This is a genomic window from Methylosinus sp. PW1 (assembly GCF_000745215.1).
In the GTDB taxonomy this organism is placed as follows: domain Bacteria; phylum Pseudomonadota; class Alphaproteobacteria; order Rhizobiales; family Beijerinckiaceae; genus Methylosinus.
This window is the reverse complement of the sequence record NZ_JQNK01000009.1, coordinates 1-54,854: the sequence shown is the minus strand read 5'-3', so window position 1 is coordinate 54,854 and position 54,854 is coordinate 1. Positions and strand designations below refer to the sequence as shown.

51 protein-coding genes, 1 tRNA gene and 6 pseudogenes (1 of these 58 running past the window's edge) are annotated in these 54,854 nt (G+C 65.4%); 31 read left to right on the top strand and 27 right to left on the bottom strand.

Annotation, left to right across the window (positions count from 1 at the left end):
• Both lpxA and lpxB read left to right on the top strand, forming a co-directional pair.
• Positions 1-529, top strand: partial view of an acyl-ACP--UDP-N-acetylglucosamine O-acyltransferase gene (gene lpxA, locus K369_RS09600; protein ID WP_036290635.1) — the 3' portion only. The gene continues 287 nt to the left of window position 1, outside the view; the window shows 529 of its 816 coding nt (coding positions 288-816); its start codon lies off the left edge, out of view; its stop codon occupies positions 527-529.
• Between the two features lie 4 nt (positions 530-533).
• On the top strand, positions 534-1,694 hold the full coding sequence (lpxB, locus tag K369_RS09595) for a lipid-A-disaccharide synthase (RefSeq protein ID WP_036290632.1): 1,161 nt from the start codon (positions 534-536) through the stop codon (positions 1,692-1,694).
• Positions 1,695-1,904: 210 nt separating this feature from the next.
• Here the strand turns inward: lpxB and K369_RS09590 are convergent, their stop codons facing one another.
• The 4 genes from K369_RS09590 to gltX form a co-directional block, all read right to left on the bottom strand.
• On the bottom strand, positions 1,905-3,329 hold the full coding sequence (locus K369_RS09590) for a PAN domain-containing protein (RefSeq protein WP_084570620.1): 1,425 nt from the start codon (positions 3,327-3,329) through the stop codon (positions 1,905-1,907).
• Positions 3,330-3,739: 410 nt separating this feature from the next.
• On the bottom strand, positions 3,740-4,387 hold the full coding sequence (locus K369_RS09585) for a hypothetical protein (protein WP_036290628.1): 648 nt from the start codon (positions 4,385-4,387) through the stop codon (positions 3,740-3,742).
• A gap of 119 nt (positions 4,388-4,506) precedes the next feature.
• Positions 4,507-5,793 carry a citrate synthase gene (locus K369_RS09580; RefSeq protein ID WP_018265095.1) on the bottom strand — a complete coding sequence of 429 codons (1,287 nt, stop codon included), beginning with the start codon at positions 5,791-5,793 and terminating at the stop codon, positions 4,507-4,509.
• 332 nt (positions 5,794-6,125) lie between these two features.
• Positions 6,126-7,553, bottom strand: coding sequence for a glutamate--tRNA ligase (gene gltX, locus K369_RS09575; protein ID WP_036290625.1), 1,428 nt, complete (start codon positions 7,551-7,553; stop codon positions 6,126-6,128).
• 234 nt (positions 7,554-7,787) lie between these two features.
• Between gltX and K369_RS09570 the strand changes: the two genes are divergently transcribed.
• From K369_RS09570 to K369_RS09555, 4 genes and pseudogenes are all read left to right on the top strand, one after another.
• Positions 7,788-8,171, top strand: a complete 384-nt coding sequence (locus K369_RS09570) for a thioredoxin family protein (protein ID WP_036290623.1) — start codon at positions 7,788-7,790, stop codon at positions 8,169-8,171.
• Positions 8,171-9,001, top strand: a complete 831-nt coding sequence (locus K369_RS09565; RefSeq protein ID WP_245278160.1) for a cytochrome c biogenesis CcdA family protein — start codon at positions 8,171-8,173, stop codon at positions 8,999-9,001. The genes K369_RS09570 and K369_RS09565 overlap by 1 nt, the downstream gene beginning before the upstream one ends.
• Positions 8,917-9,519 (top strand): annotated as a pseudogene (locus tag K369_RS09560) (cytochrome c biogenesis CcdA family protein); the annotation flags it as partial. The gene K369_RS09565 and the pseudogene K369_RS09560, both read left to right, overlap by 85 nt.
• An 80-nt stretch (positions 9,520-9,599) precedes the next feature.
• The gene (locus tag K369_RS09555; protein ID WP_371033313.1) at positions 9,600-11,852 is read left to right on the top strand and encodes a ComEC/Rec2 family competence protein; all 2,253 of its coding nucleotides are present in this window, start codon (positions 9,600-9,602) and stop codon (positions 11,850-11,852) included.
• A gap of 1 nt (position 11,853) precedes the next feature.
• Here K369_RS09555 and K369_RS09550 read toward each other — a convergent pair whose 3' ends face one another.
• Together K369_RS09550 and K369_RS09545 are read right to left on the bottom strand one after the other, a co-directional pair.
• The gene (locus K369_RS09550) at positions 11,854-12,732 is read right to left on the bottom strand and encodes a WcbI family polysaccharide biosynthesis putative acetyltransferase (protein WP_156967833.1); all 879 of its coding nucleotides are present in this window, start codon (positions 12,730-12,732) and stop codon (positions 11,854-11,856) included.
• A 1-nt stretch (position 12,733) separates the two neighbouring features.
• Positions 12,734-13,780, bottom strand: a complete 1,047-nt coding sequence (locus K369_RS09545) for a GSCFA domain-containing protein (RefSeq protein WP_036290615.1) — start codon at positions 13,778-13,780, stop codon at positions 12,734-12,736.
• A gap of 174 nt (positions 13,781-13,954) precedes the next feature.
• Between K369_RS09545 and K369_RS09540 the strand changes: the two genes are divergently transcribed.
• The 3 genes from K369_RS09540 (at position 13,955) to K369_RS09530 (ending at position 17,307) form a co-directional block, all read left to right on the top strand.
• Entirely contained in the window at positions 13,955-15,157 is a 1,203-nt protein-coding gene (locus K369_RS09540) for an IS256 family transposase (protein WP_036286195.1), read from the top strand.
• Between the two features lie 331 nt (positions 15,158-15,488).
• Positions 15,489-16,451, top strand: a complete 963-nt coding sequence (locus tag K369_RS09535) for an IS5 family transposase (RefSeq protein ID WP_051948759.1) — start codon at positions 15,489-15,491, stop codon at positions 16,449-16,451.
• 184 nt (positions 16,452-16,635) lie between these two features.
• On the top strand, positions 16,636-17,307 hold the full coding sequence (locus K369_RS09530; RefSeq protein WP_036290613.1) for a class I SAM-dependent methyltransferase: 672 nt from the start codon (positions 16,636-16,638) through the stop codon (positions 17,305-17,307).
• A 96-nt stretch (positions 17,308-17,403) separates the two neighbouring features.
• Here K369_RS09530 and K369_RS09525 read toward each other — a convergent pair whose 3' ends face one another.
• The 6 genes from K369_RS09525 to K369_RS09500 form a co-directional block, all read right to left on the bottom strand.
• The gene (locus K369_RS09525; protein ID WP_036290612.1) at positions 17,404-18,309 is read right to left on the bottom strand and encodes a DUF2865 domain-containing protein; all 906 of its coding nucleotides are present in this window, start codon (positions 18,307-18,309) and stop codon (positions 17,404-17,406) included.
• A gap of 88 nt (positions 18,310-18,397) precedes the next feature.
• Positions 18,398-18,790, bottom strand: a complete 393-nt coding sequence (locus K369_RS09520) for a response regulator (RefSeq protein WP_245278159.1) — start codon at positions 18,788-18,790, stop codon at positions 18,398-18,400.
• Positions 18,791-18,866: 76 nt separating this feature from the next.
• On the bottom strand, positions 18,867-19,241 hold the full coding sequence (locus tag K369_RS09515; protein ID WP_036290608.1) for a DUF423 domain-containing protein: 375 nt from the start codon (positions 19,239-19,241) through the stop codon (positions 18,867-18,869).
• 195 nt (positions 19,242-19,436) lie between these two features.
• Complete coding sequence (locus K369_RS09510; protein WP_036290605.1) at positions 19,437-20,954, bottom strand: undecaprenyl-phosphate glucose phosphotransferase; 1,518 nt, start codon at positions 20,952-20,954, stop codon at positions 19,437-19,439.
• Between the two features lie 16 nt (positions 20,955-20,970).
• Positions 20,971-22,200 (bottom strand): glycosyltransferase family 4 protein, encoded by a 1,230-nt coding sequence (locus K369_RS09505; protein ID WP_036290603.1) that lies wholly within the window; start codon positions 22,198-22,200, stop codon positions 20,971-20,973.
• Positions 22,201-22,208: 8 nt separating this feature from the next.
• Positions 22,209-22,775: a polysaccharide biosynthesis/export family protein gene (locus tag K369_RS09500; RefSeq protein WP_036290600.1), complete on the bottom strand. Its 567-nt coding sequence runs from the start codon at positions 22,773-22,775 to the stop codon at positions 22,209-22,211.
• Positions 22,776-22,964: 189 nt separating this feature from the next.
• Between K369_RS09500 and K369_RS09495 the strand changes: the two genes are divergently transcribed.
• Positions 22,965-25,226, top strand: a complete 2,262-nt coding sequence (locus K369_RS09495; protein ID WP_036290597.1) for an exopolysaccharide transport family protein — start codon at positions 22,965-22,967, stop codon at positions 25,224-25,226.
• 2 nt (positions 25,227-25,228) lie between these two features.
• On the opposite strand, the gene K369_RS09490 is transcribed toward K369_RS09495, so the two are convergent.
• Entirely contained in the window at positions 25,229-26,353 is a 1,125-nt protein-coding gene (locus tag K369_RS09490) for a GNAT family N-acetyltransferase (RefSeq protein ID WP_036290594.1), read from the bottom strand.
• 172 nt (positions 26,354-26,525) lie between these two features.
• On the opposite strand from K369_RS09490, the gene K369_RS09485 reads away from it, so the two are divergent.
• Positions 26,526-27,563, top strand: coding sequence for a polysaccharide deacetylase family protein (locus K369_RS09485; protein ID WP_036290591.1), 1,038 nt, complete (start codon positions 26,526-26,528; stop codon positions 27,561-27,563).
• Positions 27,564-27,595: 32 nt separating this feature from the next.
• Here K369_RS09485 and K369_RS09480 read toward each other — a convergent pair whose 3' ends face one another.
• The gene (locus K369_RS09480) at positions 27,596-28,042 is read right to left on the bottom strand and encodes a hypothetical protein (protein WP_245278158.1); all 447 of its coding nucleotides are present in this window, start codon (positions 28,040-28,042) and stop codon (positions 27,596-27,598) included.
• Positions 28,043-28,259: 217 nt separating this feature from the next.
• On the opposite strand from K369_RS09480, the gene K369_RS09470 reads away from it, so the two are divergent.
• Entirely contained in the window at positions 28,260-28,958 is a 699-nt protein-coding gene (locus K369_RS09470) for a hypothetical protein (protein ID WP_036290584.1), read from the top strand.
• Between the two features lie 75 nt (positions 28,959-29,033).
• Here K369_RS09470 and K369_RS09465 read toward each other — a convergent pair whose 3' ends face one another.
• Positions 29,034-29,510, bottom strand: coding sequence for a MarR family winged helix-turn-helix transcriptional regulator (locus K369_RS09465; protein ID WP_036290580.1), 477 nt, complete (start codon positions 29,508-29,510; stop codon positions 29,034-29,036).
• A gap of 245 nt (positions 29,511-29,755) precedes the next feature.
• Between K369_RS09465 and K369_RS09460 the strand changes: the two genes are divergently transcribed.
• From K369_RS09460 to K369_RS09450, 3 genes are all read left to right on the top strand, one after another.
• Positions 29,756-30,319, top strand: a complete 564-nt coding sequence (locus tag K369_RS09460; RefSeq protein ID WP_036290577.1) for a hypothetical protein — start codon at positions 29,756-29,758, stop codon at positions 30,317-30,319.
• Between the two features lie 68 nt (positions 30,320-30,387).
• Positions 30,388-30,999, top strand: a complete 612-nt coding sequence (locus K369_RS09455; RefSeq protein ID WP_036294708.1) for a copper chaperone PCu(A)C — start codon at positions 30,388-30,390, stop codon at positions 30,997-30,999.
• Positions 31,000-31,300: 301 nt separating this feature from the next.
• The gene (locus K369_RS09450) at positions 31,301-32,797 is read left to right on the top strand and encodes a glycosyltransferase family 1 protein (protein ID WP_245278157.1); all 1,497 of its coding nucleotides are present in this window, start codon (positions 31,301-31,303) and stop codon (positions 32,795-32,797) included.
• Positions 32,798-32,803: 6 nt separating this feature from the next.
• Here the strand turns inward: K369_RS09450 and K369_RS09445 are convergent, their stop codons facing one another.
• Complete coding sequence (locus tag K369_RS09445) at positions 32,804-34,384, bottom strand: glucan biosynthesis protein (protein ID WP_036290572.1); 1,581 nt, start codon at positions 34,382-34,384, stop codon at positions 32,804-32,806.
• 54 nt (positions 34,385-34,438) lie between these two features.
• The gene (locus tag K369_RS09440; protein WP_018265121.1) at positions 34,439-34,669 is read right to left on the bottom strand and encodes a hypothetical protein; all 231 of its coding nucleotides are present in this window, start codon (positions 34,667-34,669) and stop codon (positions 34,439-34,441) included.
• Between the two features lie 203 nt (positions 34,670-34,872).
• On the opposite strand from K369_RS09440, the gene K369_RS09435 reads away from it, so the two are divergent.
• From K369_RS09435 to K369_RS09425, 3 genes are read left to right on the top strand one after another with little or no spacing between them, the layout of a single operon-like run.
• Entirely contained in the window at positions 34,873-36,681 is a 1,809-nt protein-coding gene (locus K369_RS09435; protein WP_036290569.1) for a trypsin-like peptidase domain-containing protein, read from the top strand.
• Positions 36,682-36,696: 15 nt separating this feature from the next.
• Positions 36,697-37,566 (top strand): protein phosphatase 2C domain-containing protein, encoded by an 870-nt coding sequence (locus tag K369_RS09430; protein ID WP_036290567.1) that lies wholly within the window; start codon positions 36,697-36,699, stop codon positions 37,564-37,566.
• 12 nt (positions 37,567-37,578) lie between these two features.
• Entirely contained in the window at positions 37,579-39,390 is a 1,812-nt protein-coding gene (locus tag K369_RS09425; protein WP_036290564.1) for a serine/threonine-protein kinase, read from the top strand.
• Positions 39,391-39,406: 16 nt separating this feature from the next.
• Here K369_RS09425 and K369_RS09420 read toward each other — a convergent pair whose 3' ends face one another.
• Positions 39,407-39,796, bottom strand: a complete 390-nt coding sequence (locus K369_RS09420) for a hypothetical protein (protein ID WP_036290562.1) — start codon at positions 39,794-39,796, stop codon at positions 39,407-39,409.
• Between the two features lie 117 nt (positions 39,797-39,913).
• Complete coding sequence (locus K369_RS09415; RefSeq protein WP_084570618.1) at positions 39,914-40,279, bottom strand: hypothetical protein; 366 nt, start codon at positions 40,277-40,279, stop codon at positions 39,914-39,916.
• Positions 40,280-40,555: 276 nt separating this feature from the next.
• On the opposite strand from K369_RS09415, the gene K369_RS27130 reads away from it, so the two are divergent.
• Positions 40,556-40,699, top strand: a complete 144-nt coding sequence (locus tag K369_RS27130; protein ID WP_018265126.1) for a hypothetical protein — start codon at positions 40,556-40,558, stop codon at positions 40,697-40,699.
• 60 nt (positions 40,700-40,759) lie between these two features.
• On the opposite strand, the gene K369_RS09410 is transcribed toward K369_RS27130, so the two are convergent.
• Complete coding sequence (locus tag K369_RS09410; protein WP_245278156.1) at positions 40,760-41,443, bottom strand: outer membrane protein; 684 nt, start codon at positions 41,441-41,443, stop codon at positions 40,760-40,762.
• A gap of 390 nt (positions 41,444-41,833) precedes the next feature.
• Between K369_RS09410 and K369_RS09405 the strand changes: the two genes are divergently transcribed.
• From K369_RS09405 to K369_RS27950, 3 genes and pseudogenes are all read left to right on the top strand, one after another.
• Positions 41,834-42,607: an SDR family oxidoreductase gene (locus K369_RS09405; RefSeq protein WP_036290557.1), complete on the top strand. Its 774-nt coding sequence runs from the start codon at positions 41,834-41,836 to the stop codon at positions 42,605-42,607.
• A 48-nt stretch (positions 42,608-42,655) separates the two neighbouring features.
• A pseudogene (gene recG / locus K369_RS09400) lies at positions 42,656-44,757 on the top strand (ATP-dependent DNA helicase RecG).
• 110 nt (positions 44,758-44,867) lie between these two features.
• Complete coding sequence (locus K369_RS27950; RefSeq protein WP_256377840.1) at positions 44,868-45,002, top strand: hypothetical protein; 135 nt, start codon at positions 44,868-44,870, stop codon at positions 45,000-45,002.
• 6 nt (positions 45,003-45,008) lie between these two features.
• Here the strand turns inward: K369_RS27950 and K369_RS09395 are convergent, their stop codons facing one another.
• Positions 45,009-45,716 carry a glutathione binding-like protein gene (locus K369_RS09395; RefSeq protein WP_036290554.1) on the bottom strand — a complete coding sequence of 236 codons (708 nt, stop codon included), beginning with the start codon at positions 45,714-45,716 and terminating at the stop codon, positions 45,009-45,011.
• A gap of 29 nt (positions 45,717-45,745) precedes the next feature.
• Positions 45,746-46,861: a PAS domain S-box protein gene (locus tag K369_RS09390; protein ID WP_036290552.1), complete on the bottom strand. Its 1,116-nt coding sequence runs from the start codon at positions 46,859-46,861 to the stop codon at positions 45,746-45,748.
• A gap of 121 nt (positions 46,862-46,982) precedes the next feature.
• Between K369_RS09390 and K369_RS09385 the strand changes: the two genes are divergently transcribed.
• From K369_RS09385 to K369_RS09370, 3 genes and pseudogenes are all read left to right on the top strand, one after another.
• Positions 46,983-47,231, top strand: coding sequence for a hypothetical protein (locus K369_RS09385; RefSeq protein ID WP_245278155.1), 249 nt, complete (start codon positions 46,983-46,985; stop codon positions 47,229-47,231).
• 35 nt (positions 47,232-47,266) lie between these two features.
• Positions 47,267-48,384, top strand: a pseudogene (locus K369_RS28240) (ISAs1 family transposase).
• Positions 48,385-48,387: 3 nt separating this feature from the next.
• Positions 48,388-48,687, top strand: coding sequence for a response regulator (locus K369_RS09370; protein ID WP_371033322.1), 300 nt, complete (start codon positions 48,388-48,390; stop codon positions 48,685-48,687).
• Here K369_RS09370 and K369_RS09365 read toward each other — a convergent pair.
• Positions 48,681-49,046, bottom strand: coding sequence for a hypothetical protein (locus K369_RS09365; RefSeq protein ID WP_036290550.1), 366 nt, complete (start codon positions 49,044-49,046; stop codon positions 48,681-48,683). The two genes, K369_RS09370 and K369_RS09365, sit on opposite strands and share 7 nt — an antisense overlap.
• A 214-nt stretch (positions 49,047-49,260) precedes the next feature.
• Between K369_RS09365 and K369_RS09360 the strand changes: the two genes are divergently transcribed.
• Positions 49,261-49,560 carry a DUF1153 domain-containing protein gene (locus tag K369_RS09360; RefSeq protein WP_036294700.1) on the top strand — a complete coding sequence of 100 codons (300 nt, stop codon included), beginning with the start codon at positions 49,261-49,263 and terminating at the stop codon, positions 49,558-49,560.
• 4 nt (positions 49,561-49,564) lie between these two features.
• Here the strand turns inward: K369_RS09360 and K369_RS09355 are convergent, their stop codons facing one another.
• Positions 49,565-49,891, bottom strand: a complete 327-nt coding sequence (locus tag K369_RS09355) for a polyhydroxyalkanoic acid system family protein (protein WP_018265136.1) — start codon at positions 49,889-49,891, stop codon at positions 49,565-49,567.
• Between the two features lie 205 nt (positions 49,892-50,096).
• Between K369_RS09355 and K369_RS27660 the strand changes: the two genes are divergently transcribed.
• The 3 genes from K369_RS27660 (at position 50,097) to K369_RS09345 (ending at position 51,561) form a co-directional block, all read left to right on the top strand.
• Positions 50,097-50,498, top strand: coding sequence for a transposase (locus tag K369_RS27660; protein ID WP_051949184.1), 402 nt, complete (start codon positions 50,097-50,099; stop codon positions 50,496-50,498).
• Complete coding sequence (locus tag K369_RS24615; protein ID WP_245278278.1) at positions 50,405-51,058, top strand: IS5 family transposase; 654 nt, start codon at positions 50,405-50,407, stop codon at positions 51,056-51,058. Before K369_RS27660 ends, K369_RS24615 begins: the two co-directional genes overlap by 94 nt.
• A gap of 293 nt (positions 51,059-51,351) precedes the next feature.
• Complete coding sequence (locus tag K369_RS09345; RefSeq protein WP_036297023.1) at positions 51,352-51,561, top strand: hypothetical protein; 210 nt, start codon at positions 51,352-51,354, stop codon at positions 51,559-51,561.
• Between the two features lie 122 nt (positions 51,562-51,683).
• Here K369_RS09345 and K369_RS09340 read toward each other — a convergent pair.
• The 3 genes and pseudogenes from K369_RS09340 to erpA all read right to left on the bottom strand — a co-directional run bounded on the left by K369_RS09340 (position 51,684) and on the right by erpA (position 53,127).
• Positions 51,684-51,759 (bottom strand) — tRNA-Asn (locus K369_RS09340).
• Positions 51,760-51,849: 90 nt separating this feature from the next.
• Positions 51,850-52,745 (bottom strand): annotated as a pseudogene (locus K369_RS09335) (PfkB family carbohydrate kinase).
• Between the two features lie 39 nt (positions 52,746-52,784).
• A pseudogene (erpA, locus tag K369_RS09330) lies at positions 52,785-53,127 on the bottom strand (iron-sulfur cluster insertion protein ErpA).
• 134 nt (positions 53,128-53,261) lie between these two features.
• Here erpA and K369_RS09325 point away from each other — a divergent pair.
• A pseudogene (locus K369_RS09325) lies at positions 53,262-54,442 on the top strand (deoxyguanosinetriphosphate triphosphohydrolase).
• Between the two features lie 72 nt (positions 54,443-54,514).
• Positions 54,515-54,736 (top strand): hypothetical protein, encoded by a 222-nt coding sequence (locus tag K369_RS09320; RefSeq protein WP_018265144.1) that lies wholly within the window; start codon positions 54,515-54,517, stop codon positions 54,734-54,736.
• Positions 54,737-54,854: the final 118 nt, after the last annotated feature.

Here is a 54,854-nt window from a genome sequence, read left to right as displayed (position 1 = left end):
CATCAACGTCGGAACGCCGGCGGGCGGCGGCGAGACGCGCATCGGCGACGATTGCGCCTTTCTCGCCTATTCCCATGTCGGCCATGACTGTGTGATCGGCGATGGCGTGGTGCTCTCCAATAATGTGCTGCTCGGCGGCCATGTCCGCATCGGCGATCATGCGGCGATAGGCGGCGCGACGGTCGTGCATCAGCGCGTGCGCATCGGCGCGCATAGCTTCGTCGCCGGCCTCTCGGGCCTCGAGGGCGATCTCATTCCCTTCGGCCTCGCGGGCGGCAATCGCGCGCATTTGTTCGGCCTCAATCTCGTCGGCCTGCGCCGGCGCGGCTTTTCCGACGCGCGCCTCGCTGTTTTGCGCGACGCGTTTCGTTGCTTGTTCCCGCAGGAGACGGGCGTGGAGGTGCTAGCCGAGCGAGTCGAAACCGTCGCTCGGGATTTTGCCGGCGCCGAGGACGTGGAGGCGTTGATCGCCTTTCTGCGCGCCGAGCGGGAGCGGCCGCTCTGCGCGCCGCGCCCGGCGCGGGGCTAGGGCGGTGGCGAGGCCCAGCCATGTGTTTCTCATCGCGGGGGAGGCCTCCGGCGATCTCCTCGGCGCGCTGCTGATGCGCGCGCTGCGCGTCGAGCGGCCGGATATTCGCTTTTCCGGCGTCGGCGGCGAGGCGATGGCGCGCGAAGGGCTCGCGAGCCTGTTTCCCCTTGGCGATATCGCCGTGATGGGCCTCGTTCCCGTGCTGCGCCTCCTGCCGCGGCTGCTGGAGCGCATAGACCGAACGGCGCGGGCGATCGTGGAGACGCAGCCCGATTGCCTCGTGCTCATTGATGCGCCGGACTTCACGCATCGCGTCGCGCGGCGGGTGCGGCGCGCGCGGCCGGAACTGCCGATCCTCGATTATGTGAGCCCGACCGTCTGGGCCTGGCGGCCGGGACGGGCGCGGGCGATGCGCGCCTATATCGACGAGGTGCTGGCCGTGCTGCCCTTCGAGCCCGCGGCGCATCTACGGCTCGGCGGCCCGGCCTGCGTCCATGTCGGCCATCCGCTGCTCGATTGCCTCGACGCGCTGACGCCATCCGCCGCCGAGCTGGCGGCGCGCGAGGAGGGGACGCCGCTGCTGCTCGTCCTCCCGGGCTCGCGCCGCGCCGAGGTGGCGCGGCTCATGCCGGCTTTCGGAGAGACATTGGCGACGCTCGCCGCGCGATGCGGGCCGTTGGATGTGGCCCTCCCTGTCGTGCCCCATGTCGCCGAAGACATTGAAGCGCGCCTCGCCGGCTGGCCGCTGCGGCCGCGGCTTCTCTCGCAAGAGGAGAAGCCGGCGGCTTTCCGCCGGGCGCGTGCGGCGCTGGTCGCCTCGGGCGCGGCGACCTTGGAGCTGGCGCTCGCCGGAGTTCCCATGGTCGTCGCCTATAAGGTCGCGCCGATCGAATGGCCGCTGCGCGCGCTCATCAGCGTCGACAGCATCGTGCTGCCCAATCTGGTGCTCGGCGAGCGGCTCATTCCCGAATTTCTGCAGCAACGCGCGGAGCCCATGGCGCTCGCGGCGGCGCTGGAGCCGCTCCTGCGCGGCGGCGGCGAGCGCGCGGTGCAATCGAGCGGCCTCGCGCGTGTGCGCGATCGCATGCTGGCGGATGGACGCAGCCCGAGCGCGCGCGCCGCCGAGCGCGTGCTGGCATGGATGGATGGACGGGCGCACGCCTGATGCGCAAATAAATAGGGGAGGCCGCGCTTCCGGACGCGTGACCTCCCCGCAATATGTAAAACGTATCGACCAGCAACAACGCTCGAGCATTAGCTCCGCTCCGCCGCCGCTGCATCCCCCATTTGGGATAGATCGCGCAAAGTTTGCGAGCAGAGCCTCGTCGCAACCGTCTCGTCCTGCTCTTTCGGGAGCGAATAACGCGGTCTCGCTCTATTCTTGACGCTTTCCGCCGCTGTCGGCCAGCTCATTGGAAAAATATTCTCCGGTCGACTTGAACAAATGACAGGCGCTCTCGTCGAGACGGAAGGTGAAAGCGACGCAGGCGTCTTCTTCGCGACAGGCGGCCTCGCAGGCCTCGGGACCTTCGACGGAGGCCGTCTTATAGCCGGCGCCGGGGAAGGCCTTCGACGGGTAGCGCTCCATGGCGAGCGCGCCGGAGGGCGCGCGCGGAATGCGAATATCCTCGCGCAGGCCGCTGGTCATGCGCGGATTGAGCGCGAAAGCGACGGCCGCGGATTTGAGGCGGCAGGTGCGATTCCAGCGATCGAAGGCATAGGCCCGGCAATCGTCGCGGCCGCGGCAGGCGGCGACGCAGGCGGGCTGATCGAGCTTGCGCAGAGTGGCGAGCGTCGGCCCCGCGAGGTCGCGATTGTCGAAGCCGCGAAAGGCCGTCGGCTTTTGCTGGCCGATGACGGCGGGCGGAAGCCGCTCCGGCTCCTCCTCCGGCGCGAGCGCTGTCGTCGCCTCCGGCGCTGGCGTCTCGGCTCGCGGCGCGATCTGAGTCGCAGCGGCGATTGCCTCTTTCGCCGGCGGCTCGGACGGCGCTCCGGCGACAGGCGCCGGGCTGCTCGGCGTGAAGGGGGATATCTTGGCGCGCGCGAGTTCAGGATCGGCGGCGATCGCGCGCGCGATCACATAGGCCTTGTCTTCACGAAGCAGCGCCGCGAGCGCCTCCTCGCGCGCTCGGCTCGCCGCGAGATCGCCGAGCGTCGCGCGGGCGCGCGTCTCCAGCTCGCGCGCGGAAGCGTCGAGATGCGCGAGCGCCGCGCGCAGCTCGGGCGGCGCCGCCTCCGAACGCCGCGCCCATTGCCCGCCGCCGAGGAGGGCGGCGAAAAGGACGAGCGCTGTGACGATGAGGGCGCGTCCGCGGCGGCGCGGCGGCGGCGGCGCGGCTGCGATGGCGGCGGCCGTTTCCGCCGCTCGCTGCGCCGCGCGCCTCTGCGCCTCGGCGAGGCGCTCCTCCAACTGCTGAATATGTCGGGCGCCTTCGTCGAGACGCTGCTCCAGCTCCTGTGATCGCGTATCGGCTTCAGAGCTTTCGCTCGGCGGGCTCGGCGGCTCCAGCCGCCGAGCGCCCCGTTCCAGCCAGATCTCGAACAGTGTGGAGAGGTTCGGCTTGGGCGTGGAGATTCCGCGCCGCTCGCGATCGAGCCAGGCGTCGAAATCGCGGGCGAAAGCGGCGAGCACATTCTCGACCGTCGTCTGCTCGCGCGCGGCGCGCTGCTCGTAATGACGGCGCGCGTCGCGCAGCATCGTCGCGCATTCCTCGCGATATTGCGCCTCGACCTCGTCCCATGAACGTCGCGCGTCGGGAGCGCTCGCCTCGCGCCGCGCCACATCGTTCACAGCACCCATCGTCGTCTCCCGCTTCGTGCTCTCGGCCGCTGCGCGGTCGTTCGATCACGTTCGGTTTCTAATACGGATTTGCTGCGCTCGTCCAAATCATGCGCCGTCGTCGCGGCGGCGACGACGGAGTTCACGGGCGGTCCCTTGGGACACGGGGGATTTTGCCGCGCGCGGGGCGGGGGCGTTTCGCTCATGACGAATGATCCGATCGTGGCGAATCGCACGGGACGCGATTCGGCGATTCGCCGGGGCTGAAATCGATGATTGAAACGCAGCGACGAAAAGCACGCGCAGGGCGAAAAATGCTCGCGTGAATCGAGAGGCGAACGTCGCCATTGGCGGCGACGAACATGTCGATTTCGAGTCGCGCGCCCGCTCCCGTGCAACTTACGGAAAAGCCGGCGCCGGCGGCTCGAAGATCACGCGCGCAGGACGGCGCGGCCGGAGCGAATGGCGGAGACGATGCGAACGACGATCTCCGAGCCCGTGCGGCGGCTGCGCGCGTCGAATTCTGTCGCCGCCTCGGGCGTCAATATGTCGAGATAGGACTCGGCGACGCGCAGCTTCTCGCTCATCGTCGGATCGACATAGCCGAGCGCGAAAGAGCGCGCGGGCGTGCGCCCGGCGACGACGGTCGCATGATCGTCGGTGACGAGATGGCTCGCAGAGAGCGAGCCGCCGATCTCGCAGCGGCCGGCGCTCGAGCTGTTGAAGACCGCGCCTTCCGCGCGCAGATCGCCGCGCACGACCACCTCGGCGCCGCCGAGCGTGACCGTGCGCGCTCTGAGATTGCCGCGCGCCAGCACGAAGGCCGCCGAGCCGTCGAAGGAATTATCCATGAGATCGCCGTCGATCGTCATATCGCCATCGACGACGAGCCCTGCGATCTTGTCGCACCACATCCATTGATAGAGCTCTATGTCGCCGACATAGGCGAAATCGCCCGGGCAATAAGCGATGCGGAAAGTGGAGAGATCGAAGAGGCCGAGGCTGATCTCGCGATCGAAGCGCAGCTTCTGGCGCGCCTCCTCGAAAGAGAGCAATTCATAGGACCCCGTCTCGATCATTTCCGCCTCCCCGTTTGGTGAGGAGACAATGGCGAGAGCGGAGCCGGAAAGCTGTGCGTGAGCGCACAAGACGTTTCGGCCTTCGCATCCAGGACGCGAAGGCCGCAGAGTAGATGATATCAGCGCTTGGACATGGGCAGATAGTCGCGCTGCTTCTCGCCCGTGTAGAGCTGGCGCGGACGGCCGATCTTGGAGCCCGGATCCTCGATCATCTCCTTCCATTGTGCGATCCAGCCGACCGTGCGCGCCACAGCGAAGAGCACGGTGAACATGGTGGTCGGCAGGCCCATCGCCTTCAGCGTGATGCCGGAATAGAAGTCGATGTTCGGATAGAGCTTCTTCTCGATGAAATATTCGTCGTGCAGAGCGATGCGCTCCAGCTCGATCGCCACATCGAGGAGATCGTCCTTCACGCCGAGCTCGGCCAGCACCTCGCGCGTCGTGCGCTGCATGATCTTCGCGCGCGGGTCGTAGTTCTTGTAGACGCGATGGCCGAAGCCCATCAGGCGGAACGGGTCGTTCTTGTCCTTGGCCTTGGCGATATAGATCGGAATGCGGTCCGGCGTGCCGATCTCGGCGAGCATCTTCAGCACCGCCTCATTGGCGCCGCCATGCGCCGGTCCCCACAGCGAGGCGATGCCCGCCGCGACGCATGCGAAAGGATTGGCGCCGGACGATCCGGCGAGACGCACGGTGGAGGTGGAGGCGTTCTGCTCGTGATCGGCATGCAGCATGAAGAAGCGGTCGAGCGCCCGCGACATCACCGGATTGACCTTATATTCCTCGCAAGGAACGGCGAAGCACATGCGCAGGAAGTTCGACGTATAGTCGAGGTCGTTCTTCGGATAGACGAAGGGCTGGCCGATCGAATATTTATAGGCCATCGCCGCCAGCGTCGGCAGCTTGGCGATCATGCGCGTCGAGGCGACCATGCGCTCGACCGGATCGGCGATATTGGTCGAGTCGTGATAGAAGGCCGAGAGCGCGCCCACCGACGCCACCATAACCGCCATCGGATGCGCGTCGCGGCGGAAGCCCTGGAAGAAGCGCGCCATCTGCTCATGCACCATCGTATGGCGCGTGATGCGATAGTCGAAATCGGCCTTTTGCGTCGCTGTCGGCAATTCGCCATAGAGCAGCAGATAGCAGGTCTCGAGAAAGTCGCCGTGCTCGGCGAGCTGGTCGATCGGATAGCCGCGATAGAGGAGAATGCCCTCATCGCCGTCGATATAAGTGATTTTCGACTCGCAGCTCGCCGTGGAGGTGAAGCCCGGGTCGTAGGTGAACATGCCCGTATCGCCGTAGAGCTTGCGGATGTCGGCGACGCTGGGGCCGATCGTTCCCTCCATGATCGGCAGGCTCACGGTTTTCTCGCCGGTGTGAAAGGACGCTTCTTTTTTCGTCATGGCCCCACCTTCTCGCGTTATCCGTGCAGTTTCGCGGTGCTTCGGCGAAACGCCGCAGCATATTTTACGCCACGCCCGAGCCGCGCTTTCCCCGCGGCTCGATCTCGCCAGCTAAAATCGTTCGAGCGCAGGCGCTTTCGCGCCATGGGCCGCCGCGCCCGCTCGATCGAACGTAAATCGCTTTAAATTCAAACCCTCCTGCGAATGGCCGGCGGAATTGCGTCGGTCGCCGCGCCGTTGCGGCGCATGCGCAGCGGGCAGGGGGAGGCAATGCGGCGCAGCAGAGGACCTCTTTGTGCGTTGCACAAACTATAGCATCCCGCGCCCGCGGTTCAAGCGAGTTGCGCCGCCTGGTCGCGCAGGCGGGCGAGGCTCTCTTCCTTGCCGAGGATGGCCAGCACGTCGAAAATGCCGGGCGAGGTGGTGCGCCCCGTGAGCGCGGCGCGCAATGGCTGCGCCAGATCGCCGAGCTTCACGCCCTGCGCCGCCGCCGTCTCGCGCACGATATTCTCGGTCGCGGCGGCGCTCCACTCCTCGAGCGCGGCCAGCTTTTCCGTCAGCGCGGCGAGATGCGCCTTCGCCGCCGGCGACAGCAGCGCCGCGGCCTTGGCGTCCAGCGTCAGCGGCCGCTCGGCGAAGAGGAAGCCCGAGCCGTCGACCAGCTCATTGAGCGTCTTGGCGCGCGCCTTTAGGCCGGGCATGGCCGCGGCGAGCTGCGCCTTGCGCTTGTCGTCGAGCTTGGCGGCGAGCGCCGCGCCGCCCTCGAGATAGGGCAGAGTGGCGATCAGCGCCTCGAGCAGCTCGGAATCCTCGCTGCTGCGCAGATAATGTCCGTTCATATTCTCGAGCTTCACGAAATCGAAGCGCGCCGGCGAGCGATGAATGCTCTCGAGATCGAAAGCCTCGATCATCTCCGCGGTCGAGAAAAACTCGCGGTCGCCCTGGCTCCAGCCGAGGCGCAGGAGATAGTTCCGCAGCGCCGCCGGCAGATAGCCCATGCCGCGATAGGCGTCCACGCCGAGCGCGCCATGGCGCTTCGACAGCTTGGCGCCGTCCGGCCCGTGAATGAGCGGAATATGGGCGAGCTTGGGCGCCTCCCATCCCAGCGCGTCATAGATGTGCTTTTGCCGCGCGGCGTTGGTGAGGTGATCGTCGCCGCGGATGATCTGCGTGACGCCCATATCGTGATCGTCGACGACGACGGCGAGCATATAGGTCGGCGCGCCATCCGAGCGCAGCAGCACGAAATCGTCGATATCCTTGTTCGGAAACACGACGCGGCCCTGCACGGCGTCCTCTATGACCGTCTCGCCGTCCTGCGGCGTCTTCAGCCGAATGACCGGCGCGACGCCGGCCGGCGCCTCGGACGGATCACGATCGCGCCAGCGTCCGTCATAGCGCGGCGGACGGCCTTCGGCGCGCGCCCTCTCGCGCATCTCCTCCAGCTCCTGCGCGCTGGCGTAGCAGCGATAGGCCTTGCCTTTGGCGAGCAACTCCTCGGCGATCTCGCGATGACGCGGCGCGCGCGCGAATTGAAACACGGCGTCGCCGTCCCAATCGAGCCCGAGCCAGCGCATTCCATCGAAAATGGCGTCGACGGCCGCCTGGGTGGAGCGCTCGCGATCCGTGTCTTCTATGCGCAGCAGAAAGCGCCCGCCATGACGCTTGGCGTAGAGCCAGCTGAACAGCGCCGTGCGCGCGCTGCCGATATGGAGGAAGCCGGTGGGCGAGGGGGCGAAGCGCGTGACGACCTGAGACATGAGCGCGGCTGACGATTCCTGAGAATTTAGAGCGGAGGCCCGTCTAGCACGCTGTGGGCCAGGGGGGAACTGCGGGAGGCGGGCCGGAGCGCGGGCTTTCGATCAGCGTGAAGCGACGGCGCGTAACATCCTTCGGTCCGATCGCGTATAGGCTGGCGAGCCGGGCGGGCGGCCTGCGCAGAGACCCATTTCGCCCGCGCCCCAGCGGACAGAATAACAAGGAGGATTTTACCCATGACGCTTCGCTTCGCTTCCGCGCTTTTCTCCGCAGCGCTTTTCGCCACGCCGCTTTTCGCCGCCGAGAAGCACGCCTTCACGCCGCAAGGCTTCGAGGCGGCGCAGGCGGCCGGCAAGCCGATCCTCGTCGAGGTTCATGCGCCCTGGTGTCCCACCTGCAAGGCGCAGCAGCCGATCCTCGAGAAGCTCGAGAAGGATGCGAAATTCGACAGTCTGCAAGTGTTCCATGTCGATTTCGACAGCCAGAAGGACGCGCTGCGCAGCTTCCGCGCGACGACGCAGAGCACGCTCATCGTCTTCAAGGGCAAGAGCGAGACCGGCCGCTCGGTCGGCGACACCAGCGCCTCTTCGATTGGAGCGCTGCTCGACAAGGCGCTGTGATGACGGTCGATCTCGCCGGAGCTGGCCTCGCCTTGCTGGCGGGGCTGTTCTCCACGCTGTCGCCTTGCGTGCTGCCGCTGCTGCCGATCATTCTCGGCGCAGCGGGCTCTGAGCACAGGCTCGGACCGGCGGCTCTGGCGCTCGGCGTCGCCAGCTCCTTCGTCGCCATCGGCCTGTTTCTGGCGCTCATCGGCTTCGGGGCCGGCATAGACGGCGATAGTCTGCGCTTCGGCGCGGCGCTGCTGATGGTGGCGCTGGGCGTGCTGCTGGCGGCGCCGGCGCTGCAAGTGAGGATCGCCGCGGCCGGCGGTCCGCTCGCCGATTGGATCGAGCGCCGCTTCTCCGGCTTCTCGACCCATGGGCTGCGCGGCCAATTGGCGCTCGGCCTGCTGCTCGGCGCGGTGTGGAGCCCCTGCGCCGGGCCGACTCTGGGCGCGGCCTCGCTGCTCGCGGCTCAGGGCCAGAATCTCGGCCAGGTCGGGCTGGTGATGGCGTTCTTCGGCCTCGGGGCGGGCCTGCCCCTGGTCGCGCTCGGCGCCGTCTCGCGGAGCGTTTCGATGCGGCTGCGGAATTCGCTGCTCGTCGGCGGCAAATGGGGCAAGGGCGCGCTCGGCGCGGCGCTCGCCTCCATCGGCCTCTTGATCGCCACCGGGCTGGACAAGCGGCTGGAGGCGGCGCTGGTCTCTGCGTGCTGCCGCTGCTGCCGATCATTCTCGGCGCAGCGGGCTCTGAGCACAGGCTCGGACCGGCGGCTCTGGCGCTCGGCGTCGCCAGCTCCTTCGTCGCCATCGGCCTGTTTCTGGCGCTCATCGGCTTCGGGGCCGGCATAGACGGCGATAGTCTGCGCTTCGGCGCGGCGCTGCTGATGGTGGCGCTGGGCGTGCTGCTGGCGGCGCCGGCGCTGCAAGTGAGGATCGCCGCGGCCGGCGGTCCGCTCGCCGATTGGATCGAGCGCCGCTTCTCCGGCTTCTCGACCCATGGGCTGCGCGGCCAATTGGCGCTCGGCCTGCTGCTCGGCGCGGTGTGGAGCCCCTGCGCCGGGCCGACTCTGGGCGCGGCCTCGCTGCTCGCGGCTCAGGGCCAGAATCTCGGCCAGGTCGGGCTGGTGATGGCGTTCTTCGGCCTCGGGGCGGGCCTGCCCCTGGTCGCGCTCGGCGCCGTCTCGCGGAGCGTTTCGATGCGGCTGCGGAATTCGCTGCTCGTCGGCGGCAAATGGGGCAAGGGCGCGCTCGGCGCGGCGCTCGCCTCCATCGGCCTCTTGATCGCCACCGGGCTGGACAAGCGGCTGGAGGCGGCGCTGGTCTCCGCCTCGCCGGAATGGCTGACCGGCCTGACGACGCGTTTTTGATCGTCGCGGCGCTCGCGCGCTCGGCGGTTTCGGATATAGCATGAGCGAGACCTTGCTCGCTGCGATATTCGAGGCCTTTGGTGAGTTGGAGCGCGAAAGCCGTCGCCGGCGCGGCCGATCGGGCGCGGGGCGTCATCCGCCCCGCCTCGTCGGCCGCTTTCGCGTCGCTCGCCGACGCCGCCCGCGCCGCGCTGGAAGAAGAGATCGCGCTGCGGCGGCCGTTTCTGTGGCTTCCCGTCGCGTCCGGCGCCGGCGTTCTTCTCTATTTCGTGGCCGATCGCGAGCCCTCGCTCGCCGCCTCGACGGCGGGCGTCGTCATTCTGGCGGCGCTCGCCGTCCTTCTGCGCGCGCATAGGGCGGGCGCTCTGCTTCTCCTGCTCGCCTGCCTCTCGGGGGGCTTCTTCGCCGCCGTCTGGCGCGCCGCGCGCGTCGATGCGCCAATCGTCTCACGCGCCGGCGTCGGCTTTCTCACCGGCTTCGTCGAGGAGCTGGACCCGCGCCCCAATGGCGCGCGCTTCATTCTGCGGCTCGCCAGCGCGGAAGGACTGCCCAATGACGTCGCGCCTTTTCGCGTGCGGCTGACGACGCGGGGCGAGGCGAAATTTTCGGCCGGCGATTTCATCGCGCTGAAGGCGCGCGTGCTGCCGCCGGCCCATGCCGCTCTGCCGGGCGGCTATGATTTCTCGCGCGACGCATATTTCGCCGGCCTCGGCGGCGTCGGCAATGCGCTCGGCCGCATCGACATCATGCCGCCGCCCGATCCTGCGCCAATGTCGCTGCGCTTCTTCGCCGCCGTCGATCGGCTGCGCAATGTGCTGGCGGCGCGGGTCTATCGCGCGCTCGGCGGCGACACCGGCGCCATCGCCGCCGCAATGGTGACGGGCAAGCGCGACTTTTTGAGCGAGGAGGCTAAAGAGCTGATCCGCCGCGCCGGCATTTTCCATATCATCACAATATCCGGCGTGCAGATGACGCTCGTCGCCGGCATTTTCTTCGTCGGGCTGCGTCGGCTGCTGGCGCTCTCGCGCACGCTGGCGCTGAATTATCCGATCAAGAAATGGGCGGCCGGCGTCGCCATCATCGGCGCTGTTCTCTACGACATCGGCACCGGCTCGCGCGTCGGCACGGAGCGCGCGCTCATCATGACGACGATCATGCTGATCGCCGTTCTCTTCGATCGCCCGTCGCTGTCGATGCGCAATCTGGCGCTGGCGGTTTTCTTCATCGTCGCCTTCCAGCCGGAGGCGCTGCTCGGGGCGAGCTTTCAGCTCTCCTTCGCCGCAGTGGCGGCGCTGGTCGCCGTCTATGAGGCGCGCGGCGCGCTCATCGAGCGTCGGCGCGAGCCGCCCGCCTTCGGCCGAACGCCTTCCCGTTTTGCGCGCTGGCGCGAGAATATGGGCGAATTATTGCTGCGCGGGCCGGCGGCGCCGATCTTCGCGACGCTCTGCGCCACATCGGCGACAGCCTCCTTCATGGCCGGTGATTTTCACGAATTGAGCCCCTATGTGCTGATCGGCAATCCGCTGACCCTCGCCATCATCGAATTCTTCGCCGTGCCGGGGGCGCTGCTCGGCGCCTTTCTCTATCCTTTCGGCCTCGACGGCCCGGTCTGGCGCTATGTCGGCTTCGGCATCGATCTCGTCACCGCCATTGCGCGGCTCATCGGCGCCGCGCCGGGCGCCAGCCTGCCGGTGAAGAGCTTCGCGCCTTTCGCGATTATTTTCCTGTCGCTCGCGGTTCTCTCGCTCGTGCTGTGGCGGACATGGCTATTCCGGGCGACGGCCATTCCCTTCGCCATGCTCGGCCTGTTCGGCGCCGCCAGCGGAGAGGGCTTCGATCTCGCAGTCGCGCCCGGCGGCGACGCCGCGGCGCTGCGTCTGCCTTCCGGCGAGCTGGCGCTGCTCGGCCGTGGAAAGCTCTCCTTCGTCGGCGAGCAATGGCTGCGCGCGGACGCCGACACAAGAGCGCCGGCCGACGCCCGCGGCGGCGTCTCCTGCGACGATCTCGGCTGCGTGGCCAAGGCGATCGATGGTCGCGCCGTCGCGCTGGTGACGGATCGCAAGGCGCTGATCGAGGATTGCGCCCGCGCGGCGATCGTCATCGCGCCCTTCTACGCGCCCGAGGGCTGCGGCGCGCCCATATTGCTCGACCGCCGCAAGCTGGCCGAGACGGGCGCGGCGACGCTGCGCTTCGTCGGCGAGCGGGTGGAATGGCGAACCGCCCGCTCCCCGGGCGAGGACCGGCCTTGGTCGCGCGCGCCGAAGCAGAGGGCGGCGAGCGCATCGCCTCCCGGCGCCGAGCCGCTCCTCGAGGAGGAGGAGCGGCTGAACTGAGTTAGACTCTCTCTAGCGTCTTGGCGCATTCGGCGATGAAGGGCACGGACTTCCAAGCGTCGTCCATTCTGCCGAGGGATTCGAAGATGATGTCGATTACACGGGACAGAGACATTTCGCGAGGCGTGTATTGGGGCTGCTTGAGCCAAGTGAAGCCGCCCTCGAATCCGAAGCGACGCGCGATTTCTGGATAGACGGGCCATACTTCCGAAATGGCGAGCCGATCGGGTTGCGTGCTGCGCAGCGACTCTGAGCGGGCGAATGCTTCTTCGTCGAGAAAGCGCCCCTTGAGAGCGTTCCGAGTGACGTCGACGAGAACGAAGCTGCGGGGGTGGTGGCAGATATAGAAGAAGTCGCGCTGCGTTTCCCAAAAGTCGAACGCATCTTCGAGCTGAATGCCATATTTGCCGAATTCTGCGACGACGCGGCTCCTCTCGGACTTGTACAGGTCGAAATAGCCCAGTCTCTCATAGACGTCCTCGCGGAAGAGCGCCTGCGTCTCCTCCGCCGACTTGCCGATCGCCTTTGCGCCGAGCGCGATCAGAGAGGTCTGCGTGTGCGGCGCGCCTTCGCTGAAAGGACCCCATAAACCGTCCAGCAGGGCGATATCCGGATGCAGGCCGCGGAAATAGAGTTCCGGGATGATCACGCGCTCGGCGCTGGGGTTGAGCACACTCGCCATGCGGAGTCCGTCGAGCGGCCAGCCGATATAGAGGTCGCACTCTTTGAGATAAGTCTCGAACTCGGGCTTCTCGCCGGTCTCGAGCCATCGTTCCGCCTCGATGAATCCAGCGGCTTTGATCGTCCAATCGGGGAACAGCGTCAGAACCACTTCGTAATAGGAGGATGTCGCGCAGTTCGAAACAACGATGACCTTCATCTCAGAACCCTATGTTCGTGCCGTATTTCTCTTCGTCGCAGATGATGCGTCCCGCATAGGACTGGTCCAGCACGCTGCTTTCTGTGGCCGGCTTCGGGGGCGGGGCGACAGGCTCCGACGTCTGGCCGAAATAGGCGGCCCTGAAGACGCGCATGACGTGGGAGACGCCGATTTCGGGCACGGTGCGCTTATTGCTGTCGTAATATTTTCCATCGTTGAAATGGCTGGAAATAATCTCGTATGACGGGAAATAATAGGCGTTCTCGACAGAACTCTCGACGCTGCCGCAGACGGCGCGCAGCACCGACTTGCTGTAGACGGTCGCCGACAGCACATGCTCGTCGGTGTAGGTCGCCGTGAGCGGCACGGGCGAGACGGTCAGAATGACGCGCGCGCCCGGATTGATCTTGCGCAGCCCGGCCAGGAACTCTTCGAGATCGGCCTTCACCTCCTCATAGGAATAGCGATGGAAGAGGGCGGCGGCGGCCTGCGGATCATCCGTCGTGACGCCGGGGTGGATGGGCAGAACGAACTGGCCGTCCGGCGTCGTCCAGCCCTCGATGAGCCCCAGCGTGAAGACGAACACGGTGCAATCGGTGAACACTCGGCGCACAGCCTCGAGATGCGCGCGCCGGGCGGCGGCGACATCCTCGAGGCTCGCAAAGCCTTCCGTATAGGTCGTCGGACGAAAAGCGTCGACCAAGCGGCCGTCGGGACGCGGCAGGACGAGCGGCGGCAGGCTCAGCTGGCCGGTTGCCTCGAGCAGCAGCTGGCGAAGCTGGGCGACAGTGTAGATATTGCCGTAGCGCGCCGAGAATACCGGCTGATCGGCGGGGCTCGCCTCGGTCTGCAGGAAGCGGACGCCCGGCATCGCCTCAATGTAGCGGGACACATGCTGCGCGAAGCAGCTGCCCGCAGTCGCGATGCGGTCCTCCTCGCCGATTTGGAATTTCTTGTGCGGGATCGGGCTGACATCCTCGGGAGCGAGGTCGGCGACAGCCGTGCGCCAGAATTGGGAAGGCCCCTTCGTCGCATATGGATTGCCCATCGGATCACCTCATTCGAACCTTGGCGACCGGTTGGCTTTCTCGGCGCCGCAGCGGCCGATGTTCGAATGCGATCGAGGCAGGGGCCGCCGTTGCTCGTCGTTTTGACGCACGTAGCTTCGGGACTGTCAGGAATCTTGTGTGCGGGGCCATAGTAGAACCGCAGGAGGCGGGCTATGGCGATCAAGAAGGACACACTGGACCAATTGCTGTCGGGACGCGATCCGAAGGAGGTTTTTTCCAAGGACGGCCTGTTCGACGAGCTGAAGAAGGCGCTGGCGGAACGGGTTCTGAACGCCGAAATGGACGACCATCTCGAGAGCGAAGCGGCGGCGGGTAAGGCGAACCATCGCAACGGCTATTCGAAGAAGACCGTGCTGACCGAGACGTCGAAGATCGACATCAGAGTTCCGCGGGACCGGGAGGGGAGCTTCGATCCCAAGCTGATCGCGCGCTATCAGCGCCGCTTTCCCGGCTTCGACGAGAAAATCGTGTCGATGTATGCGCGCGGCATGACGGTGCGCGAGATCCAGGGCCATTTGCTCGAGCTCTACGGCCTGGAGGTCTCGCCCGATCTGATCTCGACGGTCACCGACGCCGTGCTGGAGACCGTCGCCGAATGGCAGAACCGGCCGCTCGAGGCGATGTATCCCTTGGTTTTCTTCGACGCCCTGCGCGTAAAAATCCGCGATGAGGGCCTGGTTCGCAACAAGGCCGTCTATGTCGCGCTCGGCGTCACGCCGGACGGAACCAAGGATATTCTGGGCCTTTGGATCGAGACCTCGGAGGGCGCCAAATTCTGGCTTCGGGTGATGAACGAGCTGAAGAACCGCGGCGTCGGCGACATACTGATCGCCGTTGTCGACGGCCTGAAGGGCTTTCCGGAGGCGATCAATGCGGTGTTTCCGCAGACGACCGTGCAGACCTGCATCGTGCATCTCATTCGAAACTCGATGGAATTCGCTTCATACAAGGACCGCAAGGCGATCGCCGGCGCGCTGAAGACGATCTATCGCGCCCCGACCGCCGAGGCGGCTCGCGAAGCTCTGGAGGCCTTCGACGGCGGCCATTGGGGCAAGAAATATCCGTCGATCGCGCAGGGCTGGCGGCGCAATTGGGAGCAGGTCATCCCGTTTTTCGCCTTTCCGATCGCGGTGCGACGGATCATATACACGACGAACGCCATAGAATCCTTGAACGCGAAGCTGCGGCGCGCCGTGCGAACGAGAGGGCATTTTCCGACCGATGACGCGGCGATGAAGCTCCTCTATCTCGTCTTGCGCCAAGTCGCGGGAGAGTGGAAAATGGCGCCTCGCGAATGGTGCGAGGCGAAAAATCAATTCGCCATCATGTTCGATGATCGCTTCGTCGCGGCGTGATGGGAACCCGGCCCCGCACACAAGATTCCTGACAGTCCCCGTAGCTTCCGGCATATCGAGACAGATGGGCGAAGGCAAGCCCCATCACCTATCAGCTCATAGCTTCCGAAAAACGATCGATAGCGCCGTTCGCGGCCCTCGACTGACTGCTACGCCGCGGAACGGCCGCGCGGCGTTCGACAAAATCACTGCGCGCTTGGCAGGCCGCCTTGCGCCGTGCTTAAACGGACTTACGGCTTGCATAGCGCTCAGCCGCGCGTTCAACATTGAGCGCTTTGCAAAACCGGCGAACCCGTGATTCTCTGGGGCGTCCGAGGGATGTGAGTCACCGATGTCACGCCGCAACTTCAGCCAACCTTCGCTCGCCGACGCATTCGTGAAAGCCTATTCTCGTCCTGGTGGGTTTCTGGAAGATATCGCCAAGACGTTCGAGTGGAGCGCGTTCGACGTTATTTTGCGTCCGCTGCATTCTTCGAGCGACGGCGCGCCGGCCTATCCGCCACTGACCATGTTCAAGATCGTGCTGTTGCAGCAGTGGTATGGGCTGTCCGACCCCGCCGCCGAGGAGGCTGTGCGCGATCGCCTGTCGTTTCGGCGCTTTTGCGGGGTTCCGCTGGACGAGGAGACGCCGGACCATTCATCGATCTGGCGGTTTCGTCAGCGGCTCGCCAAGCTCGGCCTCGACGAGAAACTACTTGCCGAGGTCAATCGACAACTCGACGCGCGCGGGCTGATCGTGAAGCGCGGCACGCTGGTCGACGCCACTATCATCGCGGCCGCCGTGAAGCCGCCGCCCCACGACGAGGGGCAGGTCAATCCGCGCGACCCGGACGCGAGCTTCACCAAGAAGAACGGCGAGACCTACTTCGGCTACAAGGCGCATCTGGCGGTCGACGAAGAAAGCGGCATCGTGCGCCAAGCGGAGATGACGAGCGCCGATCTGCACGACAGCCAGCGCGGCGAGGCGATGATCCAGGGCGATGAAGAGGCCTATTACGGCGACAAGGCATATGATAGCGCAGCGCTACGCAAGGCGTTGAACGACAAGAAGATCGACGACAAGATCGCCTATAAGGCGAAGCGCGGAGCGCGACAGCCGGACTGGCAGAGATGGTTCAACAAGACGGCGTCGAGCGTTCGCGTCGGCGTCGAGCGCGCCAACGCGACGATGAAGAACTGGTATGGGATGGCGCGAGTACGCTACCGCAGCCTCGCGCGCAACAATTGTCATCTTCAGTTCGTCGTCATGGCGATGAACATGAAGCGGGCGCGGGTTCTCGAAGCGGCGGCATGACGCCGCGAGGGGAGAGGTGTGTCTCGAACCGGATAGGGATGCGAAAAATGACCGGCTGACGGCGCAGAGCATTGCGCCAGATGGCGCGCGGGCGCATCAAAGCCCGTCGATTGCGGCCGAAAAACCGTAAACGCCGAGACCTCGGCTATTCTGCGAAGCGCTCAACATTGATGAAGGATCGATAATGACGGCCTCAAGAGATAGACTTGTCGCCAATCTATGGCAAGGAAAGGACCCCTTTATCGGCTTCCCGACCGAACGATATCCGACAGATTTCCAAGGATGGCGATCTAATCATCCGTATTTGGCGGAAACGATTGAAATCGCTCGTCCGTCCATTGTCGTCGAAATCGGAGTTTGGAAGGGTGGATCAACGATTACTATGGCCGAAAAGGCGAAAGCCTTAGATATCGATTGCGCTATCATCTCCGTAGATACGTTCCTCGGAGCCTGGGATCATTGGCTGAGCGAACAATTCCGGGGAGACCTCAAGGCTTTCCACGGATATCCGACATTGTTCTACACATTCATGGCGAATGTCGTCGCCAAGGAGCTGAACGATATCGTCGTGCCGATGCCTCTCGACTCTAATAATGCCGCGGAAGTGTTGCGCCGTCAGGGTATAAGGCCGGATGTCGTTCATGTCGACGCGGGACATGACCGTAAAGCCGTTCTCGCCGATCTCGAACTATGGTGGGATCTGCTTGCACCGGGTGGCTATCTAATCGGCGATGACTATGATCCATCGTTTTATAGCTGGCCCGAAGTGGCGCATGCGTTTCATGAATTCTTCCAGACGACGCAGCTAGAGAATTACGACGGCAAGTGCCGCGTGCGGAAAATGGTGGCGCGCTGATCACGTCTTGTCGGGGCCGTCGAGATATCGACGGCCCTGGCGATTCGATGTGTCGATCGCGCGCCGTGAACCCTGGCGCCGCAGAAATCCCCGCCGCTATTCGTGCGGCTCGCGTCCGCCCGACTGGCTGCGGCGCTCGCTCACCGGCCGCGCGGCGCGGCGCTCGAGGCTCGGCCGGCCATGCTTGCTGGCGCGCTCCAGCGCCGCGAGGCGGCGGCGGATCGGCTCGTCGAGATCGGGGGAGCGGGCGAGGGGGCGGAAGTCGTTCTTCGAATAAGGATAGCGGCTGCCGCCGTGGAAGATTTCGACTCCGTGGGTCGTCATCACGGCGTCGCCGCGCCGCAGCGTCGGGTCGAGATAGATCGCCTCGATCGAGCTCTCATTGGTCTGGCCGGCGTGGCAGGAGCATTCCATGTCCTTTTCGCCCTCGTTCTTGCGCTGCAGGGAGGCCATCAGCCGCCCATAGGTCGCGCCGCCGCGCGCCGCCACCGCGTCCTCCATCTTGTCGGAGCCGCCGCGCATCACATAGAGCGTCGTGCGCGCGCCCGGGCAGAGGCGCCCGCAGGCGCGCTGGTGGCTCGCCGTGTCATTGGCGCTCGAATAGAGGCCGACCGGGAAGAAATAGCCGTCGCATTCACGCACGCAGTAGGAGCGTCCGCCGGCCGCGGTCTCCGTATATACGGAGCGCTCCGGCTCGCCGCCGCGGGAGGCTTTGCGCGCGGGCTGCTCGCCCCGGCGGTCTCGCGGGACATAGGCGCGGCGCTCCTGTGGGGCGGCGGCATGGCGCCGGGCGCGGCCGTGGCGGCGATAGCTCGGATAGCCGCCGGCGCCGCCATAATCCGAATAGCCGCCGCCTCCGCCGCCGAACAATTGCTGGAAGAAATCCTGGGCGAATGCGGAAGAAGGCTCGAGCGCTGCTATGAGAAAGCCGAGGATCAGGCCGCCGACAGCGGCGAGGCGACGTCGGGAGCATCCCCGATCGCCGCTTTTACGCGAAGACATGACGCGGCACCCGTTTTGAGGCAACTCCCCCTTACATGGAGCGTGATCGCAAGAGACAAGCCGTCCTCGGTATCTCGCCGTCTCGGCCTCAGGCGTCTTGCGCGGCGCGTCGCGACGCCGCGACCAAGGCCGCGATCAGCGCCTCGGTGCGGAAGGGTTTTTGGACGATCGGCCGCGTGGCGTGGGCCGAGGGCAGAGCCGAGCGGCCATAGCCGGTCGTGAAGACGAAAGGGACGCCCATTACGGCGAGGCGATCGGCGACCGGCTCGACGCTCTCGGCGCCGATGCGCAGGTCCAGCAGAGCGACGTCGAATTGCGCGCAGGCGATGTTCCGCAATGCGACGGCGACGGTCTGGGCCGAGGCCACGACGCGGAAGCCATGCTCGGCGAGCGTTTCCTCGAGCGCGAGCGCGATCAGCGGCTCATCCTCGACGACGAGCACGCGCCGACCGAGCGCCGCCTCCGCGCTCCATTGTTCCATCTTCCCCATCTCGCCCCCACGCTCGCGAGGGTGAGGTCGATTCCGGCCTCTGTCCAGAGCGGGAAAGCGCGGGCCGCTACCTCGCCCTCAGCGCCGCGAGCGCCCAGACCGCCAGCGCCAGCCAGCTTCCGATCGTCAGCGAGCCGCCGATGGGCGCCGCATAAGGAAACAGCCGATCGCCAGCGAAGCTGCGGGCGGCGAGGTCGCCGGAAAACAGCGCGACGCCCGCGATGAGGGCGAAGCTCGCGCCGCCGAGCCAGCGCGCCAGCGGGGGCTTTGCCGCCAGCAGCGCGCCCAGGCCGAGCGCCGCCGCCGCGTGGATCATCAGGAAGCGGCTCGCCGTCTCGAGATTGGCGGCGTTGGAAATATGCGCGCTCGCGGCCGCGAGCGCGACGCCCGCCGCGCCCGAGAGCGCAGCGAGAAAGACGATGAGAAGGCTCGGACGCTGCATTAGATTCTCGATGTAAATATAAGCAGAGCAACGATAATTCTGCTCATGTTGATATTGTGGATGAGGTCTTTGGCCGCGGGGCTCGCGCTTCGCGGCGAAGGCCAGGATAGGCTTTGGAGAGCGAGCCTGAAGGCTCGCGGTCCAGGTTCGGAACGTGAGCCGTCAGGCTCGCATGGTCTCGCTCGGCGCAGCCTCTCAGTAGGCGTTCTCGGTCTTCAGCAGCGCGATCGGCGTGAGCGCGAGAATATACATATCCAGCAGGATCGACCAGTTCTCTATGTAGTAGAGATCGCATTCGACGCGCTTCTGGATCTTCTCGGGCGTATCGGTCTCACCGCGCCAGCCATTGATCTGCGCCCAGCCGGTGAGGCCGGGCTTGACGCGGTGGCGCGCGAAATAGCCATCGACCACCTCGTCATAGAGATGCTCGGCGGCGCGCGCATGCATGGCGTGGGGGCGGGGGCCGACAAGCGACAGATTGCCCTGGAACACGACATTGAACAGCTGCGGCAGCTCGTCCAGCGAGGTCTTGCGGATGAAGCGGCCGACACGGGTCACGCGCGGGTCGCCCTTGGTGACGAGCTTGGCCGCGGCAGGATCGAGCTTGTCCGCATACATGGAGCGGAATTTATAGACCTCGATCTTCTCATTGTTGAAGCCGTAGCGCGTCTGGCGGAACAGTACCGGGCCGCGCGAATCGAGCTTGATGGCGAGCGCCACCGCCGCCATCGCCGGCGCGAAGAGCAGGAGGCACAGCGCGCCGACGATTTTGTCGAAGGCGGATTTGATGAGCACGTCCCAATCGGCGATCGGCTTGTCGAAGACGTCGAGAACCGGAACATTGCCGATGTAGGAGTAAGAGCGCGGGCGAAAGCGCAGCTTATTGGTGTGCGCGGCGAGCCGAATGTCGATCGGCAGCACCCAGAGCTTGCGCAACATCTGCAATAGGCGCGTCTCGGCAGAGATGGGCAGGGTGAAGATCACGAGATCGAGCCGCGTATGGCGCGCGAATTCGACGAGATCGTCGATCGTGCCGAGCTTGGGATAGCCGGCGACGACATCCGGCGAGCGATCGTCGCGGCGATCGTCGAACACGCCCAATATGCGCAGATCGCTGTCCTGCTGCGAGGCGGCGAGCGCGCGCAGCACGGGCTCGGCTGCAGGGCCGCCGCCCACGACGACAGTGCGACGGTCGAGCTTGCCCTGCTGCGTCAGCGAGCGCACCACGGCGGCGACGGCGAAGCGCTCCGCCGCAAGCACGCCGAGCCCGCCCGCGTACCAGCCGAGCAGCCAGACGCGCGACAGGGCGTTGTCGAGCTTCAGGAAGAAGATCGCCGCGAGCGCCGCGAGAAAGACGAGGGTCCAGCCGCCGGCGAGCTTGAGTCCCTGGCCGATGGGCGTGCGAAAAGCGGCGGGCGTGTAGAGATCGAGCGCCTGCCAGGCGACGACCGCGAGCAGCGCCATTCCCGGTATGACGATGAAATATTCGACGCCATAGCCATAGGTGGGCGCGACATGCAGCCGATGCACGGCGAAGCCGGTCGCTGTGATCAGCGCGAATTCGAGAATGCGGACGAGGCCCGCCAGCACGACCGGCGAATAGGCGGGAATCGGCCGCGCATCGGCGGAGATTTCCGCCAGCCGCGAGGCGGCGCGACTATCGTCATTGGCCGGCGCGGCCGCTTTGATGTCGCGTAGGGCGAAAGCACACATGACGTCACTCCACTCATCAGGCCCGCTGCGGCAGAACGGCCTCCGCGGCGCTGCGATGTCCGGCGGCCTCCAGCGCTTCGCGATATCCGCGCAGCACGGCCTCGACCATTGCAGTCAAAGAGAAATTTTCTGCTACTCGTTCAGCGAGCTGGCCGGCGGCGCGCCTTTGCGCCTCCTCGTCCGAGCCGCTCGCGGCGATCATCGCGCGCGCCAGCGCCGCCGGATCGTCGCTCTCGACGAGACGATCCGCATGCTCGCCGAAAATCTCTGGAATGCCGCCGACATTGGTGGCGATCAGCGGCGTGCGCGCGGCGATGGCCTCGAGCACGATATAGGGAAGCGACTCGGCCCGGCTCGGCACCACCAATATGCGCCCCAGCCGCAGCGCCTCGCGCGCCGGCATGGGCGGCGCGAAGGAGAGACGCTCGCTCATGCCGAGCCTCTCGGCGCAGGCGCGCAGAGCCGCTTCGTCCGGCCCGGAACCGACGAGGGCGAGCCGCGGCGCTTCGCCGGTCGCGTCGCGAATGAGCGACAGCGCCTCGATCAGCGTGTCCACGCCTTTGAAGCGGCGCCATTCGCCAACATAGAGAAAATCCGCCGCTTCGGCGATCGGGGTGATCGGCTCGAGCTCCTCCGGCCGCAGCCCATTGGGCACGACGCGCGTCGCAGCCCGGGAGAAGCCGATCGCTCTCGCGAAGCGCTCTTGCGCATAGGCGCTCTCGAAGGGGATGAAATCGGTGACGCGCTCCAGCGCCTTCTCCACCGAGAGATAGAGACGATTGACGAGCGCGTCGGGATCGTAATGGAGGCTGCCGCCATGCGGCGTGTAGACGCGAATATGAGGATGCGGCAGCGTCGGAAACAAGGGCAGCAGCGCCGGCAGGCGCGCATAGAGCCCGCCTTTGGCGCCGTGGCCATGCACGACATCGGGCGCGAGCCGCTTCAGCGCCATAGCGATGCGAAAGGCGACGATCGGATCGCTCCAACTCGGCAGCCGGCGCATGCACAGACGCGTGACGCCGAGCTCCAGCGAGGGCTCGAGCATTCGCAGCGTCGCCTCCGCGCGCTCGCCGCCGGTGGAGGAATCGGCGATGACGCCGACCGCATGTCCGCGCGCCGCCTGGGCGCCGGCGAGATCGACGACATGACGAAAGAGCCCGCCGATCGGCGCGCGCATCACATGCACGATGCGCAGCCGTCCGGGGCTCTCGTCGTCGCTCGTCTGGCTCTGCCGGTTCTCGCGCATCTTTCTTCTTAGAAAATCCGTTCGCGAACAGTGATCGTGTCTCCCGGCCGGACCGCCTGCAGCAAAGGTACGCGGCCGGTGACTGGAACGCCGCCGTAGTCGCGCGTCAAATCGACCTCGCCTTGATAGCCGCGCGGGTTGAAGCCGCCGGCTATGGCGATCGCCTTCTGCACGGTGAGACCCTCGACGAAAGGATATTGTCCGGCGCTCATCACTTCTCCGAGCACGAAGAAGGGACGATACGCCTCGACTTCCACCGAGACGCGAGGATCGCGGACGAATCCGTTGCGCAAACGTGCGGCGATTTCATGTTGCAGCGCCTGGGTCGTGAGGCCGGCCGCCGGAACGATGCCGATGAGCGGCATCGAAATATGGCCGGAGCCGTCGACCGTGTAGCTGTTGGAAATCGCGTCCTGGCCGAAGACGATCACGCGAAGGCGATCGCCGGCCGCGAGCGTGTAGGGCTCCTCGGTCGAGGAGGTCAGAAGCTCTGGAATATAGGCGCCCGGCAGGGCGCATCCCGACAATGTCGCGCACATCATCAGCCAGAACAGGAGAAAGCCATATCTCGGCATTTAGAATCTCGGGCTCGAGGAACAGCTTAAGAACGTGTCCCGGGGAAATTTTTTAACGGTTCATGGTTAACAAAGCCTGATCGCCGCGGGCCGCTTCGTCGCCTCTTCATTGGCGCCGTCTCGCCGCGGTTAACCCCGCGGAAACCATAATCTCGGTACAAGGTCCGAGCGCCAATTGGAGTTCGCGAGATGAGTTTCGGCCACCCTCACGATGACGCGGGGAGCCCCCGGGGCGAGACGGGACGCGAGATTTCGCGCGAGATCCCGCAGACAGACGTCTCGACCGGCGAGATCGATCTCGGGCAGATCGCCGGCGCCTTGTCGCGCCGCCGCCGCATCGTGATCGGCGTGACGCTCGCGGCTTTTCTCGGCGCGCTCGTCTTCGTCAATGTCGTCAAGCCGCGCTACACGGCCGAGGCGCGCGTGCTGCTCGAGAATCAAGAGAGCTATCTGACCCGCGCCGACAAGGAGCGCGCCGACCCCGCCGCGGCGCCCGACGCCGAGGCCGTGCAGAGCCAGATTCAAATGCTCACCTCGCGCGATCTCGCGCGGCGCGTGCTGAAATCGCTCGATCTGCAGGGCAATTCCGAATTCGATCCGATCGCCAATGGTCTCGGGCTCGGCACGAAGATCGGCGTGATGCTGGGACTGACGCGCGATCCTTCCAAGCTCGCGCCGGAAGAGCGCATGCTGGACGCCTATTTCGACAAGCTGCTCGTGCTCTCTCCGACCAAGACGCGCGTGCTGCAGATCGAATTTTCCGCGCGCGATCCCGATCTCGCGGCGCGCGCCGCCAACGCCATCGCTTCCTTCTATATAGACATTCAGCGTGAGGCGAAGCGCGAGAACGCGCGCGACGCCGCGCAATCGCTGAGTCCGCTGGTCGCCGATCTGCGCGAGCGGCTCGGCCGGGCCGAGGCCAAGGTGGAGGCCTTCCGCTCGCGTTCCGGTCTCTTCGCCGGCACGAATAATATGACGATCGCCACGCAGCAGCTCGGCGACCTCGCCAATCAGCTCTCCATCTCGCGCACGGCGCAGGCCGACGCCGAGGCGAAAGCCAGGCTGGTGCGCGACATGCTGCGGCAAAATCGCGTGGGAGAAATTCCCGACGTCGCCAATAATGAGATGATCCGCCGCATCGGCGAGCAGCGCGTGTCGCTGCGCGCTCAGCTCGCGCTCGAATCGCGCACGCTGCTGCCCGGCCATCCGCGCATAAAGGAGCTGCAGGCGCAGCTCGCCGATCTCGACGCGGATTGGCGCCGCGCCGCCGAGCGCACCGCGCGCACATTGGAGAATGAGGCGCATATCGCCTCCGCCCGCGTCGAAAATCTCTCTCGCGCGATGGACGAGCAGAAGCGCGTCGCCGGCGCCGCGGGCGCGGATGAGGTGCAGCTGCGCGAGCTCGAGCGCGCCGCGCGCGTGCTCAAGGATCAGCTCGAGGCGGATTCGGCCAAATACCAAGAGGCGCTGGCGCGCGACGGGCCGAAGGCCTCGCCCGCCGACGCGCGCGTCATTCAGCGCGCCGTCGCGCCGCCGATTCCCTCCTTCCCGAAGAAGGTTCCGATCACCGCCTTTGCGACGATCGCCGCTTTCGTTCTCTCCGCCGGATCGATCATCGCGATCGAGCTGCTGAGCGGCCGCGCCCGCGTGCGCGCCACGGCGCCGCTTCCGGCTCCGCGCCTCGAGGAACGCGAGGAAGAGGAGCTGGAGGCGCCGCCCAAGGCGCGCATCGCCGCCGATCGGCGCGAGCCGATCTATGTGGAGGCCGAAGAAGAAGAGGAGGAGGCGCCGCCTTCGTCGATGGCGAGCCTCGCCGCCGAGTCGCGGACGCGCCTATCGCCCTCGCGCACGCCCAAGCTCGAGAGCAGATCGACGCGCGCCTATCGATCCAGCGTCGTCGGAAAGATCGACGCGGCGCGCATGGCGACGCTCTCGGTGAAAGTTCTGCTGGTCGGCTGCGCCGACGCCGAGCATAGTTTCGACAGCGCAGTGACATTGTCGCGCGCGTTGGCGCGGCGCGGCCTCGCCATCATTGTCGCCGCCGATGCGCAGGAGCGCGGCGAGCTCTATGATCGGCTGATCCCCGATGTCGATCGCGCTCGGCCGCTCGGCCTCGCCGATCTTTCGAGCGGCGCCGCGACCTTCGCCGAGGCCATTCATCGCGACGCGGATTCGCGTCTGCATGTGATGCCGGGCGGCCGCGCCGCGGCGGAATATGATCAGGACGCCGAGCCCGTGCTGGAAGCGCTGGCGCAGACCTATGATTTCATCGTCTTCGCCACGCGCGATTATGATCGCGCCATGTTCCTCGCGCCGTCATTCGATATCGTTCTGGTGAGCGGCTCCGAGCGCGCGGCCGAGGCGGTTATCGACGAGCTGGCGCAAGCGGGCGTCAGCGACGCCTTCCTGCTCGAGGACGAGACCGCTTCCGCCGACGCTTCGGCCGCGTAAAGTCAGCGCGCCAGTCGGCGCAGCTCGGTGAGCTTGGCGAGAAGACGCGGATTCTGCTTCACCGCGCGCTTGGCGCGGGTGAGCGCGGACAGCACGGGCGCCGCGAGCGCGCCGAGCGGAGTCGCTGGAACGAGCGTGTCGACGAGCGCGATCGTCTCGTCGCAGACGGCGTTCTTGTAGCGCGCCTCGCCGACGCCGAGATCGAAGCGCGCGACGCCGCGCGAGAGAAGATCGCGCAGCAGCGAATGCAGCAGCAGATCGCCCGGCGAGGAGCGCGCGACCTCCTCATCCGCGACGAAGGAGTTGAGCATCGCCGAAAAGCGACCGCGATGGGTGAAGCCCGCATAGGTCGCGATGATGCGCGCATCCAGCGTCAGCGCATGGACCTCGAGCGCGCCGCCGCAGAGGCCGAGCACGAAATCGCGCATGGCGCCGCTGGCAAAGGACGGATCCTGCAAGCGCTCCGCCTTTTGCGCGAGCAGCGCCTCGAGAATTTCTGTCGCGCGCGCGCCCGTCGCGCCATGCTCGAAGACGAGCGCGCCCATCTTCTCGAGCCGCGCCTGCTTCTTGCGCAGCTTCTTGCGCGTATCGGCGGAGAAGCGCGCGTCGAGCTCGCTCGCCGTCGCGGGAAGGCTCGTCCCATAGGCGAAGCTCGGGCTCGCGCTCGAGCCGGGCAGGGCGAGCGGATTGGCGACGCCCTCGAAAGTCTGCGGCTGATTGGCGAGACGATAGAGATCGACGCCTCCCGCGCGCGCGGCGCGGCGCAGCAGCGTGCGAAGCGCGGCGGCGTCGAAACGCGCATCGGCGGCGAAGAGGCCGAGATTGAAATTGCTCTCCTTGCCGCCGAGAAATTGCGCGATCCGCAGCGGGCCGAGACGCGACGTCGCCAGCGCGAGCAGCGCGAGCGGCCGCGCGCCTTCGCTATGTCGCGCGACCATGATCATAGGCGTGAGGCCGCGCGCGCGTCCGAATGTCTCGAACCAATCGCGCGCGAATCCGAAAGATTGGTAGGCGCTCACCGGCGCATTGGCGAAAATAACCTCCCAATCCGCGCGCGCCGCCTCGAAAGAGGAGAAGACGTCGAGCGAGATTTCGTCCACGGAGGTCTCCGGTCGCGACAGCTCCATGAGGTTTTCTTCTCTGAAATTCTCTGTCCTTGCGTTAACCATATCGTCGTCGCATTGCTGATGTTTTCGCTTCTTCGCGACACTAGCAAGGAAAGGTCAACGAGACCTCGAGATGGTGCGGCAGAAAAAGAAATGCGCAGGGAGGCGCGGGGTTGTGACGAAATGGCGTCGAATGGCCATAGAGGCGGGCATGGAGTTCTTCCGCGCGAGCGGCGCGCACCGTCTGGCCGAGCCTTATACGCGCGGGCTGGGCGCGATATTGATGTTCCATCGCGTGCGGCCGCGGCTCGAGCAGGCTTTCGAGCCCAATCAGCCGCTGGAGATCACGCCGGAATTTTTGAACGCGCTGATCGCCCGGCTGCGTCAGCGCGGCGTCGAGATCGTCTCGCTGGAGACGGCGCTCGCGCGGCTGCGGGCCGGCGAGGCGGGAGCGCCCTTCGCCGTTCTCACCTTCGACGACGGCTATCGCGATTTCGTCGAGCATGCTCTGCCGGCGCTGGAGCGCCATAACGCGCCATTCACGCTCTATCTCACCGCGGGCTACGCCGACGCTTCCGCGCGGCTGTGGTGGGTGGAGCTGGAGGAGGCGATCCGACGCCTCGATCGTCTCGACGTCATCGCCGGCGGCAAGCGCATCTGTTGCGCGGCGGCGACGGCGACGCAAAAGCGCCTCGCCTTCGCCGAGGTCTATGCGCAGCTGCGCGCCGGCGACGAGGCGGAGCTGCTGCGCGTCGTCACCGCTCTCTCCGCCGAGGCGTGCATCGAGCCTCACGCGCTCACGCGGCGTCTGTGCCTCGGATGGAACGAGCTGCGCGCGCTGTCCGCGCATGCGCTGGCGACGATCGGCGCGCATTCGGTGACGCATGCGCGATTGGCCAAGGTGGATTGCGCGGCCGCGATCTATGAGATGGCCGAGAGTCGGCTGCGCATAGAGTCCGAGCTGCAACGGCCGGTCCCGCATTTTTGCTATCCGGTCGGCGATCCGACCTCGGCGGCGCGACGAGAATTCGAGCTGGCGGCGCGGCTCGGCTTCGCCAGCGCCGTGACGACGCGTCCGGGCATGATTTTTCCGGAGCATCGCGAGCATCTCATGGCGTTGCCGCGGCTCTCGGTGAATGGACGGCATCAGTCGCTCGCCGCGCTGGACATTCTAATGTCCGGCGCGCCATTCGTTTTGATGAACGCAGGCCGCCGCGTTGCGGCGGCCTGATCCAGCCTCTATCCAGTCAGTCCAATATCCGATCAGGCGAAGCCGAGACGCTGCGTGAAGCTGCGCCACAGCTCGCCGAGCGATTTCTTCTCCGCGACGGAACGGGCGCGAGCGGCGACGGCGCCGGGCGTGATCGCGCCGGAATAATTGCAATCGCAGAAAATGTGATGCGCCTCGCGCATGGAGAGCTGGAAAAAGTCGATCGCATCGCCGAGCTTGTCGCCCTTCAGGCCTTCCTCGCGAAACGCGGCGTCGCGAAAGGCGATCGACAAGGGCGACTCGTCCTGACGCAGCTTCACGCGTTCTTTCACCGGCACATATTCCATCATCGAGAAAAGGCGGATGCGCCCGACATGCGCTTCGATGAGAGCAGCGAGCCGCTCCAAGCGCGCGCGACGCAAAGACGCCTGGTCGCGCTTCGCCTCGATCGGCTCGACGCCCGCGAGCTTGGTTATTTCTTCGAGAGTCCGGTATTTCATCACGCCCTCCGTCGCCAATGGGGCCTTTCGCCCGACAAAACAAATCCCCGACTCGACTGAACACATTCGACGAAGATTGGTTCCTGCGGCTTTCCGCGGTCGGCGGCGGCACGGCGACGCTCGCGTCGACGGGCGCGATCGTCGCTCTTGCCGGCTCGGACAGCGCGACTAGATGCTTCGCGGGGTTGCAGGACGGGCTGCAGGAACGGAGATCCTCATGTCCATAACCTTCCGAGAGGCGACAGCGCAAGAAAACGCCGCAGTCTATGGCGGCCTCGTCGATGCTGTAGGAGGCATCGCAACGATCGTGCTCGCCGTGTGCGGGCTCGCCGGAATCAATCCGCCGCTGATGGCCGGCATAGCGACGATCGTGTTCGGCGTCGCTCTGCTCATTCAAGGCGGCGCGATGCTGTCGGAATATGCGCAGATCATTTTCCCCGCGGGCGCGAAGACTGCGAATTTCGAGCATTTCGGAGGCGGCAGCCTCTCGGCCGTCTTCCTCGTGGGAGCGGCGGGAATTGTGCTCGGCGTGCTCGCGCTGCTCGGCATCAACTCTGCCGTGCTGACTCCGATCGCGACGATCGCCTTCGGCACGGCGCTCGTGCTCAGCAGCAACGCCGTGTGGCATCTCTACACGCTGCGTCATGCGCAGGCGAAGAGCGAAGCCGTGCAGTCGCAGAATGTCGGCGGCGAGTTTCTGGCGAGCGAAATGGCCTCTGGCTCGGCGGGCATTCAGGCTCTGGCCGGCTTGGCCGCGATCGTGCTCGGCGTTCTCGCCGTCGCTGGAAACGCCAATGATCTCGTGCTCAATCTCGTGGCTCTTCTGGCGCTCGGCGCGACCGTCGTGCTCACCGGCAGCACGCTCACCGCGACGGTGCTGAGCTTCGTGCGTCCGTGGTCGTCGTCGCAGTCCTGATAAAGCCGCTCGTCTTTCGGAGCCGTGACGAAGACGGCTCCGGGGGTCGTCGAGCGCGTGACGAAGCTTGCCGCGTCAGCGCGGCGTCGGATCCTGCGACACGCTGTCCGGCTGCGTGTCGAAGAGATGCAGAAAGGCGCTCTTTTCGGCGCGCAGCTTGCGCAAATGCACGAAAGCGAGCTGCGCCAGCCGGCGGTCGCCGAGCGCCGTCAGCACGATGAGCGAGCGGCGCCGATCGAGAGGGTCGTTCTTGCGCTTGACGAGCTTGGCTTGCTCGAGGCGCGAGACCAGCTCTGCGGCGCTGTGATCGCGGATCAGCAATTGCTCGGCGAGCTCGCCGACGCTGATATGCGCTCCCGCGCGAAAGGTCTTGATGGCGAGCAGCGCCTGATAGCGCTGCATGGTGAGGCCGACATCCGCGGCCGCCTGCTCGCTGAAGGCGAGGAATTGCCGCAGCGCATAGCGAAAATCGGCGAGCGCGCGAAGCTCCTCCTCGGAGGGGCGGCCGTCGTCATCGGCTTCCTGAGGGCGGCTCTCGAGCGCCGTCGACATTTTTCTCATTCTCCTCGGATTCGCTGCCCGCGATCTTCGGCCAAGCGCCCATGATGGCCTTCGCCCCGCGCGGGGTCAAGGCGTTCCGCCCGGGGCCGGCGCAGCCACGCGGCGCAGCGGGCGCGCGCGCTTGCATTTATATCGCGTTACGATATATGTTCATCGTGTCACGATGAGCAGCCGATGCGGCGGCGGCGCTCGGGGAAAAGCGCGCCCCTTTAAAGACGCGCGATCGGGAGAGAGACATGATCGTTCGATTTTTTGCCGCTGTGATTTTCGTCGGCATGGCGACGCAGGCGCAGGCGCATGGCGGCGTCAGCATCGACGAAGGCCAATGCAAGATGAAGATCGGACCCGATCAGATGAATTTCACTGGCTATCAGCCGCTGAAATCGCGCGAGCAATTCTGCGACGACATTCCCGATGTCGGCCCGACCATCATCGTGCTCGACGCTGTGCAGGAGGAGCTGCGCGACATGAATTTGGAGATCCGCGTTCTGCGCGACGTCGGTCAGGCGAGCGACGACGAGAACCTCGAGAAGAACACAGAGACCTATGTGCCGGCGAAGAAATATCGCACCGGCACGCTCAACTTCGAATACGACTTCAAGAACAAGGGAAAGTTCATCGGCCTGGTGAAGGCGAAGACCGACGACGGGACGAAAGAATATGTCTCGCGCTTTCCCTTTTCCGTCGGCGAGACCGAGAGCCGCGACATCACCATCGCGACATTTTTTGCGGCGCTGGGACTGGTCGGATTCGGACTCTGGTACAAAAACTCTTTCAAGGCGAAGCCGCCGCGAGCGTGATCGCGGCGGCTTCTTTCGTCATTGTGCGCGACGCCGCGATCCTGCGGCGCGCCGAAAGGGAGGCGGGCATGTCTATCGATCGACGGCGCGTTCTGTTTTTGACCGGAGGCGCTGCGCTGGCTGCGAGCGGCCTTTCTCGTGCGAGCGCGCATGAATATGAAAAAGGCGGGATCAAGGTGGAGCATCCTTGGCTGCGCGCGCCACGCGACGGCGAGAGCGACGCCAATCTGTTCATGGTCGTCTATAATCGCGGCGACGCCGCCGATCGTCTCATCGGGGTGAAATCTTCTGAGGTCGGCGGCTTCGATCTGCATGTCGCTCCGCAATTCGCGGTCGCGGCAGATGCGATCTTCTTTCCCAATGGTTCGAAGGTGACGCTCGCGCCCGGGAGCTCCTTTGTCCATCTCTCCGGCATAAAGAAAATCAACCCCGTCGGCGGGGCCTTCGCGCTCACGCTGGTGTTCGAGAAGGCCGGCGATTTGCTCATCGACGCGGCGATCGACGCGCCGGACGCCGCGCATGCGCATGACGCGGAAGCGGTGGAGAGATGGGAGAAGGCGCATCGGACGCCACAGGCCGGCGAAGCGCCGGCCGAGGATCATCGTTCGGGACATGAGGAGCCCAAGGGCCAGGGCGAGGCGCAGCCGGGCGTCGGCGAGCCGCAGCCGGCGCAGCAGTGAGCCCTTTTCCCGACGCTGCTCGAAAAATTAACTTGCGCGCGACGCAATATGTCGCCATTCGATAGGTCAAGCTGCGACCTCTGACGCCTCTGCACGCAGCCAATTCGAAACAACGAGCGGCGGCGTACCAATGGAGAAGAAAATGGCTCTGCAGACCTCTGGGAAGGACATCGTCAAGTCTCTGGCGTGGTTCATCGGCGCGATCGCGCTGATCATCACCTTGGTTCATTTCGCCCCCATCATTTCCCACGGGGGCTGAGCGGGACACTCTCGCTGGCGCTACGCCGGTCGCGATCCGTCAGTGATCACGGCCGGCGTCCTCGCATTCGGCGGCCCGCGCGCGCCGAATGCGCATTTGGATTTGCTCGACCGCGCCGCTATTGTCCGCGACCATCACAGGCGAGGTCGCGAGCATATGGTCGAAAGAACGTCGGGCGATGGCCGTATAGAGGCCTATCTTCTGCATGAGATGAAGGCGGAGATCGACGAGCTCGCGCGCAGCGAGGTCGACGACGTCACGAAATTCATCCATGCGCGCGCCCGCGAGGTCTATTGGACGGTGACGCGCCTGCTCGGCCTCGGCCGCCTGCACGACGGCGTATGGCGAAAGCCGAGCGACGATAAGGCGGGCGCGTGGCGCACAGCGCTCGCCGGCGATATTCCGCCGCCTGCGACGCAGGCGCGGCTGCTCGTCGATATGACGGCGACACATCGCACCATCGGCCGCACCGGCATTCAGCGCGTCGTTCGCGAGATCGCGCGCGCGATGGTCGAGAGCGGCGCCGGAATTCCCGTCTTCATGGAGGATGGGCGGCTCTTTTCCCATTTCACACATGCCAATCTTCCAGACGAGGTGACGCCGGCCGCCGGCGATAAATTTCTTCTGCTCGACGCCGGCTGGCACCTCACGGCGGAATATTCGCGAATGATCGAAATTGTCGCGCAGGCCGGCGGCGAGACGATCGGCTGCCTCTACGATCTCATTCCGATTCTCTATCCTTCCGTGGTGACGAATTCCGCGCATCGGGCCTTTGTGGAATGGTTCGATCTCCTCATTCGCGAGAGTGACGCGATCGTCGGCATCTCCAAGGCGGTCATCGATGAATTCCAGGCCTATGCACGGGAGCGTGGGCTGCCGTGCAAGCCGGGCTTGCGGCTCGGCTGGTGGCCGCTCGGCGCAGATTTTCGCGCGCCGGGCGACGAGGCGCCGTCACCGCGCGCCGTCGAGGCCGCGGCGGGAGGACAGCCGCTTTTTCTCAGCGTCGGCACGCTGGAGCCGCGCAAAGGCCATGCGGTTGCGCTCGGCGCTTTCGATCGCTGGTGGGAGCAGGGCGCCGATGTCCGCTATGTCATCGTCGGCGCGAAAGGCTGGAATGTGCGGGCGCTCGAACGGCGCATTCGGGAGCATCCCGAATTCGGCCGTCGCCTGTTCTGGCTGCGCGGCGTGAGCGACGCCGATCTGCGCTATCTCTACGAGCGCACGCATGCGCTCGTGTTTCCCTCCATCGCCGAAGGCTTCGGCCTGCCGCTCGTCGAGGCGGCGCATTTCGGCGCGCGCGCCATAGCGAGCGACATTCCAGTGTTTCGCGAGGTGGGCGGCGACTGGGCGTCTTATTTCGATGCGGGCGACAGCGGCGCTCTGCTCGCCCGGCTGAAGGAGGCGCTCGCCTCTCCGCCCGCTGCGCCGACCTGCGACATATTGTCCTGGGGGCGCTCCGCGGAGGCGCTGGCGCGCCTTCTGCGCGAGGGCGACTATCCTGCCCGGCTTTCGGAAAACGTCGCCCTGGAGGCGCGCTGAGGCGCCTCAGAATGGGTGATATTGGAAGAGCCAGTTCTCCGACAAAGCTTCGTTCTTATGCGCGAGGAAGAGCCGCATCTCGACGGGATCATGTCCATCGACGGTGAGATCGAATTGCGCGCGCCAATGTCCCGGCACGCCGTCGAACACGGCTTCCGTGTAGATGTAGGAGAAGCTTCCGCGCGAGGACCAGAGCACCGGCTCCGGCTTCACGCCGAAGGGTAGGCGCGCGAGCGGTCCGCCGAGAAACTCCACCATGAATTTGCGCACGCCTTTGGGGCGCGGCTTGCCGGGCTGGCCGCCATTGCCGAGCCGCGTCGCCACGCAGCGCGCGAGCGGAGTCGGATCGGGCTCGTCGGCGAGCCAATGCAGGCGATAGGAGAAGTCGAATGACGCGCCGGGAACGGCGGGCTTCGCCGGAACCCACATTGCGACGATATTGTCGTGGATCTCGTCGTCGGTCGGAATCTCGACGAGCTGAATCGTTCCCTTGCCCCAATCGCCCTTGGGCTCGATCCACACGCTCGGACGGCGATCATAGAAAACGCCGTCGAGATAGTGATCGAAATTGCGGTCGCGCTGCAGCAGGCCGAAGCCTTTCGGATTTTCGTCGGCGAAGGCGGAGGCCATCACGCGATCGGGATTGTTGAGCGGGCGCCATAGACGCTCGCCGCGGCCGGTCCACATTGCGAGGCCGTCGGAATCATGCACCTCCGGCCGCCAATCGACGGCAGTGGGCTTTTTGGTTTCGGAGAACCAATACATGGAGGTGAGCGGCGCTATGCCGAAACGCTCGAAGGCGCCGCGCAAATGCAGCGAGCAGTCGACGTCCATCACGACGCCCTTGCCGCGCTTCGCCAAGATGCGAAAGGCGCCGACGATGGAGGGACCTTCGAGCAGGAGATGCAGCGGCAGTCCGTCTTCCGTCTCCGGGCCGATATAGACATTGGTGAAATCTGGAAACTCCTCCGGCCGGCCGGAGACCCAAGTGTCGAGCGCGACGCCGCGCGCTGAGAGCCCATATTGGCGCAATTCGCCGATGGCGCGGAAATAGGAGGCGCCGAGAAAGGCGACCCAATCATTCTTGCGCCAGTCGAGCGGGCCGTCCTTGGGCTCCTGAATGCGAAAGCCGGCGAAGCCCGCGCCCGGCGGCAGACGACGGGCGATCGAATCCTCCGGCATGTCGAAATATTTGGGATTGTAGAGCACCTCGCGCGCTTCGCCGCCTTCCACCGCATAGAAGCGGACGGCCTTTTTGAAGAACATGCCGAGGTGGAAGAATTCGACCGGGAAACGGCCGGCGCCGGTGGTGAGCGCGTAATTGGTGTCGTAGCTGATCTTGCCCCAGGCCTCATAGTCGATCTTGGAGGTGATCTCTGGATCGGGCTGGCTCGGCGGTCGGAAAGGCTCCGCTATGCGGCGGCGCGCGGTCTCCTTCAGACGCTCGAAGGAGAAGGGTTCCGCCGGCCCGAGATCGAGACGGCCGGGAACGGGCTGGGCTTCGGCCTCGTCGGCGCCCAATGCGCCGAGCGCGCCTGTAGCGGCCGCGGCCTTGAGGAAGGAGCGGCGATCCGTGTCGTCGATCATGCAGGGAACCTCGCGGGGCGGGGAAGCGCCTGTCGTCGGCCTAGGGTCGAAAAATCAGCGGATAGGCTCGTGGCGGACGGCGGTGCGCATGAAGAAATACAGGCCGACCAGACCGGCCAGCGCGAAGACGATCTCGAAAATGCGGCTGATGGCCGGATCGAGCTGAAACAGGCCGCCGAGCGCCCAGCCGGCGGCCCAGGAGGTCGCGACCAGCTCCGTGCCGACCAGGATCGCGACGGCGACCAGGGTCGACAAATGCACCAGGTTCAACGGTTTCTTGCTCATCGGGCGAGGGACTCCGCGCTCATCGTCCAGAGGAACCTGCTATACGATCGGCCGGCCCGGCGCAAGTCGGCGCCCCGGAGGCCGCGGAACGCCTCTTGCGATGCGCCGCGCGCCGCTGGTATTCTGTAAGAGGGGCGACGCAGGCGCTTTTTTTGTTTTTTCGTGCGCTGAAGCAAGGTCGCTGCATTTTCAGGGGCGGGGCTATGGGTGGAGTCGTCGAGCGCGTCGTCATTCGGCATTTGTCGGGGTCGAAGGCCAATCAGATCGAGCAGCTTCCGATCGGCGATCTGAAAGAGATCACCATCGGCCGCGATCCGACATCGAAAATCGCATTCGATCCCACCATAGACGGCGTCGTCAGCCGGCAGCACGCCGTCATCCGGATCGAGGGCGAAGGCGACGATCTGAAGTTCGAGCTGATCGACCTCGGCTCCAGCAATGGCACTTTTCTCAACGGTCAGCGCATCTCGCAGAACGCGGAATTGCTGCCCGAGGACAAGATCGAGCTCGGCGGCGCCAAGGGGCCGAAATTCACCTTCGATCTGCAGCCGCGGCCGGCCAGCTTCGCGGCGCGCACGCGCGTCATCGGCATAGACGATTCCGCCGCGACCCGGCTGATCGAGACGGCGCAGACGGCGGCCTCCACCGCCGTCGCCCAGATAAGCTCGACGTCGACCCAGGCGCCCCCGCACAAGGCCGGCGTCGGCCAGGAGACGGTGCAGCGGCTGATCGTCGAGGAGCGGCGCTCGGTGAGCCGCACCTGGGGCGCCGTGGCGGCGGGGCTGCTCGCCTTCATCGCGCTCGGCGGCGGCGCCGTCTATTGGAAGCAGATCAAGGACGACGAGCGCCATCAGGCCGATCTCGCCGATGTGAAGGCGGACGCCAAGCACGCCGATCAGCGCAGCGCTGCGCTGCAGGGCGAGGTGAAGACCAATCTCATCGGCATGACGCCGCTCGACATCTACAACAAATATTCCAACGCCACCGCGCGCGTCGATCTGCGCTGGCGTCTCTTCGACACGCAGACCGGCAAGCCGATCTTCCATCAGACCTTCCGGTTCGGAAAGGACACGCTGCCGGCCTATGTGCGCTTGCCCAATGGCAAGGTCGTGCGCTGGCTGACGCTCGAGGACGATCAGCGCTCCAATCTGCAGATCGCCGGCTCGGGACGCGGCTCCGGCTTCGTCATCAGCGAGCAGGGCTATCTGCTCACCAACAAGCATGTCGCCGCCGGCTGGAAGGTGACTTACGATTCCCCGCGTCTCGGCTATGTGTTCGATCTCGGCGGCGGCCCGGGCGCCAAAAACGCGAAGCTGCGGAAGCCTGTCGGCGTCATCGATCTCGAATCCGAGGATTACGCCGATCTCAATATGTGGGTGCCGGAAGCGGGCGGCGTCATTTTCCCGTCGAGCGTCGCCATTCCGATCGGCCGCAACAATATTCCCGACATGACGCGCAATGAGCAGCGCACTTTCGAGGGCCGCAATGAGCAGCTCGAGGTGCGTTTCCCCGGCGCTCGCCTCGGCGTCAACGCCTCGCTGGTGCGCGCTTCGGCGGATTCGGACGCCGCGCTCATCAAGATCGACTCGCCGCAACTGCTCGACAAGGTCGAGCTCGCCGACGACGATCAGGTGACGATCGGCGAGAAGGTCATCGTGCTCGGCTATCCCGGCATTTCGGTGGAGAACGTCCAGCGTCAGGTGACGGTTGAGAACGGCCTGACGCGCGTTCAGAACGAGGTCATTCCCGAGGCGACGGTGACGGATGGCATCGTGTCCAAGCTCTCCACGGGCTATAAGGAGAAGGACGGCGTCACGCTGACCAGCGCCGGCGAGCGCATTCAGCTCAGCGTGCTCGCCACCGGCTCCGGCAATAGCGGTGGGCCGGTGTTCAACGCCAATGGCAGGGTCATCGGCCTGTTCACCTACAGCCGCAGCCGCGGCGACGCGCGCGTGACGCTCGCCGTGCCGATCAAATTCGGGCGCGACCTGCTGCGCGCGCAGCGCAACTGATCGAAGGTCGGGGAAATGGCGACGGGGCGCGAGGCTCCAGAAGACGCTTTCCGCGTCGTCGGCGCGATGCGGACCGACGTCGGCCGCGTGCGCTCCTCCAATGAGGACAGCGTCGCCTTTGTCGCGCCCGCGCCGGGCGCGCCGGAGGCGAGACAGGGCTATCTCGCCATCGTCGCCGATGGAATGGGCGGACACGCCGCTGGCGAGGTGGCGAGCGCGCTCGCGACGGAAGTCGTGCGCCGCGTGTTCTACTCGCTCGACGTCGAGCCGCCGCGCGCGCTGAAAGCGGCCTTCGAGGCCGCCAATCGCGCCATCTTCGAGCAGAGCGCGCGCGAGCCCGAATGCAAGGGCATGGGCACGACCTGCACCGCCGTCGTCATTCGCGACGGAAAACTGTGGCTCGCCCATGTCGGCGACAGCCGCGCCTATATGCTGCGCGGCCGTGAGGTGACGCAGCTCTCCGACGATCAGACGCTGCACGCGCAATTGGTGCGCGAGGGCGTGATGACGCAGGAGGAGGCCGAGCGCAGCCCCGGCGGCAATGTCATTCTGCAGGCGGTCGGCACGCGCAAGGAGGTGGCGCCGACCATTTGGTCAGAGGGGCTGCCGCTCGCGATCGGCGACACGATCATTCTGTGCTCGGACGGGCTCTCCAATCTCGTTTCCGAAGCGCAGCTCGTCGCCGCGATCACTGATCGCTCGCCACAGGACTCCTGCAATTTGCTGGTGGAAGCCGCGCTCGTGGCGGGCGGACACGACAATATTTCCGTCGGCGTGTTTCAGATCGTCTCGCCGCCGCCCGGCGCGCGCGATCAGGCGGCGACGCAGAAGATTCCCGTCGTCGCGGACGGCGCGCCGCCGACGCGCGTCATCGTCGTTCGATAGAGGCATGAGGTCATGAACGACCAGAGAATGATCGGCCATTACCGGATCGTCGAGCTGCTCGGGACCGGCGCGATGGGCAAGGTGCATGTCGCCTTCGACACATTCATCGAGCGCGAGGTCGCGATCAAATCGCTGCGCCCCGAGCTGACGCAGGATCCCGAATTCGTCGGGCGCTTCAAGGCCGAGGCGCAGAGCCTCGCGCGCCTCAACCATCCCAATATCACCACGCTCTACTCGCTGCTGCCCGAGGGTAGCGAACTCTATATGGTGATGGAGCTGGTGCGTGGCCGCGCGCTGGACGATGTGCTGCGCGAGCGCGGCGGACCGCTCGGCGTCAAAGAATGTCTCGCCATCATCTCGCAGGCGGCCGATGGCGTCGCCTATGCGCATCAGATGGGCGTGATCCATCGCGACATAAAGCCGTCCAATCTGATGATCGGCAATGACGGCCGCGTGAAGATCATGGATTTCGGCATCGCCCGCGTGCAGGGCAGCGTGCGCATGACGCGCGCCGGCACGGCGATCGGCACGCCGCTCTATATGGCGCCGGAGCAGCGTCGCGGCAGCGAGGGCGACGAGCGCAGCGATCTCTATGCGCTCGCCGTCGTTCTCTACGAAATTCTCTCCGGCGCGGCGCCCTTCGCCGGTCTCGACGAGGTGGAGCTTCTGCAAGCGCAGATCGGCAAAGATCCGCCGCCGCTGGTGCCGCGCATCCCCGGCGTGACGCCGGAGCTGGAAGCCGCGATCATGAAGGCGCTGGCCAAGCGGCCGGAGCAGCGCTATCTGTCGATCCGCGCCTTCAGCGACGCCATTGGCGCGACCGTGCTGCGCATCGACGCCACATCCATTGTGCAGAGCCCCGCGCATCTTCTCGACAAAGCGACGCAGACGAGCGCGAGCGCCGGCTCCGCCGCCTCTCTGCCCTCCGTCGCTCTGGCCGTCGCCAAGAGCCGTTCGAGCTCGCTGGCGCGGCGGTTCAAATCGCTGCATCCGGCCGTGCAGGGCGTGTCGGTGGCTGTCGTCGCCTTTGCGGCCGTCGCGCCGCTGCTGTTCGGCGGCGACGGCGATAGCGTCAATAAGAAGCGCGAGTTCGACAAGGCCGAGCGCGAGCGGCGCGCGGCCGCCGAGCTCGAGAGCGAGCGTCGCCAGACGGCGAAGACTTTGGATTTCGGTCAGACCGGCGAGATCAAGCCGGTGCGAAACGAGATCGAGCGTCCGGCCGCGTTGACGAACGATACGCCGCCAGCCAAGCCCAAATGCAATGAAGGCTTCAGCATCGCCGATTGCCAGCCCTCGACAGTGCCGGGCCAGAAGACTGCGGCCGTCGAGCAGGCGTCCCTCGGCGCGTCTTCGACGATCGCCGATCTACGCCGAGCGGTCAAAGAGAAAGAGTTCGACCGCGCTTCGTCGATCGGCGAGTTTCTCGCCGCTTCAGGCGAGCGCGAGGCGCAATTCATCATCGGCATGATTGCGCTGAAAGGGCAGGGGCGTCCGCAACATCTTCCGACCGCCTTCAAATGGATCAAGAAAGCCGCCGACAAAGACTTTCCCGAAGCGCAGGCCGTGCTCGGCAATATGTATCAGAACGGCGACGCCGACGGGGGCGAGAATGTCGAGGAGGCCGTGCGCTGGTATATGAAGGCTGCGGAGCAGAATAATCCGCGCGGCCAGTTCTGGCTTGGCAAGGCCTTCGAGAAGGGCGTGCCCAATGTGCTGAAGAAAGACGCGAAAAAGGCGGGCGATCTGTTTCGCCTCGCCAAGGCCCAGGATTTTCCAGGCGCCGCGGAGGCGCTGGAGGCGCTCCGCAAATCCGGCAAATATTGACGGCGCGTTTGGCGGATCAATAATCCGCCTTGCCGAGCCCGGTCGCGCCTTTGGTCGACGTTCCGCCGCCATTATCGCCGCCGCCGCCTCCGCCGCCCCCACGATGTCCGCGCCGCGAGGCGTGACGGGCGGCGCCGCCGCCCCCTCCGCTCTGATGGCGGACAGGGCGCGCCGGCCTGCGCGGCGGACGATAACCGCCGCCGTAGCCGCCTCCATAGCCGCCGCCCGTCGGCCCGAGATGCAGCCGGAAGGGGCCGAAGCCGATATATTGCGCATTGGCGGGAGCGGCCTCGAGCGCGGCGATCGGCAGCGCGAGGAGCCCTGCTAGCAGGCCACGGCGGGAAAGTTTCGGCAATTCCTCTGCAGAGGACGCGCCATGCAATTCGCCACTATGTTCGTCGATCATCTTCGCCAGCCTGAAAAATTCCCCGCTTGAACTATCAGGTGTGGCCTCGACATTGTCAAACGCGCTCTGCCTCGCTCGCGGCGCGACGATTCGGGTCGCGCCGCGGCTCCGCCAAACCTACCAGCCCCAGCCCCAGCCACCGAAGCTCGCGCCAACGAGCCCATAGCCGGCGCCGTAGCCTCCTCCGTAGCCGCTGTAGCCGTACGGGTAGGCATAGCCATAGGAATAGGCGGGGTAGGCGATCACTGGCGTCGCCACCACCTCGGGCTGGGCCACATAGACCGTCCGGCGCTCGACGATGCGGCGCACATAGCTCGTTCTGTGCTCGCAAGTCGGCTGCTCGTATTTCGGCGGCTCGTATTCGGTTCTTTCCTCGCAAACTTGCCGACAGCGCTTCTCCTTGGCGACGGCGGCGTCGACGCCGAGCATGCCGATGACGAGCGCCGCGGCGCCGACGATCGATAATCTGACGACTGTGCTCATGATGCGGTTCTCCTTCGTCTGCGCTTGGAACGAATATGCGCGAACGCGGTTGAACCTATGTCGCCGATCCGCAGCGGCGAGCGTGTTTCTTCGTTTCGACGCCTTTTGACGAAAATCAAATTCGTCGCGTTTTGTCTGAGATTTTCATGGTTTTGCGGCTGCGGTCGATTGACGCTGCGGCCACGCGCGCGCTCGTCGCGCGTCGCTGCGAACGCTTAATCTCTCATGCAAGCCTGGCGTCTCGAATTATCGCACAGGCGACTGGAGGAATCGGCAATGTCCACTTACGGAGCCAATGATCCGATCGTTTTCGCTTTGCTCGCCGAAGCCGTGGTGATCGCCGTCGTCGCCGTGTCGATCGTCGGCTATCTGCTTTTCAAAGCGAGCGCGCGCGCCTTGAGCAAGCCGCACGCGCATTGAAGAGTCGAAAGCGTGACCGAGCCGACCCCGTCTTTCGGCGGGATCGGCCATTTGCATTGACTAGAAGTGATAATTGAGGCCGCCGCGGATCGTCGACGTGTCGATATTCGTCTGCAGCGCGTTGGCCGAGAAATCGAAATAGCGATCTCCGCCGACGGAGGTGAAGAGATATTCGGCCTTGGCGGAGAGATTGGGCGCGACGCCGAATTCGATGCCGGCGCCGAGCGCCCAGCCGGCGAGGAACTTCGACTGCTGGCCGTAGAAGCCCTGGAAGGCGTTGTTCACGCTCGCCGTCGTGTTGCTGCCGGCGAAGCCGCCGGTGACGAACAGCAGAGCGCGATCGACAGTGACGCCGGCGCGCGCGCGAATGGTGAGCGTGTTGTCGACGGAGCCATTGCCGGAGACGCCGGCGAAAGGCGAGCGTCCGTCCTTCGAGCTGTTGAAATCGAAGTCGCCTTCGACGCCGACGAGGAAGTTGGGCGCGAAGGTGAGATTATAGCCGGCCGTGCCGCCCACGACCCACCCGTTGGGCTGGCCGAGCAGATTGCTGCTGCCGTTCTGGAACGCGCCCAGCGCATAGCCGCCGTTGATGCCGATATAAAAGCCCTGCCAGGTGAATGCCGGCGGCGGGCTGTAATAATCGGCGGCGGGAGCCGAGCGCCGCGGCAGATCGGCGGCGAGGGCGGAGGCGCCGGCGCAGAGCAGGGCGGGCGCCAGCAGCGCGGGAAGCAGCATAGGTCTCATCGAACTCGACTCCACATTCGCGCGCCTTCAAGGGCCTTCGGCTCGCGGTCACAAAACTCGGCGCAGGCGAGGGGCAAGGCCCAGCCAGAGCTCAGTCGAATTAAAATCGTTCACGTTAACGGAACCTTTCCGCGCCCGAGCCCGCGCTCACGGCGAAGCAAAACCACGGCGCGCTGGAATGTATTGATTGTGTCGAAACCATGTTATATTTAGAATTAACCGAGCCGTTCTGGCCATTATCCATTTTATTTTGATCATCACATCGCATAGTGGCGTTGAGATTGCCTAATAATTCGTAAAATCGTCCGTGGTTACGTCTCGGCGGCGCATTGACCGCGTCGGCGCGGCGTGAGAATTGCCTTGTACGGCGGCAAGATGGGGATTCGGGCGATGAGCGCTGGCGGCGCAGGCGGTTCGGGGCCGGTTCTGGTGACGGGCGCGGCGCGGCGCATCGGCTTGGCGATCGCCGGACGGCTGGCGCATGGCGGCCGTCCGGTGGTGCTGCACGCCTCGCATCGCTCCATAGAGGAGGCGGAGCTCGCCGCGGAGGCGATCCGCGCAAAGGGCGGCCGCGCGGCCGTGGTCGGCGCCGATCTCTCCGACGCGCGCGAGACAGAGGCGCTGATGGGGCTCGCCGCGCGCGCTTTCGGGCCGGTGACGCTGCTCGTCAACAACGCCTCGGTGTTCGAGCTCGACGCCGCGCAGGATTTCTCGGTCGAGGTCTTCGATCGGCAATTCGCGGTCGATCTGCGCGCGCCGCTGCTGCTGGCGCGCGACATGGCCGCGCAATTGCCGGAGGAGGCGGAAGGGGCGATCGTCAATATCGTCGATCAGCGCGTGTTTCGGCTGACGCCGCGCTACTTCACCTATACGCTGGCGAAGTCCGCTCTGTGGACGGCGACACGCACCATGGCGCAGGCTTTCGCGCCGCGCATTCGCGTCAACGCCGTGGGGCCGGGGCCGGTGTTTCCCAACGCCGTGCATGGTCAGAAGGGCTTCGAGACGGAAGCGCGTGGCGTGCCGCTGCGCCGTCCGGCGGATGTGTCCGGCGTTGTCGACGCCGTGGTGTTTCTCGCCGAGGCGCGCAGCGTCACCGGGCAGATGATCGCCGTGGACGGCGGCCAGCATCTCGCCTGGGAAACGCCCGACGTGCTGCCGGATTAGCGCATCGACGGGCATGACAAAGCGTCCGCGATAGGGGAAAAGGCGCGAATGCGTCCCTCGATCCTCGATCCGCTGTTCGGCCGCGCCGCCGCCCTTCCGGGCATAGGCCCCAAGACGGCCAAGCATTTCGACCGGCTGCTCGCTCGGCCGGGCAAGGAGACGCGTCTCGTCGACGTGCTGTTTCATTTGCCGATCAATCTCGTCGACCGCAGCCTGCGCCCCGCCATCGCCGAAGCGCCGACGGATCGCGTGGTCGTGCTGAAGGTGCGCGTCACCGAGCATCGCAAGCCGCAGGGGCGCTACGCCAAGGCGCCGTTCAAAGTCCATGTCGAGGACGACACCGGCGACGCCGAGCTGGTCTTCTTCCTCTCCAACGCCGATTGGATCGAGCGCAGCCTGCCCATAGGCGCGACGCGCTGGGTCTCCGGCAAGATCGAGCTCTATGACGGGCGCCGGCAGATCGTGCATCCCGATCGCGTGCTGGACGAGGCGGGCCTCGCCAAGCTGCCGCCGGCGGAGGCCGTGCACGGCCTCACGGAGGGGCTGCAAGAGCGCTTCGTGCAGCGCGCCGTCGCCGGAGCGCTGGAGCGCCTGCCAAAGCTGCCGGAGTGGCAGGACGCCTCGGTGCTCGAGGCCAACGGCCTTCCCGATTTCGCGACGGCGCTCGCTGCCGCGCAAAACCCCAAATCGCCGGCCGACATAGAGCCGGCCAGCAAGGCGCGCCAGCGCCTCGCGCTGGACGAGCTGCTGTCGCAGCAATTGGCGCTTCGGCTCATCCGCTCGAAGATGCGGCGCGAGCCGGGCCGCGAGAACGCCGGCGACGGACGCATCACGCGCCTCATAGAAGGCGCGCTACCCTATGCGCTCACCGGCGCGCAGCAGCGTGCGCTCGTCGAGATACGCGAGGATTTGGCGTCCTCGCGGCGCATGTTGCGGCTGCTGCAGGGCGATGTCGGCGCCGGCAAGACCATTGTCGCGCTGCTGGCGATGGCGAGCGTCGTCGAATGCGGCCGGCAGGCGGCATTGATGGCGCCGACGGAAATTCTCGCGCGCCAGCATTATGAGCGCCTGCTGCCGCTCGCCGAAGCGGCGGGCCTGCGCCTCTGCCTGCTCACGGGAAGAGCCAAGCCCTCCGAGCGCGCGCGTCTCTACGAGACCATTGCGACCGGAAGCGTCGATATCGTCATCGGCACGCACGCTCTGGTGCAGAGCGAGCTCGCCTTCGCCGATCTCGGCCTCGCCGTCGTCGATGAGCAGCATCGCTTCGGCGTGCAGCAGCGTCTGGCGCTCGGCGCCAAGGGCGAGAGCGTCGATGTTCTGGTGATGACGGCGACGCCGATTCCGCGCTCGCTGGCGCTCACCTATTTCGGCGATATGGACAGCTCCATTCTCGACGAGAAGCCGCCGGCCGCTCGCCCATCGACACGCGCGCGCTGCCGGTGTCGCGCATCGGCGATGTGGTGGAGGGCGTGCGCCGCGCTCTCGCTTCCGGCGCGCGCGTCTATTGGGTGTGCCCGCTGGTGGAGGAGAACGAAGACCTCGATCTCGCCGCCGCGCAGGATCGTCACGAGGATCTGACGCGTATTTTCGGCGAGATCGTCGGCCTCGTTCACGGCCGCATGAAAGCGCCCGAGCGCGACGCCGCAATGGAGGCGTTCAAGCAGGGCGAAACGCGCATACTCGTCGCCACCACTGTCATAGAGGTCGGCGTCGACGTGCCGGAGGCGACGGTCATGGTGATCGAGCACGCCGAACGCTTCGGCCTCGCGCAATTGCATCAGCTGCGCGGGCGCGTCGGGCGCGGCTCCGGCAAATCCTCCTGCTTGCTGCTCTACAAAGGCCCGCTCGGCGAGACGGCCAAGGCGCGGCTCGTCATGCTGCGCCAGACCGAGGACGGCTTCCGCATAGCGGAGGAGGATTTGCGCCTGCGCGGGGAAGGAGAAATTCTCGGCGCGCGGCAATCCGGTCTGCCGGGCTTCCGCCTGGCCGATCTCTCGGCCCATGCGCGGCTGCTGGCCATAGCGCGCGACGACGCCGAGCTGACCCTGCGCCGCGACCCGGACCTCTCCGGCCCGCGGGGCGAGGCGCTGAGGGTTCTGCTCTATCTCTTTGAGCGCGACGAGGCGGTGAAGCTGCTGCGGGCGGGATGATCGCCGGGGCCTTTATCGGGCGCGCCATTGCGCGTAAATTCCAGACCCGAGCCGCGGCGCGGCGAAAATGAAAATAAGCGGGCGGCGAGCGCCCGCAAAGGGAGAGCGAGTTGTCCTATCTGCACACGATCTGGAGCCAATTGTCGTGGAGCGACAAATGGGTCCTCGGCATAAACGTCTTTCTCGCCGTCGTTTTCTTCGCCTCCTGGCGGAACAAGAAGCGCCGCCAGAAGCAGGGGGAGTGAGCGCGCTCAGCCGGCGCCGCGCAGGCTCGCGGCCGTCTGGCCGAAGAGAATCTTGCGCTCCTCTTCCGTGAAGCCGTCGCGCGGGCGGGAGAGGATCTCGCCTTTCGCATAGGCGCGCTCGACCGCCGGCCGCGCGCGCATCGTCTCGAGCCAGCGCCGCACATTGGGAAAATCGTCGAGATTTTGTCCCTGCCGCTCATATGGGACGATCCAGGGATAGGCGGCCATATCGGCGATGGAATAGTCATCGGCGATGTAGTCTCGTCCCGCGAGGCGCTTGTCCAGCACGCCGTAGAGACGATTGGTCTCGTTCACATAGCGATCGATCGCGTAAGGAATCTTCTCCGGCGCGTAATTGCGGAAATGATGGTTCTGGCCGGCCATGGGGCCGAGCCCGCCGACCTGCCAGAACAGCCATTCGAGCACGCGCGCGCGGCCGCGCAGATCGCTCGGCAGAAAGCGCCCCGTCTTCTCGGCGAGATAGACGAGGATCGCGCCAGATTCGAACAGCGAGACCGCGGCGCCGCCGTCGGCCGGCGCATGGTCGACGATGGCCGGCATGCGGTTGTTCGGCGCGATGGCGAGAAAGGCGGGGAAAAATTGCTCGCCCTTCGAAATGTCGACGGGGACGATTTTATAGGCGAGCCCCGCCTCCTCGAGAAAGATCGTGATCTTGTGGCCATTGGGCGTGGGCCAAAAATGGAGGTCGATCATATGAGGTCTCCGTGTCATGCGAGGACTTGCTACTCGCTATTCGCACGTCCCAAAGGAATCGTGACATAGAAAGTCGATCCTTGTCCCGGCTGCGATGTCACCGACAGCCGCCAGCCATGACGATCGGCGATGGATTTGCAGATCGCGAGGCCTATGCCGGTGCCGGGATATTTGCCTTTCGGATGCAGCCGCTTGAACGGCTCGAAGACGAGCTGCGCATATTTGCTCTCGAAGCCGATGCCATTGTCGGCGAAGGCGACGACGATCTCGCGCTCGTTCTGCGTCGCCCGGATGACGATCTCCGGCGCGCAATCCGGCTTGCGATATTTGAGCGCGTTGGAGACGATATTATGCGTCAGCCGCGCGAATTGCGAGCGGTCGGCGCGAAAGGCGACATGCGGCGCGTCTATGCGCAGGCGCGCGCCGCTCTCCGCGATCGCCTCGGAGAGGTCATCGACCGCGAGGTCCAGCTCATCGCGCAGATCGAGCTCCTGCACATTCTGCGCATCGTTGATCGCGCGCGAATAGGTGAGGAGATCGTCGACCAGCTCGCGCGCGCGCAGCGCCGAGGAGCGCATCACGCTATTGGCGTAGCTCATGTCGTTCTCATTGGCGCTGGAGATCGCCTGCTCGAGAATATCCGCGAATGCGGCGATCTTGCGCAGCGGCTCCTGCAGATCATGCGAGGCGACATAGGCGAATTGCGCCAGACGCTCATTGGCGCGCTCCAGCTCCGCCGCGCGCTGCGACAGCGCATTCTCTGCCTCGCGCCGCGCGGTGATGTCGAGCACGGTCGCCAGCACGATCGCGCCGCTCTCGCTCTCGATCGGCGTCAGCCCGATCTCGACCGGAAACTCGCTGCCGTCGCGCCGCGTCGCCTTCAGATCGCGTCCGGCGCCCATCGGGCGCTTGCTCGGATGCGCGAGGAAGCTCTGGCGCAAGGAGGAATGCGCCGCCCGCATGCGCGCGGGGACGAGAATATCGATGGACTTTCCAACCAGTTCGTCGCTACGATAACCGAACATACGCTCGGTCTCCGCGTTGACGAATTGAATGAGTCCATCGGCGCTGCTGACGATCATGGCGGCAGGCGCCGACTCTACCGCGAGGCGAAAATGATCGTCGCCTATGCTGTCGAAGCTCATCCTCGCACCCCTCGTCGCGCGCATCTGTCAGCGCTCGTTGCTGCGCGCGGGGCGACCGCATCCTATCTGATAGGAGACAGCGTCTGAGAAACGAGCGCAAGTCGAGAAGATGGGGATTGTGATGTCCGCTGTCGAGACGAAGAATCGGGCCTGCCGCGTATTGATCATCGAGGACGATCAGGACGACGTCTTTCTGTTCAGGCGAGCCCTCGATTCCGTGCGCTCCTTGCTGGAGCGCGACATAGAATGCGAGCAGGTCGACAATGGGCTGGACGCTATCTTTCTCGTCTCGCGCGAGGAGATCACCAGGGCCGTTCAGTTCTCTATACTTTATAGCGGACGGGCGATTCCCGTCGCGACGGATGTGTGAATCTATAGGCGACAACCCGAATCGGAGGTTGTCGCATGCAGGTGTCGCTTCTGGAGATTTTGCGGGACATTCCGGATCATCGTCGCCGAGAAGGCAAGCGGTTCGATCTTTCGACGGTGCTGCTCTACGCGATCATCGCCATGGTCGGCGGCGCCAATTCTTATCGGCAGATGCATGAGTTCATTCGCGCGCATCGTCTGCGATTGAACGACGCCTTCGGCCTGAAGCTGCCCTACACGCCATCCTACACCGGTCTGCGGCTGATCCTGCAAGGCGTCGATCCGGCAGCGTTGGAGGCGGCGTTTCGACGTCATGCCGCGAGCATGCCGGCGCCGCCCGCCGTGCAGGGGCTGACGGCGATCGCCGTCGACGGGAAGACTCTGCGCGGCAGCTTCGATGCGTTCAGCGACCGGAAGGCCGCGCACATGATGTCGGCGCTGCGACACGCCGATCGGATCGTGCTCGCGCATGTGATGGTCGCCGAAAAGAGCAATGAGATTCCCACCGCTCCGGAGCTGATCGAAGCGCTGGGATTGAAGCGCTGCCTGTTCACGCTCGACGCAGAACACTGCCAAAAAAACTGTTCGAACGCGTGATCGCGTCCGGCAATCACCTGCTGACGCAGGTGAAGGACAATCAACCGGGCCTGCGTCGCCGGCTCGAACTCGGCGCGGCGGGCCGCAAGCCGAGCGGCTCTGCGACGAGCCAGTCGAAAGGCCGCAACCGCTGGGAGACGCGAAAGCTTTCTGTCTTTCCAGCGAAGGCGTGGTTCCGCCATACGGCGTGGGAGCCGCTCATAAAGACCGTGCTGCGGCTGGAGCGCACAATCTACCGCCGCGATCCGGCGACCGGTCTTTTGAAGCAGACGATCGAGACCGTCTATTGGGTGTCCTCGGCGACCGGCCCGACGCCCGAGCGTTGGAACGAATGGATCAGAGGCCATTGGCGCATCGAGAACGGCAGCCACTATGTGCGCGACGTGGCGTTCGCGGAGGACGCTTCGCGCATTCGCAAGAACCCGGACATCGTCGCGCGGCTCCGCTCCTTCGCCTATAATCTCCTGCGCGCCGATGGTTGCGACAACATCAAGAACGCCAGATGGCGCGCCGCTCTCAATATCCGAGCTGCCCTCGAAATGGCAGGGGCTCGTTAAGAACTGCACAGCCCTGAGGAGATCACGGACAAGCTTCCGGATGTGCTGGTGCTGGACCTCAACATGCCGCGGCTCGACGGCGTGAAGTTCTTGAAGTCGCTGCGCCGCTCACTGCTGCTGAAGGAGCTTCCGGTTTTCGTGCTGACGACCTCCACGGCGCCGTCGATCCACGAGGAGGCGATGCGGGCAGGCGCCGACAAGGTCTTCGTCAAGCCCAATGACGCAGAGGCGCTGCTCGCCATCGCGCTGGAGATCGTGAGCTCGGCGCTGGAGCGGCGCGGCGAGCCGGCGACGCGTCAGTAATACCAGAGGCCGTCGTGAAGCCCGCGCGGCGAGGGCGGCGGCGCCTGGCGGGGCGACGGATTGACGTAATCTCCGTAGTAGCCGCCGCCGTAGGGCGCGCCATAGCCGTAGGGCGCAGGGCCGCCGGCGTTCTGGCCGGGGGGAGGGGCGTGTCTCTGACGCTCGCGCTGACGCCGGCGCTGCTCATAGGCCTGCTCGCGCGCTTCCCACAGATCGCGTCGCTGCTCGGCGGCCTGCGCGCGCGAAGGCCCCGCGCCGCCTTCGCGCTGGCGCTCCCGCGCGAATGGCTCCGCGTGCGCCGAGGCCGCGACTGCGACGCCTGCGAAGACGATCGATGCGACGAGCAGGGCTTTCGACATGGGACGCCTCCGATTGCGAATGGAAGCCTAGTCTAGACCATGGCGCGGCCGCTGGCCGGCGGCGCGAGCGGATGTGGTTAAGCTCGTCTCTCGCGCTCGCGCGCGCGGCAACACTTTCTTCAGCCTTTGCTGGAAATGTCACAAATCTCGCCGCTCGAGGCGGCGGGTCGTTTTTCGCGATTGTGATGCGAAAGCTTCTTTGTGGAGCGGCGCCATGATGACGCTTGATCCGACGACGTTCGGCCCCGGCGACGAGGCCGCGAATCGAATCGCCTACGCCTGTCTGCCGCCGCCCACGACGCGCTGGGTGGTGCGCCGCAAGGCCGAAGTGGTGGCCGCGGTGCGCAGCGGCGTCGTCTCGCTGGACGATGTCTGCCGGCGCTATTCGCTGACGCGGGACGAGTTCGAGGCCTGGGCGAGCTGCATCGACCGCCATGGCGTCGACAGCTTGCGCACGACTCGCCTGCAATATTATCGCCGCCGCGCGGCGCGCCTCGCCGCGGGCAAGCGCTGAGCCGTCAGCCCTGCGGCTTGTGCTCGATCCGCAGCGCCTCGCCGGCGCGATGGGCGAGCGCGGTCTGAATCGGCCCCGCCAGAGCGGCCAGCAGCCAGGGTAGCCAGACCTCTATGCGCAGCGAATCGGCGAGCACGTCTATGCGCGCCTGCATATTATGGCCGAAGGCCCCGACCTTCAGATCGGCGGCGTTCCCGGTCCAGACGACCTCTGAATGGGCGAGCTTGTCCACATAGTCCCGCCGCAGCTGCTCGAGCCCAGCGGCGACGCGCGCTCTCGCGGTCTCGACGCCGAGATCGTGGCTCACGGTGATGACGATGGATTTTTGCATTGCGAGGCTCCCGTGCCGCCAATCTAGGCGGAGAGAGACGGATTTCACAGGGGACGACCTCGGCGGCCACGCGCCGAATCATTTCATAAGGACAGCGTAGGCCATTATAAAGCGATCGTTGAATCTAATTGTAATGAAATAGGAGCGCTTTGCAAAACCGGCGAACCCGTGATTCTCTGGGGCGTCCGAGGGATGTGAGTCACCGATGTCACGCCGCAACTTCAGCCAACCTTCGCTCGCCGACGCATTCGTGAAAGCCTATTCTCGTCCTGGTGGGTTTCTGGAAGATATCGCCAAGACGTTCGAGTGGAGCGCGTTCGACGTTATTTTGCGTCCGCTGCATTCTTCGAGCGACGGCGCGCCGGCCTATCCGCCACTGACCATGTTCAAGATCGTGCTGTTGCAGCAGTGGTATGGGCTGTCCGACCCCGCCGCCGAGGAGGCTGTGCGCGATCGCCTGTCGTTTCGGCGCTTTTGCGGGGTTCCGCTGGACGAGGAGACGCCGGACCATTCATCGATCGGCGGTTTCGTCAGCGGCTCGCCAAGCTCGGCCTCGACGAGAAACTACTTGCCGAGGTCAATCGACAACTCGACGCGCGCGGGCTGATCGTGAAGCGCGGCACGCTGGTCGACGCCACTATCATCGCGGCCGCCGTGAAGCCGCCGCCCCACGACGAGGGGCAGGTCAATCCGCGCGACCCGGACGCGAGCTTCACCAAGAAGAACGGCGAGACCTACTTCGGCTACAAGGCGCATCTGGCGGTCGACGAAGAAAGCGGCATCGTGCGCCAAGCGGAGATGACGAGCGCCGATCTGCACGACAGCCAGCGCGGCGAGGCGATGATCCAGGGCGATGAAGAGGCCTATTACGGCGACAAGGCATATGATAGCGCAGCGCTACGCAAGGCGTTGAACGACAAGAAGATCGACGACAAGATCGCCTATAAGGCGAAGCGCGGAGCGCGACAGCCGGACTGGCAGAGATGGTTCAACAAGACGGCGTCGAGCGTTCGCGTCGGCGTCGAGCGCGCCAACGCGACGATGAAGAACTGGTATGGGATGGCGCGAGTACGCTACCGCAGCCTCGCGCGCAACAATTGTCATCTTCAGTTCGTCGTCATGGCGATGAACATGAAGCGGGCGCGGGTTCTCGAAGCGGCGGCATGACGCCGCGAGGGGAGAGGTGTGTCTCGAACCGGATAGGGATGCGAAAAATGACCGGCTGACGGCGCAGAGCATTGCGCCAGATGGCGCGCGGGCGCATCAAAGCCCGTCGATTGCGGCCGAAAAACCGTAAACGCCGAGACCTCGGCTATTCTGCGAAGCGCTCAAATAGATTTCGAATCTAAATTATTGCAGCAGCAATGAGCTGCAGAACTAAAAAATCCAAGCTGGAGGCCAGTATGATTATAAATATAAGTGGAAATATATCCGAGATATGTGAGGAGCTAGACGCTGTCATGTTCCGTGATATCAAGGACTTTATTGAAGTCGAGCGGGAAAGGCAGACGGTGGACGACATTCTTCTCGCAATGTCGGTCAATATATCGTCGGTTATCATCGTAGCCGCCAAGGCGTGTCACGGCAATCCGCAACATGCGGCGCTTTATATGCTCTCGGCCATTATGGGCCAAGTTCACGCGGTGCTCTCGGACATAGACGATTTCTGAAGACCGAGGCGCCGAGCTCTCGTCGTGGAGAGCTGGCGGCGGAAGAAGGCATGTCCGAGTAGGGCATCCGCCGACGGATGTTTCGGCAGAATCAAAGTCGGCATCGAGAGGAAAGATACGGCTGGCTCCCCGAGCAGGACTCGAACCTGCGACCCAGCGATTAACAGTCGCTTGCTCTACCGGCTGAGCTATCGGGGAACGGTGCCGGGCATATAGCAAGCTCTAAGCACTCTTGCCAAGCCCTGTTCTCCGCCTTTCTCGATTTCTTTCGCGCTTCCCACAAGCCATTCAATCGGCAGGGGGAAAAAGCGCGAGTGTCGCTACTATGTCATTCTGCGACGGCAGGCCCGCCTCATTGCCGAGGTGCTGAATCTTGTAGCCGGAGGCCGCGCGCGCGAAGCGGAAGTGCTCGCGCCAGGGCGCTTCCGGCCGCTGGAGATAGGACGCCATATAGGCGCCGTGGAACACATCGCCTGCGCCGGACGTATCGACGATGCGCTCCGCCGGCACGGGGAGAGAGGGCAGGCGTTGCACCTCGCCATTCTCGTCGTACCAGAGCATTCCGCGCTCGCCATTGGTGACGCCGCCGATGCGGCAGCCCTTGCTCTTCAAAAAGGCCAGCATGTCGGCCTCCGAGAGCGTCATCTGCTCGCAGAGCCGCTCGGCGACGATGGCGACGTCGATGAATTCGAGCAGATCGGTGATTCCCGGCCGCAGCGCGCCGCCGTCCAGCGAGGTCAGCGCGCCCGATTCGCGGCAGGCCGCGCGCGTAATGGAGAGCGCGTCGGCGATATGTCCGTCGCTGTGCAGGGCGCGCACCCCGGTCAGATCGAGACGCGGGAAGTCCTCGAGGAAATTATTGTCGCGGGCGCGCAGAATCGCGCGCTTGCCGTCCTTGGGCAGCACGAAGGAGAGCGAGGAGCGCGCACCCGGCGCGGATGCACGCGCACCCCATAGGTCGCGGCCATGTCCATGAACATATGGCCGAGCCAGTCGGGCGCGAGCTGCGTCAGCAGATCGACGCCGTCGCCGATCAGCTTGGAGCAGGCGAAGGCGGCGGTCACGGCGTTGCCGCCGAAGGAGACGGCGTAATCCTCCGCCACATCCTTCTCGTCGCCCTTGGGCATGACCTGCGTGCGCATGGTCACGTCGATATAGGAATGGCCGATAAATAGAGACTGCAAGCGAGGACTCCGACAGGAGGAGGCGGAGGAGGGCGGCGGTCAGACCGAGAAGCTGGAGCCGCAGCCGCAGGAAGCGTTGCGTTGGGATTCTCGACGCGGAACGACTGGCCCATCAGATCCTCGACATAATCGACGCGCGCGCCGGCGATATAGGCGGCGGAGATCGAATCGACGACGAGCCGCGCCCCGTCGCGCTCGACGACGATATCGTCGGCCTTGGGCTCGGTCTCGACCGTATAGGCGTATTGCAGGCCAGAGCAGCCCCGCCGTCGACCGAAAGCCGCAGCGCCTTGGCTTCGGCCTCGCCGGCGAGAATGGCGTGAATGCGCTCGGCCGCGCGCTCGCTCATCTCGATCTTCGCAATCGTCGCCGTATCGGTCATTTGGGCGCGCCTTCCTCTTTTTTGGCTTTTGTCTCGCCGGCCTCGTCGCTTGCGCTCCCCGGGGCGGGCGGGATATGCGAAGCGAAAATATGGCCGCCCGCGTGACCTTGCAATGACAGGAGAGACGATTGGCGATCGAAGATCCCGGCGTCCGTGGCCGCGCCCCTCACGCCAGCGACCCTTCGGCGTCGCGCGGGCGCCTCTTTCCCGAATCGGCCTCGCCGACGCGCAGCGAGTTCCAGCGCGACCGCGACCGTATCATCCATTCGACGGCCTTTCGCCGCCTCGCGCATAAGACGCAGGTCTTCGTGCCGCTGGACGCGACCATTTCCGCACGCGGCTGACCCATACGATAGAGGTGGGGCAGATCGCCCGCGCGCTCGCCCGCGCTCTGGCGCTGGACGAGGACCTCGCCGAGGCGGTGGCGCTCGCCCATGACCTCGGCCATACGCCCTTCGGCCATGCCGGGAGCATGCGCTGCAGCGATGCATGGAGGCCTATGGCGGCTTCGACCATAACGCCCAGGCTCTGCGCGTCGTCACTTTGCTCGAGCGCCGCTACGCCCGCTATGACGGGCTGGACCTCACCTTCGAGACGCTGGAAGGCCTCGTCAAGCACAATGGACCTTTGCGCGGCCGCGCTCGCATCGCGCGCTCGCTCCTTATGTGGCGGAGTTCGACGCGCTGTTTCCGCTCGAGCTGGACACATTCGCCGGGCCGGAGGCGCAGGCGGCCGCGCTCGCCGACGATATCGCCTATGACGCCCATGACATAGACGATGGGTTGCGCGCCGGCCTGTTCTCGCTCGAGGATATCGAGGCCGTCCCCTTCATCGGCGTGATGCTGGACGAGATTCGCGCCGTCTATGGCGCGCTGGAGCGTTCGCGCGTCATTCACGAGCTCGGCCGGCGGGTCATCACCCGCTTCGTCGAGGACGCCATCATCCAATCGGAGAAGCCTGCGCCTCGTCGGAGCGAAAAGCGTGGAGGATGTCCGTCGCGCCGGCGTGGCGACGATCGCCTTCTCGCCGCCCATGGCCGAGGCGGACCGCTCGATCAAGGCCTTTCTCTTCCCCAAAATGTATCGGCACGAGAAAGTCGGGCGTCTGGGATCGCGCCGAGCAGGTGATCTCGCGGCTTTTCCCGGTCTATTTCGACGATCCGGCGCAAATGCCGCCGGAATGGGCCGAGCTCGCCCGCGCCGAGGAGGGCGCCTCCCGCGCCCGCCATGTGGCCGATTACATCGCCGGAATGACCGACCGCTATGCGCTCGGCGAATATCGCAAGCTGTTCGGGGAAAAGATGTCGCTGGGCTGAGGGCGGACCACAGCGCGCCTTGACGGAGCCCCTTGCGCGCCCGACCTGCTGGTTCTGACCCGGGAGGCTCCCATGCTCGTCATCGAATTCGTCGGCGTCGCTCCAGAGGGAATGACCGCGCAGGTCATCGATCGGATGAACACCGACATCAGCGACGTGCGCAAGGCCGTCACTCACGCCAAATCACTGTTCTCGAATGTGATCGTCCAGCGCAAGCATAAGCCGCTACCGCATGGCTTCCGCATATTGGACGGCGACGGGCGGGAGGTCGCGAGCTGGAGCATAGACGAGTGAAAGGGCGAGCCTGAAGGCTCGCGGTCCAAGGGCAGCGGTCGGACCGCGAGCCTTCAGGCTTGCAACCCGATCGGCCGCGGCTGTCGGGAAGGATGCGTTCCGCTCCCCATTCTGCTAA

What these genes read in the sequence shown, in the direction of transcription:
- K369_RS09420 (WP_036290562.1), bottom strand. Translation starts at nt 39,796, where the DNA reads ATGATCGACGAACATAGTGGCGAATTGCATGGCGCGTCCTCTGCAGAG.
- K369_RS09580 (WP_018265095.1), bottom strand. Translation starts at nt 5,793, where the DNA reads ATGACGAAAAAAGAAGCGTCCTTTCACACCGGCGAGAAAACCGTGAGC.
- K369_RS09465 (WP_036290580.1), bottom strand. Translation starts at nt 29,510, where the DNA reads ATGTCGACGGCGCTCGAGAGCCGCCCTCAGGAAGCCGATGACGACGGC.
- K369_RS09585 (WP_036290628.1), bottom strand. Translation starts at nt 4,387, where the DNA reads ATGATCGAGACGGGGTCCTATGAATTGCTCTCTTTCGAGGAGGCGCGC.
- K369_RS09365 (WP_036290550.1), bottom strand. Translation starts at nt 49,046, where the DNA reads ATGTCGAAAGCCCTGCTCGTCGCATCGATCGTCTTCGCAGGCGTCGCA.
- K369_RS09445 (WP_036290572.1), bottom strand. Translation starts at nt 34,384, where the DNA reads ATGATCGACGACACGGATCGCCGCTCCTTCCTCAAGGCCGCGGCCGCT.
- K369_RS09545 (WP_036290615.1), bottom strand. Translation starts at nt 13,780, where the DNA reads ATGGGCAATCCATATGCGACGAAGGGGCCTTCCCAATTCTGGCGCACG.
- K369_RS09410 (WP_245278156.1), bottom strand. Translation starts at nt 41,443, where the DNA reads ATGAGACCTATGCTGCTTCCCGCGCTGCTGGCGCCCGCCCTGCTCTGC.
- K369_RS09535 (WP_051948759.1), top strand. Translation starts at nt 15,489, where the DNA reads ATGTCACGCCGCAACTTCAGCCAACCTTCGCTCGCCGACGCATTCGTG.
- K369_RS09480 (WP_245278158.1), bottom strand. Translation starts at nt 28,042, where the DNA reads ATGAAATACCGGACTCTCGAAGAAATAACCAAGCTCGCGGGCGTCGAG.
- K369_RS09570 (WP_036290623.1), top strand. Translation starts at nt 7,788, where the DNA reads ATGACGCTTCGCTTCGCTTCCGCGCTTTTCTCCGCAGCGCTTTTCGCC.
- K369_RS09540 (WP_036286195.1), top strand. Translation starts at nt 13,955, where the DNA reads ATGGCGATCAAGAAGGACACACTGGACCAATTGCTGTCGGGACGCGAT.
- K369_RS09460 (WP_036290577.1), top strand. Translation starts at nt 29,756, where the DNA reads ATGATCGTTCGATTTTTTGCCGCTGTGATTTTCGTCGGCATGGCGACG.
- K369_RS09590 (WP_084570620.1), bottom strand. Translation starts at nt 3,329, where the DNA reads ATGGGTGCTGTGAACGATGTGGCGCGGCGCGAGGCGAGCGCTCCCGAC.
- K369_RS09320 (WP_018265144.1), top strand. Translation starts at nt 54,515, where the DNA reads ATGCTCGTCATCGAATTCGTCGGCGTCGCTCCAGAGGGAATGACCGCG.
- K369_RS09385 (WP_245278155.1), top strand. Translation starts at nt 46,983, where the DNA reads ATGTCCGCTGTCGAGACGAAGAATCGGGCCTGCCGCGTATTGATCATC.
- gltX (WP_036290625.1), bottom strand. Translation starts at nt 7,553, where the DNA reads ATGTCTCAGGTCGTCACGCGCTTCGCCCCCTCGCCCACCGGCTTCCTC.
- K369_RS09530 (WP_036290613.1), top strand. Translation starts at nt 16,636, where the DNA reads ATGACGGCCTCAAGAGATAGACTTGTCGCCAATCTATGGCAAGGAAAG.
- K369_RS09345 (WP_036297023.1), top strand. Translation starts at nt 51,352, where the DNA reads ATGTTCCGTGATATCAAGGACTTTATTGAAGTCGAGCGGGAAAGGCAG.
- K369_RS09355 (WP_018265136.1), bottom strand. Translation starts at nt 49,891, where the DNA reads ATGCAAAAATCCATCGTCATCACCGTGAGCCACGATCTCGGCGTCGAG.
- K369_RS09390 (WP_036290552.1), bottom strand. Translation starts at nt 46,861, where the DNA reads ATGAGCTTCGACAGCATAGGCGACGATCATTTTCGCCTCGCGGTAGAG.
- K369_RS09360 (WP_036294700.1), top strand. Translation starts at nt 49,261, where the DNA reads ATGATGACGCTTGATCCGACGACGTTCGGCCCCGGCGACGAGGCCGCG.
- K369_RS09565 (WP_245278160.1), top strand. Translation starts at nt 8,171, where the DNA reads ATGACGGTCGATCTCGCCGGAGCTGGCCTCGCCTTGCTGGCGGGGCTG.
- K369_RS09470 (WP_036290584.1), top strand. Translation starts at nt 28,260, where the DNA reads ATGTCCATAACCTTCCGAGAGGCGACAGCGCAAGAAAACGCCGCAGTC.
- K369_RS09415 (WP_084570618.1), bottom strand. Translation starts at nt 40,279, where the DNA reads ATGAGCACAGTCGTCAGATTATCGATCGTCGGCGCCGCGGCGCTCGTC.
- K369_RS09395 (WP_036290554.1), bottom strand. Translation starts at nt 45,716, where the DNA reads ATGATCGACCTCCATTTTTGGCCCACGCCCAATGGCCACAAGATCACG.
- K369_RS09425 (WP_036290564.1), top strand. Translation starts at nt 37,579, where the DNA reads ATGAACGACCAGAGAATGATCGGCCATTACCGGATCGTCGAGCTGCTC.
- K369_RS09405 (WP_036290557.1), top strand. Translation starts at nt 41,834, where the DNA reads ATGAGCGCTGGCGGCGCAGGCGGTTCGGGGCCGGTTCTGGTGACGGGC.
- K369_RS09435 (WP_036290569.1), top strand. Translation starts at nt 34,873, where the DNA reads ATGGGTGGAGTCGTCGAGCGCGTCGTCATTCGGCATTTGTCGGGGTCG.
- K369_RS09495 (WP_036290597.1), top strand. Translation starts at nt 22,965, where the DNA reads ATGAGTTTCGGCCACCCTCACGATGACGCGGGGAGCCCCCGGGGCGAG.
- K369_RS09500 (WP_036290600.1), bottom strand. Translation starts at nt 22,775, where the DNA reads ATGCCGAGATATGGCTTTCTCCTGTTCTGGCTGATGATGTGCGCGACA.
- K369_RS09430 (WP_036290567.1), top strand. Translation starts at nt 36,697, where the DNA reads ATGGCGACGGGGCGCGAGGCTCCAGAAGACGCTTTCCGCGTCGTCGGC.
- K369_RS09515 (WP_036290608.1), bottom strand. Translation starts at nt 19,241, where the DNA reads ATGCAGCGTCCGAGCCTTCTCATCGTCTTTCTCGCTGCGCTCTCGGGC.
- K369_RS09485 (WP_036290591.1), top strand. Translation starts at nt 26,526, where the DNA reads ATGGCCATAGAGGCGGGCATGGAGTTCTTCCGCGCGAGCGGCGCGCAC.
- K369_RS09525 (WP_036290612.1), bottom strand. Translation starts at nt 18,309, where the DNA reads ATGTCTTCGCGTAAAAGCGGCGATCGGGGATGCTCCCGACGTCGCCTC.
- K369_RS09440 (WP_018265121.1), bottom strand. Translation starts at nt 34,669, where the DNA reads ATGAGCAAGAAACCGTTGAACCTGGTGCATTTGTCGACCCTGGTCGCC.
- K369_RS09520 (WP_245278159.1), bottom strand. Translation starts at nt 18,790, where the DNA reads ATGGAACAATGGAGCGCGGAGGCGGCGCTCGGTCGGCGCGTGCTCGTC.
- K369_RS09490 (WP_036290594.1), bottom strand. Translation starts at nt 26,353, where the DNA reads ATGGAGCTGTCGCGACCGGAGACCTCCGTGGACGAAATCTCGCTCGAC.
- K369_RS09550 (WP_156967833.1), bottom strand. Translation starts at nt 12,732, where the DNA reads ATGAAGGTCATCGTTGTTTCGAACTGCGCGACATCCTCCTATTACGAA.
- K369_RS27660 (WP_051949184.1), top strand. Translation starts at nt 50,097, where the DNA reads ATGTCACGCCGCAACTTCAGCCAACCTTCGCTCGCCGACGCATTCGTG.
- K369_RS09505 (WP_036290603.1), bottom strand. Translation starts at nt 22,200, where the DNA reads ATGCGCGAGAACCGGCAGAGCCAGACGAGCGACGACGAGAGCCCCGGA.
- K369_RS27130 (WP_018265126.1), top strand. Translation starts at nt 40,556, where the DNA reads ATGTCCACTTACGGAGCCAATGATCCGATCGTTTTCGCTTTGCTCGCC.
- K369_RS09510 (WP_036290605.1), bottom strand. Translation starts at nt 20,954, where the DNA reads ATGTGTGCTTTCGCCCTACGCGACATCAAAGCGGCCGCGCCGGCCAAT.
- K369_RS09455 (WP_036294708.1), top strand. Translation starts at nt 30,388, where the DNA reads ATGTCTATCGATCGACGGCGCGTTCTGTTTTTGACCGGAGGCGCTGCG.